52 protein-coding genes, 8 tRNA genes, 3 rRNA genes and 2 pseudogenes (2 of these 65 running past the window's edge) are annotated in these 57,671 nt (G+C 29.0%); 52 read left to right on the top strand and 13 right to left on the bottom strand.

Going from position 1 to position 57,671, the window contains the following annotated elements; all coding sequences use genetic code 11:
• Together rsxC and J5A73_RS07905 are read left to right on the top strand one after the other, a co-directional pair.
• Nucleotides 1-240 carry the 3' portion of an electron transport complex subunit RsxC gene (gene rsxC / locus J5A73_RS07910; RefSeq protein ID WP_211614657.1) on the top strand. The gene continues 1,101 nt to the left of window position 1, outside the view, so the window shows 240 of its 1,341 coding nt (coding positions 1,102-1,341); the start codon falls outside the window, past its left edge; it ends in the stop codon at nucleotides 238-240.
• Between the two features lie 3 nt (nucleotides 241-243).
• Nucleotides 244-1,668, top strand: a complete 1,425-nt coding sequence (locus J5A73_RS07905) for an RnfABCDGE type electron transport complex subunit D (protein ID WP_211614655.1) — start codon at nucleotides 244-246, stop codon at nucleotides 1,666-1,668.
• Between the two features lie 147 nt (nucleotides 1,669-1,815).
• Here the strand turns inward: J5A73_RS07905 and J5A73_RS07900 are convergent, their stop codons facing one another.
• Entirely contained in the window at nucleotides 1,816-2,052 is a 237-nt protein-coding gene (locus tag J5A73_RS07900; RefSeq protein ID WP_211614653.1) for a hypothetical protein, read from the bottom strand.
• A gap of 159 nt (nucleotides 2,053-2,211) precedes the next feature.
• On the opposite strand from J5A73_RS07900, the gene J5A73_RS07895 reads away from it, so the two are divergent.
• The 10 genes from J5A73_RS07895 (at nucleotide 2,212) to J5A73_RS07850 (ending at nucleotide 11,063) form a co-directional block, all read left to right on the top strand.
• A complete protein-coding gene (locus J5A73_RS07895) occupies nucleotides 2,212-3,756 on the top strand; it encodes a flotillin family protein (protein WP_211614651.1) in 1,545 nt (514 codons plus the stop codon).
• Nucleotides 3,757-3,948: 192 nt separating this feature from the next.
• Nucleotides 3,949-4,854: a CorA family divalent cation transporter gene (locus tag J5A73_RS07890; RefSeq protein WP_211614649.1), complete on the top strand. Its 906-nt coding sequence runs from the start codon at nucleotides 3,949-3,951 to the stop codon at nucleotides 4,852-4,854.
• Nucleotides 4,855-4,922: 68 nt separating this feature from the next.
• Nucleotides 4,923-5,162, top strand: coding sequence for a type II toxin-antitoxin system Phd/YefM family antitoxin (locus J5A73_RS07885; RefSeq protein ID WP_211614647.1), 240 nt, complete (start codon nucleotides 4,923-4,925; stop codon nucleotides 5,160-5,162).
• Nucleotides 5,156-5,431 (top strand): Txe/YoeB family addiction module toxin, encoded by a 276-nt coding sequence (locus tag J5A73_RS07880; protein ID WP_211614645.1) that lies wholly within the window; start codon nucleotides 5,156-5,158, stop codon nucleotides 5,429-5,431. The genes J5A73_RS07885 and J5A73_RS07880 overlap by 7 nt, the downstream gene beginning before the upstream one ends.
• 177 nt (nucleotides 5,432-5,608) lie before the next feature.
• Nucleotides 5,609-6,817: an ATP-binding protein gene (locus tag J5A73_RS07875; RefSeq protein WP_211614643.1), complete on the top strand. Its 1,209-nt coding sequence runs from the start codon at nucleotides 5,609-5,611 to the stop codon at nucleotides 6,815-6,817.
• Between the two features lie 163 nt (nucleotides 6,818-6,980).
• The gene (gene deoC / locus J5A73_RS07870) at nucleotides 6,981-7,646 is read left to right on the top strand and encodes a deoxyribose-phosphate aldolase (RefSeq protein ID WP_211617399.1); all 666 of its coding nucleotides are present in this window, start codon (nucleotides 6,981-6,983) and stop codon (nucleotides 7,644-7,646) included.
• 118 nt (nucleotides 7,647-7,764) lie between these two features.
• The gene (locus J5A73_RS07865) at nucleotides 7,765-8,586 is read left to right on the top strand and encodes an SH3 domain-containing protein (RefSeq protein ID WP_211614642.1); all 822 of its coding nucleotides are present in this window, start codon (nucleotides 7,765-7,767) and stop codon (nucleotides 8,584-8,586) included.
• Between the two features lie 176 nt (nucleotides 8,587-8,762).
• Entirely contained in the window at nucleotides 8,763-9,476 is a 714-nt protein-coding gene (locus J5A73_RS07860; RefSeq protein WP_211614640.1) for a DNA-3-methyladenine glycosylase, read from the top strand.
• A 69-nt stretch (nucleotides 9,477-9,545) separates the two neighbouring features.
• Nucleotides 9,546-10,274 (top strand): DKNYY domain-containing protein, encoded by a 729-nt coding sequence (locus tag J5A73_RS07855; RefSeq protein ID WP_211614638.1) that lies wholly within the window; start codon nucleotides 9,546-9,548, stop codon nucleotides 10,272-10,274.
• A gap of 63 nt (nucleotides 10,275-10,337) precedes the next feature.
• On the top strand, nucleotides 10,338-11,063 hold the full coding sequence (locus J5A73_RS07850; RefSeq protein WP_211614636.1) for an endonuclease/exonuclease/phosphatase family protein: 726 nt from the start codon (nucleotides 10,338-10,340) through the stop codon (nucleotides 11,061-11,063).
• A 48-nt stretch (nucleotides 11,064-11,111) separates the two neighbouring features.
• Here the strand turns inward: J5A73_RS07850 and J5A73_RS10700 are convergent, their stop codons facing one another.
• Nucleotides 11,112-11,240, bottom strand: coding sequence for a hypothetical protein (locus J5A73_RS10700; protein WP_256438635.1), 129 nt, complete (start codon nucleotides 11,238-11,240; stop codon nucleotides 11,112-11,114).
• Between the two features lie 59 nt (nucleotides 11,241-11,299).
• On the opposite strand from J5A73_RS10700, the gene J5A73_RS07845 reads away from it, so the two are divergent.
• From J5A73_RS07845 to rho, 24 genes and pseudogenes are all read left to right on the top strand, one after another.
• The gene (locus J5A73_RS07845; RefSeq protein WP_211614634.1) at nucleotides 11,300-12,625 is read left to right on the top strand and encodes an ATP-binding protein; all 1,326 of its coding nucleotides are present in this window, start codon (nucleotides 11,300-11,302) and stop codon (nucleotides 12,623-12,625) included.
• A 16-nt stretch (nucleotides 12,626-12,641) separates the two neighbouring features.
• Nucleotides 12,642-12,863: a winged helix-turn-helix transcriptional regulator gene (locus J5A73_RS07840; protein ID WP_211614632.1), complete on the top strand. Its 222-nt coding sequence runs from the start codon at nucleotides 12,642-12,644 to the stop codon at nucleotides 12,861-12,863.
• A gap of 21 nt (nucleotides 12,864-12,884) precedes the next feature.
• A complete protein-coding gene (locus J5A73_RS07835) occupies nucleotides 12,885-13,763 on the top strand; it encodes a hypothetical protein (protein WP_211614630.1) in 879 nt (292 codons plus the stop codon).
• An 88-nt stretch (nucleotides 13,764-13,851) separates the two neighbouring features.
• Nucleotides 13,852-14,430, top strand: a complete 579-nt coding sequence (locus J5A73_RS07830) for a hypothetical protein (protein ID WP_211614628.1) — start codon at nucleotides 13,852-13,854, stop codon at nucleotides 14,428-14,430.
• Between the two features lie 73 nt (nucleotides 14,431-14,503).
• Nucleotides 14,504-15,679 carry a phosphopentomutase gene (locus tag J5A73_RS07825; protein WP_211614626.1) on the top strand — a complete coding sequence of 392 codons (1,176 nt, stop codon included), beginning with the start codon at nucleotides 14,504-14,506 and terminating at the stop codon, nucleotides 15,677-15,679.
• Nucleotides 15,680-16,334: 655 nt separating this feature from the next.
• A complete protein-coding gene (locus J5A73_RS07820; RefSeq protein ID WP_211614624.1) occupies nucleotides 16,335-16,757 on the top strand; it encodes a hypothetical protein in 423 nt (140 codons plus the stop codon).
• 120 nt (nucleotides 16,758-16,877) lie between these two features.
• Nucleotides 16,878-18,536, top strand: coding sequence for an AAA family ATPase (locus J5A73_RS07815; RefSeq protein ID WP_211614622.1), 1,659 nt, complete (start codon nucleotides 16,878-16,880; stop codon nucleotides 18,534-18,536).
• A gap of 145 nt (nucleotides 18,537-18,681) precedes the next feature.
• Nucleotides 18,682-19,779 carry an RNA-guided endonuclease TnpB family protein gene (locus J5A73_RS07810; RefSeq protein ID WP_211614620.1) on the top strand — a complete coding sequence of 366 codons (1,098 nt, stop codon included), beginning with the start codon at nucleotides 18,682-18,684 and terminating at the stop codon, nucleotides 19,777-19,779.
• A 230-nt stretch (nucleotides 19,780-20,009) separates the two neighbouring features.
• Nucleotides 20,010-20,645, top strand: coding sequence for an NUDIX hydrolase N-terminal domain-containing protein (locus J5A73_RS07805; protein ID WP_211614618.1), 636 nt, complete (start codon nucleotides 20,010-20,012; stop codon nucleotides 20,643-20,645).
• A gap of 281 nt (nucleotides 20,646-20,926) precedes the next feature.
• Entirely contained in the window at nucleotides 20,927-21,424 is a 498-nt protein-coding gene (locus J5A73_RS07800; RefSeq protein ID WP_211614616.1) for a GNAT family N-acetyltransferase, read from the top strand.
• Nucleotides 21,425-21,703: 279 nt separating this feature from the next.
• Nucleotides 21,704-22,471, top strand: a complete 768-nt coding sequence (locus J5A73_RS07795) for an NUDIX domain-containing protein (RefSeq protein ID WP_211614614.1) — start codon at nucleotides 21,704-21,706, stop codon at nucleotides 22,469-22,471.
• Between the two features lie 12 nt (nucleotides 22,472-22,483).
• On the top strand, nucleotides 22,484-23,851 hold the full coding sequence (locus J5A73_RS07790) for a hypothetical protein (RefSeq protein WP_211614612.1): 1,368 nt from the start codon (nucleotides 22,484-22,486) through the stop codon (nucleotides 23,849-23,851).
• Between the two features lie 31 nt (nucleotides 23,852-23,882).
• On the top strand, nucleotides 23,883-24,863 hold the full coding sequence (locus tag J5A73_RS07785; protein WP_211614610.1) for a M48 family metallopeptidase: 981 nt from the start codon (nucleotides 23,883-23,885) through the stop codon (nucleotides 24,861-24,863).
• A gap of 80 nt (nucleotides 24,864-24,943) precedes the next feature.
• Nucleotides 24,944-25,957: a cobalt-precorrin 5A hydrolase gene (cbiG, locus tag J5A73_RS07780; protein WP_211614608.1), complete on the top strand. Its 1,014-nt coding sequence runs from the start codon at nucleotides 24,944-24,946 to the stop codon at nucleotides 25,955-25,957.
• Nucleotides 25,958-26,061: 104 nt separating this feature from the next.
• A complete protein-coding gene (locus J5A73_RS07775; RefSeq protein ID WP_211614606.1) occupies nucleotides 26,062-27,498 on the top strand; it encodes a hypothetical protein in 1,437 nt (478 codons plus the stop codon).
• Nucleotides 27,499-27,547: 49 nt separating this feature from the next.
• Nucleotides 27,548-28,291 (top strand): precorrin-3B C(17)-methyltransferase, encoded by a 744-nt coding sequence (gene cobJ / locus J5A73_RS07770; RefSeq protein ID WP_211614604.1) that lies wholly within the window; start codon nucleotides 27,548-27,550, stop codon nucleotides 28,289-28,291.
• A 32-nt stretch (nucleotides 28,292-28,323) separates the two neighbouring features.
• Nucleotides 28,324-28,902 carry a bifunctional adenosylcobinamide kinase/adenosylcobinamide-phosphate guanylyltransferase gene (cobU, locus tag J5A73_RS07765; protein WP_211614602.1) on the top strand — a complete coding sequence of 193 codons (579 nt, stop codon included), beginning with the start codon at nucleotides 28,324-28,326 and terminating at the stop codon, nucleotides 28,900-28,902.
• Between the two features lie 908 nt (nucleotides 28,903-29,810).
• Nucleotides 29,811-30,374 carry a hypothetical protein gene (locus tag J5A73_RS07760; RefSeq protein WP_211614601.1) on the top strand — a complete coding sequence of 188 codons (564 nt, stop codon included), beginning with the start codon at nucleotides 29,811-29,813 and terminating at the stop codon, nucleotides 30,372-30,374.
• Between the two features lie 307 nt (nucleotides 30,375-30,681).
• Complete coding sequence (locus tag J5A73_RS07755) at nucleotides 30,682-32,349, top strand: AAA family ATPase (protein ID WP_211614599.1); 1,668 nt, start codon at nucleotides 30,682-30,684, stop codon at nucleotides 32,347-32,349.
• A gap of 14 nt (nucleotides 32,350-32,363) precedes the next feature.
• Nucleotides 32,364-32,567, top strand: coding sequence for a hypothetical protein (locus tag J5A73_RS07750; protein ID WP_211614597.1), 204 nt, complete (start codon nucleotides 32,364-32,366; stop codon nucleotides 32,565-32,567).
• A 50-nt stretch (nucleotides 32,568-32,617) separates the two neighbouring features.
• The gene (locus J5A73_RS07745) at nucleotides 32,618-32,860 is read left to right on the top strand and encodes a hypothetical protein (RefSeq protein ID WP_211617470.1); all 243 of its coding nucleotides are present in this window, start codon (nucleotides 32,618-32,620) and stop codon (nucleotides 32,858-32,860) included.
• A 193-nt stretch (nucleotides 32,861-33,053) separates the two neighbouring features.
• The gene (locus J5A73_RS07735; protein ID WP_211614593.1) at nucleotides 33,054-33,443 is read left to right on the top strand and encodes a hypothetical protein; all 390 of its coding nucleotides are present in this window, start codon (nucleotides 33,054-33,056) and stop codon (nucleotides 33,441-33,443) included.
• A 277-nt stretch (nucleotides 33,444-33,720) separates the two neighbouring features.
• The gene (miaB, locus tag J5A73_RS07730) at nucleotides 33,721-35,049 is read left to right on the top strand and encodes a tRNA (N6-isopentenyl adenosine(37)-C2)-methylthiotransferase MiaB (protein WP_211614591.1); all 1,329 of its coding nucleotides are present in this window, start codon (nucleotides 33,721-33,723) and stop codon (nucleotides 35,047-35,049) included.
• Between the two features lie 215 nt (nucleotides 35,050-35,264).
• Nucleotides 35,265-36,499 (top strand): annotated as a pseudogene (gene rho, locus J5A73_RS07725) (transcription termination factor Rho).
• A gap of 103 nt (nucleotides 36,500-36,602) precedes the next feature.
• Here the strand turns inward: rho and J5A73_RS07720 are convergent.
• The 8 genes and pseudogenes from J5A73_RS07720 to cobD all read right to left on the bottom strand — a co-directional run bounded on the left by J5A73_RS07720 (nucleotide 36,603) and on the right by cobD (nucleotide 43,650).
• Complete coding sequence (locus J5A73_RS07720; protein WP_211614589.1) at nucleotides 36,603-37,136, bottom strand: hypothetical protein; 534 nt, start codon at nucleotides 37,134-37,136, stop codon at nucleotides 36,603-36,605.
• 52 nt (nucleotides 37,137-37,188) lie between these two features.
• The gene (locus tag J5A73_RS07715; protein ID WP_211614582.1) at nucleotides 37,189-37,824 is read right to left on the bottom strand and encodes a ribonuclease H family protein; all 636 of its coding nucleotides are present in this window, start codon (nucleotides 37,822-37,824) and stop codon (nucleotides 37,189-37,191) included.
• Between the two features lie 26 nt (nucleotides 37,825-37,850).
• Nucleotides 37,851-38,561, bottom strand: a complete 711-nt coding sequence (gene fabG, locus J5A73_RS07710; protein ID WP_211614580.1) for a 3-oxoacyl-ACP reductase FabG — start codon at nucleotides 38,559-38,561, stop codon at nucleotides 37,851-37,853.
• Nucleotides 38,562-38,626: 65 nt separating this feature from the next.
• Nucleotides 38,627-39,133: a septal ring lytic transglycosylase RlpA family protein gene (locus J5A73_RS07705; protein WP_249069214.1), complete on the bottom strand. Its 507-nt coding sequence runs from the start codon at nucleotides 39,131-39,133 to the stop codon at nucleotides 38,627-38,629.
• Nucleotides 39,134-39,295: 162 nt separating this feature from the next.
• Nucleotides 39,296-40,156: a polysaccharide deacetylase family protein gene (locus J5A73_RS07700; RefSeq protein ID WP_211614578.1), complete on the bottom strand. Its 861-nt coding sequence runs from the start codon at nucleotides 40,154-40,156 to the stop codon at nucleotides 39,296-39,298.
• Nucleotides 40,157-40,197: 41 nt separating this feature from the next.
• The gene (locus J5A73_RS07695) at nucleotides 40,198-40,488 is read right to left on the bottom strand and encodes a serine/threonine protein phosphatase (RefSeq protein WP_211614576.1); all 291 of its coding nucleotides are present in this window, start codon (nucleotides 40,486-40,488) and stop codon (nucleotides 40,198-40,200) included.
• A 248-nt stretch (nucleotides 40,489-40,736) separates the two neighbouring features.
• Nucleotides 40,737-42,457 (bottom strand): annotated as a pseudogene (gene argS, locus J5A73_RS07690) (arginine--tRNA ligase).
• A gap of 80 nt (nucleotides 42,458-42,537) precedes the next feature.
• Nucleotides 42,538-43,650, bottom strand: a complete 1,113-nt coding sequence (gene cobD / locus J5A73_RS07685; protein WP_211614574.1) for a threonine-phosphate decarboxylase CobD — start codon at nucleotides 43,648-43,650, stop codon at nucleotides 42,538-42,540.
• A gap of 330 nt (nucleotides 43,651-43,980) precedes the next feature.
• On the opposite strand from cobD, the gene J5A73_RS07680 reads away from it, so the two are divergent.
• From J5A73_RS07680 to J5A73_RS07660, 5 genes are all read left to right on the top strand, one after another.
• Nucleotides 43,981-44,057: transfer RNA gene (locus J5A73_RS07680), tRNA-Pro, on the top strand.
• Between the two features lie 7 nt (nucleotides 44,058-44,064).
• Nucleotides 44,065-44,140: transfer RNA gene (locus J5A73_RS07675), tRNA-Gly, on the top strand.
• A gap of 38 nt (nucleotides 44,141-44,178) precedes the next feature.
• Nucleotides 44,179-44,254: transfer RNA gene (locus tag J5A73_RS07670), tRNA-His, on the top strand.
• Between the two features lie 6 nt (nucleotides 44,255-44,260).
• A tRNA-Lys gene (locus J5A73_RS07665) sits at nucleotides 44,261-44,336 on the top strand.
• A 17-nt stretch (nucleotides 44,337-44,353) separates the two neighbouring features.
• Nucleotides 44,354-44,437: transfer RNA gene (locus tag J5A73_RS07660), tRNA-Leu, on the top strand.
• A 98-nt stretch (nucleotides 44,438-44,535) separates the two neighbouring features.
• On the opposite strand, the gene J5A73_RS07655 is transcribed toward J5A73_RS07660, so the two are convergent.
• Nucleotides 44,536-45,006, bottom strand: coding sequence for an N-acetyltransferase (locus tag J5A73_RS07655; protein WP_211614572.1), 471 nt, complete (start codon nucleotides 45,004-45,006; stop codon nucleotides 44,536-44,538).
• Between the two features lie 123 nt (nucleotides 45,007-45,129).
• Nucleotides 45,130-45,867: a tRNA pseudouridine(38-40) synthase TruA gene (gene truA, locus J5A73_RS07650; protein ID WP_211614570.1), complete on the bottom strand. Its 738-nt coding sequence runs from the start codon at nucleotides 45,865-45,867 to the stop codon at nucleotides 45,130-45,132.
• Between the two features lie 751 nt (nucleotides 45,868-46,618).
• Here truA and J5A73_RS07640 point away from each other — a divergent pair.
• Both J5A73_RS07640 and J5A73_RS07635 read left to right on the top strand, forming a co-directional pair.
• Nucleotides 46,619-47,866, top strand: coding sequence for an RNA-guided endonuclease TnpB family protein (locus J5A73_RS07640; RefSeq protein WP_211614569.1), 1,248 nt, complete (start codon nucleotides 46,619-46,621; stop codon nucleotides 47,864-47,866).
• A 135-nt stretch (nucleotides 47,867-48,001) separates the two neighbouring features.
• Nucleotides 48,002-48,991 carry an LD-carboxypeptidase gene (locus J5A73_RS07635; protein ID WP_249069212.1) on the top strand — a complete coding sequence of 330 codons (990 nt, stop codon included), beginning with the start codon at nucleotides 48,002-48,004 and terminating at the stop codon, nucleotides 48,989-48,991.
• A gap of 61 nt (nucleotides 48,992-49,052) precedes the next feature.
• Here J5A73_RS07635 and J5A73_RS07630 read toward each other — a convergent pair whose 3' ends face one another.
• Nucleotides 49,053-49,718 (bottom strand): DUF3298 domain-containing protein, encoded by a 666-nt coding sequence (locus J5A73_RS07630; protein WP_211614567.1) that lies wholly within the window; start codon nucleotides 49,716-49,718, stop codon nucleotides 49,053-49,055.
• 212 nt (nucleotides 49,719-49,930) lie between these two features.
• Here J5A73_RS07630 and J5A73_RS07625 point away from each other — a divergent pair, with 212 nt between their 5' ends.
• From J5A73_RS07625 to prmC, 9 genes are all read left to right on the top strand, one after another.
• Entirely contained in the window at nucleotides 49,931-50,944 is a 1,014-nt protein-coding gene (locus J5A73_RS07625) for a YiiG family protein (RefSeq protein ID WP_211614565.1), read from the top strand.
• Between the two features lie 338 nt (nucleotides 50,945-51,282).
• Nucleotides 51,283-52,793, top strand: a 16S ribosomal RNA gene (locus tag J5A73_RS07620).
• Nucleotides 52,794-52,833: 40 nt separating this feature from the next.
• A tRNA-Ile gene (locus J5A73_RS07615) sits at nucleotides 52,834-52,910 on the top strand.
• Between the two features lie 9 nt (nucleotides 52,911-52,919).
• Nucleotides 52,920-52,995: transfer RNA gene (locus tag J5A73_RS07610), tRNA-Ala, on the top strand.
• A gap of 68 nt (nucleotides 52,996-53,063) precedes the next feature.
• Nucleotides 53,064-55,967, top strand: a 23S ribosomal RNA gene (locus J5A73_RS07605).
• Nucleotides 55,968-56,021: 54 nt separating this feature from the next.
• A 5S ribosomal RNA gene (gene rrf, locus J5A73_RS07600) occupies nucleotides 56,022-56,134 on the top strand.
• Together the 16S, 23S and 5S rRNA genes with 3 tRNA genes alongside form the textbook arrangement of a ribosomal RNA operon.
• A 12-nt stretch (nucleotides 56,135-56,146) precedes the next feature.
• Nucleotides 56,147-56,223: transfer RNA gene (locus J5A73_RS07595), tRNA-Asn, on the top strand.
• A 102-nt stretch (nucleotides 56,224-56,325) separates the two neighbouring features.
• Entirely contained in the window at nucleotides 56,326-57,405 is a 1,080-nt protein-coding gene (prfA, locus tag J5A73_RS07590) for a peptide chain release factor 1 (protein WP_211614562.1), read from the top strand.
• Nucleotides 57,398-57,671: the 5' portion of a peptide chain release factor N(5)-glutamine methyltransferase gene (prmC, locus tag J5A73_RS07585; protein ID WP_211614560.1), read on the top strand. The gene runs 830 nt beyond the window's last position; only the first 274 of its 1,104 coding nucleotides appear in the window; it begins with the start codon at nucleotides 57,398-57,400; the stop codon falls past the right edge of the window. Before prfA ends, prmC begins: the two co-directional genes overlap by 8 nt.

Below are 57,671 nucleotides of genomic sequence, written 5' to 3'. Positions count from 1 at the left end.
AAAAATTGTATTTCATGTGGAAGATGTGTTGAAGTTTGTCCGATGAATTTAATTCCGTTTGAGTTTTCGGAATATTATGAAAAAGGAAGATATGTAAAGATGCTAAACGCAAATATTTTTAATTGTATTGAGTGTGGTGCTTGTGAATATGTCTGTCCAGCTAGAGTACCTTTGATTGAGAGCATTAAAAATGGGAAAGAAATTTTGATTGAACTTATTAATTTGGAGGTGGAAAGTTAATTTATGGATGAAAAATCGCTGATGGAAGAAATTTTAGGAATACGATCTAAAAAAAATAGGGGAGAGACATTTTTGTTTGAAGACGAAAGTGAAAAAAGATCCAAGTCTGATAAAAATATAGAAAATGAAGAAGAAGAAAAAGAAAAAGAAAAAGACAATTTAAAAAAAGAGAATAATAAAAAAGAAAAAACTAAAAAAAATAAAAAAAAATCACATAAATTTTTTAAATTAAATAAAAACAATGAAGAAAAAGAGATTTCAAAAAAAGAAAAACAAATAAAAAAAGAAAAAGAAGCGGAAGAATTATTGGAAAAAGCAAAAAAAATGCTAAAAATTGCTTCTGATATAAAATCTAAAAAAAGATTTTTTTCTCCATTTATTTACGCTAGTGATACTGTGGAAAAAATAATGACAGATGTTATTTTGGCATTACTTCCATCTATTTTAGTTTCAATTTTTTTATGCGGAATAAAATCGTTTTTATTAATCTTGATTTCAGTTATCTCAACAGTTTTGACAGAAAAAATTATCACAGCAGTTTTTTTTAAAAAAGAAAAAGATTCAATAAAAGATTTGTCGGCGGTGGTCACAGGAATAATATTTTCTTTGATGCTTCCAGCTTTTGTGCCATATTATTTTGCAATTTTTGGCGGAGCGTGTGCTGTTATTTTTGGAAAAATGTTATACGGCGGACTTGGAAAAAACTTGTATAACCCTGCAGTTGTTGGGAAATTTTTTGTATTAATATTTTTTGAAAAAGTATTTTTGAAATTTAAACTTTCGAATACAAATTTTCAAATTTTAAATTTAAAAATATTCAGAAATATTTTAGATTCGCCGTTTACAAAATTTTTAGATAGTTTAATTTTAAGTCAGTCAAACTCAATCGGAACTTTTTCAGGACTGGCATTAATTTTAGGTGGAATTTATTTGGCAATAAAAAAAAGAATATCGTTATTTACTCCTTTGAGCTTTTTTTTATTGATGTCAATTTTGTCATTTTTTGTCCCTGAAATTTCTAAAATTCCAATAGGAGAAATATTATTAGTTGGAATTTTTATGGCAACAGATATGCCAACAACTCCAGTTTTTTCAATTGGAAAGATTTATTTTGGAATAATGATGGCACTTGTGACTTCAATATTTTTGTCACAAAAAATTGAAAACGAAGTATTATTTTATGCAATAATAATTTTAAACAGTTTCACTCCACTTATAAATAGAGTTTTAAGACCTGTCGCTTTTGGAAGAAATGTGAAAATTGAAATTATAAAACAGTTTTTGCAATTAATTGTGTTGACATTTTTAATTATAGTTGCAACTATTATTTTGATAAATTTATGTAATTTTAGATTATTCAAATATTTAATTTATATTTACGGCATAATTATGGTTATCTTTGCATTTATTTTTTTGAAAAATGATTAATAAATATATTGATTTGAGAAAATTTATTAAATAACAGAAATAAATAAAAATATTTTTAGAAGTTGTAAATTAGTTTGACAAGATGTAAAATAAAAAAATAAAAAAGCTATTCAGAAATAGAAAATACATTCTGAATAACTTTTATTTTTAGTCGGCTAAATACACATCAGTTAATTCTAAGTTACGGTAACCTGATCCAGTAAATTCAACTGTCCAATATCCGTTATAAAATAATGTTCCAAAAGGGTCACCTTTAAAATGAAATGTTTTTCCAGTATCAGCACTTACACAAGTGTTTCTCGATGTAACAGAACATCTTTCAACATATCTAGAAAATCCTAAAACTCCAAATAAAAGAAATGCCGATAAGATAAATTTTTTCATAAAAATCAACTCCATTTATTAAGATATATTTTTCACATAGTTTACTATATTATATCCTAAAAAATAAAAAAAACAATAGGAAATTTATATTTAATCTTGCTTAAATAAAATTATGTGGTAAACTAATAGTGAAAAAAATTTTGAAAGGGAGTAAAAAAGATGAGAGTGATTATATTTTATGGACTTATTATTCTAATTGTTCTTGGACTTGTTTTATCATTGTTTGCTTATGTGAGAGTGCCGAATGATAAAATGGCGTTTATTTCAGGATTTAGAAAAAGAATGGTTAGCGGAAGACTTGCATTTTATGTGAGAGCTTTTGAGAGAGTCGATTATCTTGATTTGGCAGTATTTTCTGTCGATGTGGATACAAAGCAGTTTGTGCCTACCAATGATTTTATTAATATAAAAGCTGATGCAATTGTAAAATTGCAGGTGGGAACGGCACAGGAGATAATGCTTATTGCAAGTAAAAATTTTTTGAATAAAAATCATGAGTATATGAGTAATGCGATAAAAGATGTTCTGGAAGGTAATTTAAGAGAAATTATCGGACAGATGAATTTAAAGGATATGGTTCAAAATCGAAAAGTTTTTAATCAGAAAGTTGAAGAAAATGTAATTGACGATTTGAGAAAGATGGGACTTGAGCTAAAATCGTTTAATGTACAGTCGTTTACTGATGAAAAGGGAGTTATTGATAACTTAGGAATTGAAAATACAACTAAAATTTCAAAAGATGCAAGTATTGCAAAAGCCAATTCAGAAAAGGAAGTTGCGATTGCGAAAGCACAGGCTTATAAAGAAGCACAGGATATTGAAATAAAAACTCAGGAAGAAATTGCGGAAAAGCAAAATGCACTGAAAATTAAACAAGCGGATTTGAAAATAGAAAGTGATACAAAACAAGCTCTTGCAGATATAACTTACGATATTCAAAAAGAAAAAAACCGTAAAGAGTATGAAGAAGTTATAGGAGATGCAAATTTCACTCAGCAAGATCAAGCAATTCGTGCAAATAAAGCAAAACTTGAAAGTGAAATTAAAATTGATCAGCAAATAAAAGCCGATGCAAAATTGTACAATATGACAAAAGACGCTGAAGCAAGATTAGTTGAAGAACAAAGACAAGCAGATGCTGAACTTTATAAACGGCAAAGACAAGCTGAAGGAATAAAATTACAGGCTTTGGCAGAGGCAGAGGCAAAGAAAATTCAGGCGGAAGCAGAAGCAAATGCAGTAAAAATTAAAATGTTAGCAGAGGCTGAAGGAATAGAAGCTAGAGGTAACGCTGAAGCTGGTGCAAAAGAAAAAATGTTGCTTGCAGAAGCTAGAGGTAAAAAAGAAGCATTATTAGCAGAAGCAGAAGGACTTGATAAAAAAGCGGAAGCAATGAAAAAATATGGAGAAGCAGCAGTTGCAGAAATGTACTTTAAAGCACTTCCTGAAGTTGCAAAAAATGTGGCAGCGCCATTAAACAATATTGATAAAATAACAATGTACGGAGACGGAAATACAAGCAAATTGATTTCTGACATCACTCAAAGTATCGGAAAAATCAATGATGGAATTTCTGATGGAGCAGGCATTGATATAAAATCGCTGCTTGCAGGATTTTTGGGCGGAAAAGTGCTGGATAGTATTAAAAAAGATGATGTCGTTAGAAAAGGAAAAGAAGGTGAAGAAGAGAACAATAAGGGATAATCTTTTTATTAAAAATATTTAAAGATAAAAAAATCACGATTATTGATTTGATTGTGATTTTTTTAGTATAATTTAAAATTTTGTATGAAATTTAGTTTAAAAAAATTTTTTGAAAATTGAAATAGCCGCTGTTTTTTGATATAATTTATTGATTAAAGTAAAAAATTTTAGGAATAATCAAGGAAGGTTGCTATGATAAAAAGAATAGATACAAAAAGTGGGAAAACAATTTCGTATGTATATAATTTGAAAGATGAAGATTATAGAATTGTGTCTGAAAGATTGGAGATGGATGAAGAAAAGATAAAAAATGTAATTGATGAAGAAACTTTTACTCCGAGAATTTCAAAATCAGACTGGGAAATTTATAAATTATATTATCCGACTGTGAAGAAACCTGTGATAGATAAAGAGGTTACATCTTATGAGATTAATCCAATTGTAATTTGTATGAGGGAGGATAGGGTTGTCATTTTAGATGATGACTATTTTGAAGATTTTTATGATTTTGTTGAAGAATATGCTGAATTGAGAGATGACATTCTTGAGGAAAATCGTTTTTTTCTAAATATGCTTCATAAAATTTCTCAAAGTTTGTATAAATATGTACGAATTTTAATTGGAGAACACGACAAGATTGAAACGGTTTTGAGGGAGCAGCAAAGTAATGAGAAACTGATTTCACTTTCGGAAGTGGAGCAGGGTTTTTATGTTTACAATATTGCAATGAGAAACTTGGATTATGTTGTTGAGAATTTGAAAGAAGATGAGCAATTTCAGCAATTTGAGGAATACATGACGAGAATTTTACAAGAAATAAATTTTACACTTGATTTGTCGTCTTCGTATTGTGAAATTTGTAAAACAACACGGGAAACATACTCTTCATATATTGGAAATAATATGAATATTACAATGAAAGTTTTGGCAGCGGCGACAATACTAATCACAGTTCCAAATATGATTTTTGGATTTTATGGAATGAATGTGAAGTTGCCGCTTCAAGACAAAGGATTTTTTGCACTTGGAATAATTTTTGTGATAATGGTGGCTTTGATGGTTGTATTGTGGAAGTATTTGAAAGATAAGGTTTTGTAATATGAAAAAAATCTTGACTTTTTTATTTATGTACTGTATTATGTACATAGGTGAAAGGAGTGATTTTTGTGACAAATACAAATGCAACTAATTTGAGAAAAAATTTATTTTCTTATTTAGAATTAGCGATTGACTATAATGATGTTATTAATGTGAATACAAAAAAAGGAAATGCAATTATTATTAGTGAAGCTGAATATAACGGTTTATTAGAAACTTTATACTTATTATCGGATCCAAATATGAAAGAAAAGATTGAAACTGCAAAGAATGCTACTGATGAAGATTATGAGGTTTTTGAATGGTAGAAGAATATAAGATTTATATTTTAAAGAAAGCTAATAAAGACAAGGAGAAAATAAAACAATTTCCAGCATTAAAAAATAATGTAGATAAATTGATAAATCTTATAAAGAAAAATCCTTTTCAAACGCCACCATCTTACGAGATTTTAACTAAAGATTTGAAGGGATATTATTCAAGGAGAATTAATAAACAGCATAGACTTGTTTATGAAGTTATTGAGAAAGAAAAAAGGATAAATATTATTAGTATGTGGACACATTATGAATTTTAATGAGTTAAATAAGGATTAGTTTTTGCATAAAGTGAAAGCTAATCTTTTTAAATTTTCGTATTTATTTACTAAGTTATAACTGATAAAATTATAAAAAAAGATATTTTTGTTAGATATAACTGATAAAAATATTGATTTTTATTTTTTTGTAAGTTATAATTGAAAAGAGGTGATAAGATGTTAAAAAGAGATGAGTATATAAAACAAATAGTACCTTTTATTGATAAAGATGTGATAAAGGTTTTGACAGGAATAAGAAGAAGCGGAAAATCGGTTATGTTGAAGCTTTTAATGGAGGAATTAAAGAATAGAGGAATAAATGAAAATCAGTTTATTTATATTAATTTTGAAAATTTGAAATATAGAAATCTAAAAAATTATGAGAGATTGTATGATTTTATTTTAAATAAGGTTGATGATAAATATAAGAGCTACTATATTTTTTTAGATGAGATTCAAGAAGTGGAAGAATGGGAAAGATGTGTGAACTCTTTGAGGGTGGATGAAGACTTTAATTTTGATATTTATATCACAGGTTCAAACGCCAAGCTGCTTTCAGGGGAACTTTCGACATATCTGGCTGGGAGATATATTGAATTTGTTGTGTATCCGTTTTCATTTAAAGAATTTTTTGAAATTATGAAAGAGAAAAATAAAGAAATAGATTTAAAAGAAGCATTTCAAGACTATATAAAATTTGGAGGAATGCCGTTTCTTCATAATTTGGATTATAATTTTGAAGCAAGTATGCAATATTTACAGGATTTGTATGCTTCCATTATATTAAAGGATATTACCCAGAGAAATAATATTAGAGATACAGATTTGCTTGAAAGAATAATAAATTATGTTGTTATGAATATTGGAAATACATTTTCAGCAACATCAATTTCTAAATTTTTTAAAAGCGAGAATAGAAAAGTTGCAACAGAGACAATACTAAACTATATAAAAGCATGTGAAGAGGCATTTTTAGTTTACCGAGTTGCTAGAAATGATTTATTAGGAAAGAAGATATTGAATGTGAATGAAAAATATTACATAGCTGATCATGGAATAAGGGAAGCAATAATGGAAAATAATCAAAAAGATATAAATCAAGTACTGGAAAATATTGTGTACTTTGAAATGTTAAGAAGAGGATATAATGTAAAAATTGGAAAGGTAGATAATCTTGAAGTAGATTTTGTCTGTAAAAAAAATGATGAAACAATATATATTCAGGTGAGTTATCTACTGGCATCAGAAGATACAAAAGAAAGAGAATTTTCAGTTTTAGAAAATATTAAAGACAATTATCCAAAATATGTGCTGTCGATGGATGAATTTGATATGTCAAGAAATGGGATAAAGCATGTAAATTTGATAGAATTTTTAGTAAAATAAGCTAACCGTAAAAATTGAATAATTGTAAAGAACAATATTGATTAAAAATAATATTTTTCAGTATTTTTTGTTATATAAAATAGTGTTGCTAAAAGAAAAAAAGTAGGTATACTTAAGTAGAATAAAAACAATAAATAAAAAATTAAAGAAGGGAATGGTAATGATGAAAATAAGCAAATTTATCGATCACACAATTTTGAAGGCGAGTGCTACAAGAGAAGATATAAAAAAATTGTGCGATGAAGCGAGGGAATATGGATTTTATTCAGTTTGTGTAAATGGGGCAAATGTTGAGTATGCTTTTAGTCAAGTTAAGGATAGTGATGTAAAGGTTGCAGCAGTAGTTGGGTTTCCTTTGGGGGCTATGGCGACTGATGTAAAGGTATTCGAGGCGAAAAAGGCGATTGAAGATGGTGCTTCAGAAATTGATATGGTTATTAATGTTGGAGCATTGAAAGATAAGGATTATGAATTGGTGGAAAACGAAATTAGAAGAATTAAGGAAGCGATTGGGAAAAATATCTTGAAAGTGATTATTGAAACTTGCTATTTGACTGATGAGGAAAAAGTGAAGGCGTGTGAATTGGCTGTTAATGCGAATGCTGATTTTGTGAAAACTTCGACAGGTTTTGGAACTGGAGGGGCTACATTTGAAGATGTGGAACTTATGAAAAAAACAGTTGGAGATAAGGCTAAAGTTAAGGCAAGTGGTGGAGTGAGAGACTTTGAGACTGCGAAAAAATATATTGAATTGGGTGCTGAAAGATTGGGAACAAGTTCTGGAATTGCGATTGTAACTGGGGCTGAAAACAAAAGTTCTGGATATTAAATTTTGAAAAAGTATTTTTTTCTTTGAATAAAAAAATTATGATATCAAGGGGTCAATACCCCTTGTCAAAAAATTATAATTTTTACAAATAATAAATTTTCTAAAAAAGGTGGGAAAGATGAAAATTAAAAATTATTTATTTTTTGTATTTTTGCTATTGATTTCTGTAATTAGTTTTGGAAAAAATACTAATGCTCAAGAAATTTTATTGACTGATAACGGTGTAATTTTGAATTTAAGAGGGATTTTTAAGATGGATTGGGATAAAAGTGATCCAGAGGTGCCTTGCTCGGGTACTGGATATGGCGAAATGCTGTTTTATCCTGAAAATAAGGATATTGTGAATGGGAAACCCTTAGTTTTGAGGCTTAGAGATTTTGACTATAATAATCCAGATGTGAATGTGGATTATGAAAAGGAAGCAGCTAAGGATGAGAAAATTATAACTGAAACATTGAAGAAAAGTTTTCCAGAAGAGTACAAAAAAATGCAAAAAATTAGTAAAGGGAAATTTGAAGTTCCAGCGACAGTTAAGATAAAAAAAGTTTTGCCGTATACAGAATGTGATTTTACGACTGTTTATGCTTATGCTACAGAATTAAAGAGAGTTGATGGTGCGAAATCGAAAATTACTGAAATAAAAACGAAAAAATCGAAGGATTCTGAAGAAGAATTTTCAGATCCTAATGAACCTTTTGATTTAAAAAAATATGAAGTGAGTTCAAAGGATGGATATGCGAATTTGCGTGAAAAACCGACAAAAGAATCAAAAATTGTTTCAAAAATGGATAATGGAACTGTTGTGAAATATATTACAAAATATGGAGACTGGTATTATGTTTTTGATGTTGAGTATCCTGATGAAAGTAATAAACTCTCAAAAGCAAAGGAATATCGAGGTTTTATCCATAAAAGCCAGTTGAAAAAATATATTGATTAAAAATTTGAAAATATTTGAAAATATAAGAATTTCATACAAAAATTTTATACTAAATATCATTTGAAAAATAGGAAAATATTTTATTTATTTTTTGCTAAGGAATTTTGATCTCTCATTAAATAGAATTCCTATCTAATGGGAAATAGTATGGAAATATAGAAAAAGGAAGAGAAAAAATGATTTTTGAAGAAATAGAGAAATTTTACAAGAAAGACACGATTACGGTAGCAAAGGAGTTACTTGGGAAAATTTTGATTTCAAAAAGTGAAAATGAGATATTTGCTGGATACATTGTTGAAACAGAGGCGTATTTGGGTGAATTTGACAGAGCGGCTCACGGTTATGGGAAAAAACGGACTCCAAAAGTAGAAGCATTGTTTGAAAAAGCTGGAACTGTTTATATTCACTCGATACACTCTCATAAAATGTTAAATATTGTGACTTGTGAGAAAGGAAATCCGCAAAGTGTGTTAATTAGAGCTATAGAGCCAATTTTGAATGTTGAAAGAATGGAAGAAAATCGTGGAAAATGTGGAATTTTAGTGAGTAATGGTCCAGGAAAATTTACAAAGGCGTTTGGAATTGACGACAGATTTTATAAGACGGAAATTCAGATTGTTGAGGAAAATATGTTTGAAATTGAAAAATTTTCTGAAAAATTAGAGAATAAAAATTTTAAAATTAAATATGATATTTCTAAAATAGATGAGAAATATTTGTATCTTGATTTTGAAAATGCTAAAATTCCTAAGAAAATAGGTGTTTCTGCGAGAATTGGAGTTCCGAATAAAGGTGTTTGGACTGAGAAAAAGTTGAGATTTTTTGTGAAAGGAAATAGGTTTGTTTCGGGGATGAGGAAAGCGGATATGAAAGATGATGTTTGGGAGTGAGATATTTTTATTGTAATTTTTGTTTGAAAAGAAATTTATAAAATTGAATTTGAATCGAAAGGAGAATATGTGAAGAAAAATATCTTAAAAGTATTGTTATTTCTAGTTTTGGCAAATGTGGGATTTGGAGATGTTGCACAAATTATAGGAGAATATTATTCGATAGATAAAGATAAGGTTTATTATGAAAGTAAAATTTTAAAAGGAGCAAATCCGAAAACTGCTGAGTTGATAGGAGATAATCTTTTGAAAGATGATAAGAATGTTTATTATAGGGGTAAAAAAATAAAAAAATTAAAAATTAAAAATTTTGAGAAATTGGGATGGAATTATTGGAGAAATGATAACGAAATTTATTATAAAAATAGAAAAATAATTCTTGCTGATATTGTAAGTTTTAAAGTTTTAAATAAAGAATATGCAAAAGATAAAAATAGTGTTTATAGTGGGAGTCGTAGTTTAGGATTTTGGAAGGATGGAAAAATTAAAGATCCTGAAACATTTGAATTTTTATCAGAAAAAATAGAATACAGTTCGTTTTATGGGAAAGATAAATATAATGTGTATTATATAGAAATAATACAATCAGACTGTCTTGGTACAGATGCAAGTATAAGTTACGAAATTCATAAAATAGAAGGAATTAATAAGGATAAAGTCAAATTCTTGAATAAAAAATTTATAAAAGACGATAAAAACATTTATTTTAAGGGAAAAATTTTAGAAGGTGCGGATTATAATACATTTGAAGTGCTTCCTAATGGAGATGGAAAAGATAAAAATCAAAGTTATGAATAAATGATTTTAATCAAAGAAAAATTAATTTTTTTACAGATAAAATAAAAAAGATAGGAAACAAAAATGGAATTTAGAATTATAACATACAATATTTTTGGGGCAAGACTTACCAATGGAAGGGAACTTGCTCGGAGCTTAAAAAAGTATAATCCAGATTTTATCGGACTTCAGGAAGTTGATAGAAATACAAAAAGAAGCAAATTTCGGGATATTGTACAGGAAATGGCACAGGAATTGGGTTATCATTATCATTATTTTCAGAAAACAATGGATTTTGATAAAGGTGAGTTTGGAATTGCGTTTATTTCAAAGTATGATGTGAAAAATATTTACATTCATCAGTTACCTGGAAAAAGCAAGGAAAAAAGGCAAGTTTTGGCGGCTAGATTGAATACTTCAAAATTTAAAAAGAAAATTTTAGTTGTGAATACACATCTTGATAACAGTTTGGACAATAAAAATGAGGAATTGGATGATTTGTTTACTGCAATTGAGGGATTTAAGGGCGATGTGAAGTTTTTGTGTGGAGATTTTAATCTTTTACCAACGACAGAATATTATGCGAAAATTAGGAAAGATTGGAATGACAGCTATTTTGAGGGTAAAGATTTGGAAAATAATAATAACTCAGAAAATAGGGAACTTGAAACGGCTAGAATTGATTATGTGATGGTGAAAAAGGGTGCAGATTACAAAGTGAAAAAGAGTTTTTATATTAATGATGATTCAAGGGATTGGACTAAGTTGTCGGATCATTTGCCGTATATGGCGGTTTTTGAGGTGGAGTAAGTTTGTTGGGAATGATTTTGAGATTTTTCTTTTATTAAAATAATGGGTTTATCGTAAACTTGATTTGATAAGATTTTTTGAAATAATTTTTACAAGTTTTTGAGAATGCTGTTGTAATTTTTGTTGTATATTTACATTTTTCGTTGTAAAAAGTGTATAATATCTACATTTTTTCATTGTAATTTTTGTTGAAATATGCTATATTTCATACATAAAGTTATAAAAAGAGGTGTTTTATGTATAGAATTGCTATTGAAAATCTTTATGAATGGAAAAATAAGAAAAATAGGAAACCTTTGATTATACAAGGGGCAAGACAAGTGGGGAAAACTTGGCTTATGAAGGAATTTGGAAAGAAGGCTTATAAAAATACAGTTTATATAAATTTTGATTCTAATTCTAATATGAAAGAATTGTTTGAAACAGATTTAGATGTAGAGCGACTGATTATGGGGATTGAGCTTTATAGTGGAATAAAAATAGTACCTGAAGAAACTTTGATTATTTTTGATGAAGTTCAGGAAGTTCCAAGAGCAATTTCCAGCCTTAAATATTTTTACGAAAATGCACAGCAGTATCATATTGTTTGTGCAGGTTCGTTGCTAGGAGTTGCACTGCATGAGGGAACATCATTTCCAGTTGGGAAAATTGACTTTTTAAAGTTGTATCCTTTATCTTTTAAGGAATTTTTACTTGCCACAGGGAATGAAAAATTTTTAAAACTTGTTGAAAATAATGATTATCAGATGATAAAAGTGTTTAAGCAAAAATTTATAGATATGCTTAAATACTATTATTTTGTAGGTGGAATGCCTGAATGTGTACTTCATTTTTCGGAAAATAAGGATTTTAATGAAGTAAGGGAAATTCAAAAGCGTATACTTTTAGCTTATGAACAGGATTTTTCAAAACATGCTCCAAATGAAATTGTGCCTAGATTGAGAATGTTATGGAATAGTATTCCATCACAACTTGCAAAAGAAAATAAAAAGTTTATCTATGGTCTGGTTAGAGAAGGTGCGAGGGCAAAAGAATATGAAATGGCATTAATGTGGCTTATTGATTGTGGTCTTATTTATAAAGTGAACAGGGTTAATAATCCTAAACTTCCATTAAAAGTATACGAGGATTTAAAGGCTTTTAAATTATTTTTACTTGATACAGGACTTCTTACCTGCATGACAGGATTGAATCAGAGTACGCTTATTGAAGGAAATAAACTATTTGTTGAATTTAAAGGAGCATTAACAGAACAATATGTGCTGCAGCAACTTGTTACAATTGAAAATTTGAATACATATTATTACACAAATGACCGTGGTTCATGTGAAATTGATTTTTTATTAGATAATGGAGAAAGTGTAATCCCTGTCGAAGTAAAAGCTGAAGTAAATTTGAAAGCAAAAAGTTTGAAAATGTATAAAGAAAAATATAACCCCGAAATATCAGTAAGAATATCAATGAATGATTATAAAAAAGAAGAATGGTTGTTAAATTTACCGTTGTATATGGCAGAGGAAATTGGAAATATTGTGGAAAAAGAAAGAAATGATAAGGGATAGTTAGAAATGTTGGGAAATGACTGATATTTTGACTGATAAAATGACTGATAAAGAGTTTCAAAGGTTGAAAATACTAAAAGTATATTTTGAGAAAAATAATTATATTGATAATAGTGAGGCTCAAAAGATTTTGAATGTTTCGGATTCTACGGCGAGAAGATTTTTGAATAAACTTGTGAAAGGTGGGATTTTGGAAGCGATTGGAGAGAGAAAAGGGAGAAGATATAGGAAGAAATAATAAAATTTGGAGATAAATTATATGGAAATAAAATATTCAAAATTTGAAATTAATATGTGGGATATATTTTTTCTAGTAATATATTTAAGTCATTTATTAGGAGGAATTGATATTTTATTTAATAAAAAAGAAAAGGTTGGAATAATTTTTTTGGTTATTGGAATAAGTTATTTTGTTTATAGATTTCTTTTGGTAATGATTATTAAAAGTAAGATGAAATTTGATTTTTTTGATTATGAAGTGAAAATAAAAGGTATATTTTTTGAGAAAACTATTGAATATAGTGATATAAAAAAATTGATAGTGAGAAAAAATATACTAAGTTCTTATGATATTCTTTTGAATTTTGACAGTACAATAAGTGTTTATAAGTATTTATGCAATTTGATAACTGATGTTTCAATAGAAAATAATCATGAGAAAAGTTATGTTTTTTGTGATATAAAAAATAAAGATGAAATTTTGGAATATTTGTTGGAGAAAATAGGTTATCCAAAAAAAGAAATTCGTGAAAAAGTGAATGGAGAAAAATTATATGTGAAATATTCAATTTTTGAAAGATTTCATATGTTGTGCTGTTCAATATTTAGCATAGTATCAATTTTTTCGGTTGGAGTTGCTTGGGGGGATTTAGAATTAATGATTGAACTATTTGTAATAATAATATTATTACTAGTGATGATTATGATAAAATTTTTTAGAAAAGATTATATTATGAAAAGATATAGTAATTACAGTATATCAATATTTGAAAAGAAAAAAGGAATTTATATTGTAGACAGTTTTTTGGAAACAGATGAAAAAGTAGTGATTAATTATGAAAATTATTTTTATAAAAGGGATTATTATTATTTTCAGAATAATGTTATGCCTAAAAATTATAAAAAATATGATAATTGAAATTATAAAAATAGTATGTATTTATATGAATATTACACATGTTTATATTTTCTATTAAAAATAATGATTTTGAAAAGGAATTATTACAATGAAGAATAAGGATTACATTGAAGGATTTATTGAAGGTGTTTCAATGTGTTGGAATAATGGGATGAAGATTTGTCCTGAATATACGGCAATATATATTGATACATTTTTTATTGATAATGATAAAAATAATGATTTGAATGAAATAATAAAGAAAAAATTATTGCAATATTATGCAAATAGTTCATCTGAAAAAAAAGATGATAATATTAGAAAAAAATTGGAAAAATTGAACATTGTTTTCAAAAAAAATAGAAAATACGAAAAGCTGATAAAACAAAATGAAACAAAAACTGGTTACGATAGAATTTCTGAATTTATTAAATTGCAAACAGAATTTACTGTTGAGGAAATAATTGAAAATTTAGAAAATAAAGCAGATAAAAAGGAACAATACTGGAATGTAAGACATTTTTTTTATCAAATAACACATTGGTTTGGTGAGCCTGTAAATTTTTATTTAGCGATAAAGAAATATGAAGATATTTTAAGTGAATTTTATGCATATAATGTTTTTTCAGCTGGAATAATACGGTACAAAGAACATTTATTAATGATTGTTTATGGTTCTGATGAATAAAAAAATCTTAAAATCAATTGCTTTTAAAACAGATAAAAGATATAATTAAATAAAAAAGAAAGGAAGATAAAAAATGAAAAAAATAGAAAGAATAACAATAATAGTTTTAGACAGTGTTGGAGCAGGAGAATTGCCTGATGCGAATTTGTTTGATGATTGCGGATCAAATACTTTAGGGAATATGGCGAAAGCTCATGGTGGAATGAGTTTGCCTAATATGGGTAAATTAGGACTTGGAAATATTACTGAGATTGAAGGAACTCCAGCTGTGGAAAGTGCTGAAGGGGCCTATGGAAGAGCGATTGAGGTGTCGCATGGAAAAGATTCTACGACTGGACATTGGGAAATTGCTGGTGTGCCATTGGAAAGACCGTTTCCAAACTATCAAAATGGATTTTCAGATGAAGTTATAAAGGAATTTGAAGAAAAAACTGGAAGAAAAGCTATGTTGAATAAGCCAATTTCAGGGACTGTAGCGATTGATCAATATGGAGAAGAACAAATTAAAACTGGAAATTGGATAGTTTACGGTTCGGCAGATCCTGTGTTTCAGATTGCTGCGAATGAAGAAATTATACCACTTGAAGAACTTTACAAAGCATGTGAAATTGCACTTGAAATTTGTAATGAAAAATCGCCTGTAGCAAGGGTAATTGCAAGACCTTATGTTGGTAAAAAAGTTGGAGAATTTAAAAGAACTGCAAACAGACACGATTTTTCGATTGATCCGCCAAAAGAAACAATGCTTGAAAGATTGGAAAAAGCTGGACTTGATGTAGTTGGAATTGGAAAAACGAGCGACCTGTTCAATGGAAAAGGAATTACAGACAATAGAAAAGCTAATCAGGATAATTTGGATGGAATTAAAAAAACAATTGTGGCATTGAAAGAAGATACAAAAGGATTGATTTTTACTAATTTGGTTGACTTTGATGCAGTTTATGGGCATAGAAGAAATGTGGAAGGTTATGTAAATGCTTTGATTGAATTTGACAATTGGTTGCCTGAAATTGAAAAAAACTTGAAAGATGATGAAATCTTGATTATCACTGCCGATCACGGAAATGATCCTACTTATAAAGGGACTGACCACACAAGAGAGTACATTCCAATATTGATTTACGGAAAAAATGTTAAAAAGAATGTAAATATTGGAACTAGAAAAACTTTTGCTGATATTGCGGCAACTGTTGAAGAACTTCTATTGGGAACTGAAAATGAGGGGAGTTTTGCGAAAGAGATTTTATAAATAAAAAATGTTATATAATGAAAGGAAGAATATGAGTTTAGAAAAAGAAGAAAAATGGAGCTGGCAATTTAAATGTCTTTTTGTAATTATTATTGTATGGGGAGTATGCTCTTCTGTATTTTTTGATAATAAATGCTATATATACAAAAAAAAAATTTTTAATTTAGTCAATTGTCTTTTTAATTTAGTCAATTGTCTTAGATGCAAGTTATTAATAATTCCTATAAAAGAGTTTCCACTACCTATTGTAGATCTTATAATAATAATATTACCAATATTATTATTACTATTCTCGTTGTGGTTTCATTTGTTAAAAAAAATTGAAAATAAAAAGTTTATGTGGATAAGCCTGATGCGACACATCAAACGGTTTCATTTGTTAAAAAAAATTGAAAATAAAAAGGGCAAAAATATTAAAAATCAAATTGAAAAAAATATAAATTCGAAAAATAGGAAAAAAAATTATTGTTTAAAAATTGGAATTCCAGTTTTAATTTTAATTTTATTTATTTATTTTTGGTGCAACAAAAATTTAAATATAAGTTATATCATATTTTCTATCATGATTGTGTTGTTTATAGCATATATAATGATGATAATTTTAGGAATTAGAATATTTATAAAAAAATTTGGTATAGTAATGTTTCTAATGTTTATGGCATTAGTTATCTATATTCAACTTGATTCTTGGAATTTCTTAAATGTTAAAAATATGAAAATATCAGATTTAGGTAATGAGAATAGCTATAAGTGGTTTATTATTTTAAGACTCGTAATACTTTTACTGGAACAACTATATGTATTTGTTTTTTTAAAATTTTTTTCTGAAAAGAAAATAACACAAGTTATAAGAAAAAGGTTGTTAATCTCAATAACTGTAATAATATTATTATATGTACTATTTAATGGATTTATGTTTATGATAATAAGAAATTATACAGAATTATCTAATAATGTATTTAAAAAAAATAGTAGAGATGTCTTATCTTTTGGTATCACAATGAAATTATTAGTTTCAATGATATTTTATTATATAAAAGACGGTATGTGGGATAAAAAAAGCGAGTTAGCAGATTAAATATAATCCCATTCATAAAAAAAGATAATAACAAAAAATTTTTTGGTATCTTAAATAAAATATAAAAAAATGATTAGACAGATAGATATGAGAAATAAATAAAATTTTAAGGGGGATTTTATGGAGAAAAAAGCAATACCTATAGGAATTGAAAATTTTGAAGATATAATAAAAGATAATTATTATTATGTAGATAAGTCAATGTTAATAGAAGATATTCTTGTAAATAGAGCTGCTGTGACACTTTTTACAAGACCGAGAAGATTTGGAAAAACGCTTAATATGTCGATGATTAAGTATTTTTTTGATGTGAGAAATAAAGATGAGAATAGGACACTTTTTGAGGGATTGAAGATATTTGGTAGCGAATATATGAAAGAGCAAGGGAAATATCCTGTTATTTTTGTTTCGTTGAAGGATTTAAGGGCGGATACTTGGGAAGATACTTTTGAAAATTTAAAATCTTTTATTTCTGATTTGTATGCTGAATTTGAAGATATGAGAGAAATAATGAATAAGCGAGATAAAATAAAATTTGATAAAATATTTTATGAAGAGGAAAAAGGTGATTATGAAACTGCTTTAAAATTATTATCAAATTATATTTACAAATATTATGGGAAAAAAGTAATAATTTTAATAGACGAATATGATGCACCAATAATTAATGCTTTTGATAAAGGTTATTACAATGAAGCAATAAATTTTTTTCAAGTATTTTATAGTTCGGCATTAAAAACTAATGATTCTTTGAAATATGGGATTTTGACTGGGATAACTTGGATTATAAAGGAAGAGATTTTTTCTGGATTAAATAATTTGAAGGTAGATACTATTTTAAATAAAAAATTTTCAGAGTATTTTGGACTTCTTGAAAGTGAAGTAATTAAAATGCTTGATTATTTTGAAATGAAATATAAAATTGAAGAAGTTAAAGAATGGTATAATGGATATATTTTTGGAGATAAAAGAGTTTATAATCCTTGGTCAATCATAAATTATGTTGATAATGGAGAAATAAAAGCATATTGGGCAAATGTTTCTGGAAATACACTTTTAGAAAATATGTTAGATCAAGCGGGAGAAGATGTTTATACAGATTTAAAGCGATTTACTGATGGAGAAAGTATTGAAAAATATATTTCAGATGGGACAACGATAAAAAGTCTTTTGAGTAACGATGACGAAATATGGCAATTGTTTTTGTATAGCGGATATTTGACAAAGGCTAAAGAACAAATTGAAATTGATGAAACTTCAGAATATACAAATATTTATAATTTAAAAATTCCAAATAAGGAAATTAGAAAATATTTTGGGAATATGTTTTTAAATAGATTTTTTGGAACAGAATTGAAAACAAGTATTTTGATAAAAGCATTAGAAAGTGGAGATATTAAGAAATTTGAAAAGACATTAGGTGAAATAATGGTAAATATGCTTAGTCATTTTGATTTGGATAGTGAAATGGAGAAAATTTATCAAGTGTTTATGATAGGTCTTGTAGGATTTTTGATGGGAAAATATGAAATTATTTCAAATAATGAGAGCGGATATGGAAGATATGATCTTGCGATGATTCCAATAAAAAGCAATGAAAAAGCGTATTTAATGGAATTTAAAATTTCTAAAACGGAAAATAGGATGACTTTAAAGGCAGAAGAAGCTCTAAAACAGATTGATGAGAAAAAATATGACACGAGATTAAAGGCTAGAGGAATAAAAAAAATTTTAACAAAAGATAGCAAGAAGTCTCTGACTTCTATAAGTGGGAGATGAATTGCTTTTTTTGTAAAAAAAATTGAAAAAAGGATACTCTTATGATACAATTTTTGTATAAAATATCGAAGAGAAATCATTAATGATAAAATCTCTAAAGAAATAATTAAAAATAATATTCAAAATCAAAAGGAGGTGTAATTTTATGAAATATAATTTGGCATTCAAATACAGAATTTATCCAAATAAAGATCAGGAATTATTGATAAATAAGACTTTTGGATGTGTTCGTTTTGTTTACAACAAAATTTTGTATACTGCGAATAAATTTTATGAAGAAACTGGAAAAAATAAAATAATTACACCTGCCAGTTTGAAAAGTGAAAATCAATTTCTAAAAGAAGTAGACAGTTTGGCACTTTCGAATGCTCAATTGAATGTAAAACGATCGTTTACGAATTTCTTTCAGAAGAGGGCAAAATTTCCAAGGTTCAAATCTAAAAAGAATAATGTTAAAAGTTATACGACAAATTGTGTGAATAATTCAATACGAATTGAAGAAAATAAATATTTGGTTTTGCCAAAATTGAAAAAAGTTAAATTAAAATATCATAGAGAAATAACAAAAGATTACAAGATAAAGTCAGTAACATTGACAAATAGTAATGGAAATTACTATGTTTCTGTTTTGACGGAATTTGAAAAAGAAATTCAAAAAATACCAAGTAATGATAAAGTGATTGGACTTGATTTTTCAATGTCTGAATTATTTGTCAGCTCTGAAAACCAAAGGGCTGATTATCCAAGATATTTTAGGATGTTGGAGAAAAAATTGAAGAAATTACAAAAATCATTATCGAGAAAAGTAAAATTTTCTAAAAATTGGTATAAACAAAAAGCGAAAATATCAAAGTTGCATGAGTATATCAAAAATTGCCGAAGAGATTTTCTACATAAATTATCGAAAAAATTGTCTGAAGATTATAATGCTGTGGTTGTTGAGGATTTGAATATGAAAGGGATGAGCCAGGCATTAAATTTTGGGAAAAGTGTAGGAGATAATGGATGGGGAATGTTTTTGAGAATGCTTGAGTATAAACTGATATTTTTAGGGAAACAATTTTTGAAGATAGATAAGTGGTTTCCGTCATCGAAAACTTGTAGTAAATGTGGAAATGTTAAAGAGGAACTGAAATTATCAGAAAGAAGTTATAGATGTGAGTGCTGTGGGATTGAAATTGATAGAGATTACAATGCGGCATTGAATATAAAAAACATTGGAAAATTGATGTTGAAATATTAGGAAATAAAAAAACAGGGTAGGAACTACCCGAAGAGCTTGGTAAATATATTTGGCTAACAAAAGCAGATACTTCCCAAGAAGCTCCCGCTTCTAAAAGCGGGAGTAGTTCACAGATAGGGATAGCATTTTATGGGAAGAAAGTAAAAGTTTTTAGTAAATAAATTAGATATTTATAGAAAATTTGAAAAATAGCAGTTAAGTAATAACTTTAAAACAGTGGGTGATAATCAGTGAATAAAAATGAAGAAGAAGAACAAAAATGGTTAGACTGGGCAATTGAACTTCAAAGTCTAGCACAAGCAGGACTTGCTTATGGAAAAGATAAATTTGATATTGAGCGATTTGAGAGAATTAGGGAAATTTCAGCAGAAATGGTGGCACACAAAACTGAGATTTCGATAGAAAAGGTAAAGGATTTATTTTGTAATGAAGTTGGATATCAGACGCCTAAGATTGATGTGAGAGGCGTGATTTTTGAAGATGATAAGATTCTTTTGATTCAGGAAAGTAATGGGAAATGGGCATTGCCAGGTGGATGGGCAGATGTTTATCTTTCTGTGAAGGAAAATGTGTTGAAGGAAGTTAAGGAAGAAGCTGGGATTGAGGCTAGTGCTGAAATGATTATTGCTTTACTTGATGTGACGAAAGGTCTTGGAAGAAAGATTCCATATGGTATAACGAAAGTATTTGTTTTGTGTAAATATGTGAGTGGAAAATTTGAGAAAAATATTGAAACGGTTGGCAGTAGATATTTTGGGATTGATGAATTACCTGAACTGGAAACAAAAAAAATTACGGCTGAGCAAGTAAAAATGTGCTTTGAGGCGAATAGAAATAGGGATAAATGGAAGGTTGTTTTTGATTAAGAGAGTATCCATAATTTTGTGTAAACTTAAAATATAATACATGGTAAAGAATGTCAGGAATTAGTTGAAATTTCATAAGTTGAAATTTTTTAGAAACAGGAATATTGTTTATTCTAATTGTTCTAGAAAGTAAAAAAATAGATTATTATTATTAGTTTTGAGAGTATTTAATTTTTTTAAAACCTGTAAACTAAATAAATTAATTAATTATTTTATTATACGAAATTTGTACTCTCTTAATTTTGAAAGTTTATAAAAAATTAGAAAAGGAAAAATAAAAAATGGGAATTAGAAAAGCGACAATTAATGATTTAGAAGAATTGACAAAAATAGAAGCAGAGTGTTTTCCAGCTACAGAGGCGGCAACTGAAGAGAGTTTTCGTGGGAGATTGGAAGTTTATCCAGATTTTTTTTGGATTTTGGAAAATGAGGATGGTAAAATTGTTTCATTTGTAAATGGGATGGCTACGAATGATGAAATTTTGACAGATGAAATGTTTGAAAATCCTAAATTACATGATGAAAATGGTGATTGGCAGATGATTTTTGGAGTGAACACACTTCCAGAATTTAGACGGAGAGGTTATGCTGAGAAAGTTTTGAGAAAAGTTGTGGAAGATGTGAAAAGTGATGGAAGAAAGGGTGTTGTATTGACTTGTAAAGATAGGCTTGTTCCGTTTTATGAGAAGATTGGGTTTGTGAATGAAGGGTTATCAGAGTCGATTCATGGGGGTGCGGTTTGGTATAATATGAGGATTATTTTTTACGAAAATTTTTGATAGATGGTGATTTTTTATAATTAGAAAAAATTTATTTTGATAAAAAATTTGTTTAAAGATTGGAGTGAATTAAGAGAATTGACAGAAGTTTAAATTGCAATAAATGGAAAAAATGTAAAATATGAAAGAACTTAAATGTTCTTTTTTTATTTTAATAATAAAATTAGATTTATCGTATTTTGTTTGTTAGAAGATAAATGTAGTTTTTAAAATTCAGTTTTAAAGTAATATAACTATATGGTATAATATTTTATAAATAAAATAAAAAAGGAGATAAAAGTGATTACAACATTATGTTATTTAGAAAAAGATGAAAAATATCTAATGCTACATAGAACTAAAAAGAAAAATGATATAAATAAAGGAAAATGGCTAGGAATTGGCGGGAAATTGGAAGCTGGGGAAACACCTGAAGAGTGCTTAAAAAGAGAAGTTCAAGAGGAAACTGGCTACGAATTGAATAGTTATGAATTTCGTGGACTTGTGATTTTTAATTACAACGATGATGAGCCGCTATTTATGTATCTTTACACAAGTTCGGATTTTTCAGGAAATCAGCATGAATGTGATGAAGGCAACTTAAAATGGATTCCCAAAAAAGAAATTTTTGATTTAAAATTGTGGGAAGGCGACAAAATATTTTTAGAATTATTATTTAAAAATACACCATTTTTTTATTTAACTTTAAATTATGAAAACGATAATTTATTGAGCTCAAAATTAGAATTTAAAGAAAAATATAGTTGTTTTGAAGTTTTTGTTCCAGAAAATTATGTGGAAAAAATTGTGGAAAACTTACAAAAATACAATCTTTTGACAGAAGGCTTTTATGCAGATGTCTATTCTACAATTGATGGAATTGGACATTGGAAAACTTTGGAAGGAGGGAATCCTTTTGATGGAGAAGTTGGAAAATCAAGTGTTGCTAATGAGAAAATTATGAAATTTAGAGTGAAAAAAGAATTTTGTGAGTTAGCGTATTATTTGATTAAGGAGGTTCATCCTTATGAAACGCCTGTGATTAATGTGTTTGAGATGGAAGTTTAAAAAGAGGGATTTATGAAAATAAAATTATTTAAAATTTTTAAATATTTTAAAGATATAATTTTTTGGAATCGAGAAAAATATAATAAATATTACAAAGCGTTGAAAAAATTTTATCCTGAATATTATTTATCAATAAATGATTATGAAGAAGATGATGTTGATGAAGAGATTGAGGAAACAATCTTAGAAACAGAAAAATTTCAATATTTTAAAAATAGTGAGATAGAAAAATTATTAAAAGAATATTATGAATCATCAAATATTTCATTTTCCTTTATGGAAAGAAAAAATTTTTTTGATAAATTGAAAAAAGAATGTACGACACAAGATATAAATAAAATTTACAGTTTGATTTTTGAAGGTGATAAGTGTGTTGAAACTGATAATTTGAGATTTGCGAATAAAATAGATAAAATTTTAAATCAAAATAAATTTGAAAAAGATTTTTTTAAATATAACCTTATGAATAATGGTAAAAGTGAATCGAAGGAAATATTAAAAGAATACGAAGCCAATTCAGAAAAAGGGATAAAAAAATTTATTAAAAAATATTTTTTTCTAAAATATAACAAAATTTTGGGTTTATGTATAAATAGTAATGAAAATATTTTGAAAAATTGGATTTTTTCAAAACAATTTTTCTTAAATATAGAAAATATGATGTTTAAATATAAAATGAAAAAAATAAGTAATGAAGCAATTTCAGGCTATGTTTTTTATATAACTTTAATTCCTTTATGTCTACAATTTACAGGAATTATGCTTATGTTAATGGGAAGTTTACAAATTAATTATTGGATAATTTCATTAGTTATAGGAATAATCTTCCTTATTTTAGATTGGGATGCACTTATAAATTATAAAGAGATAGAAGGAGGTTTTTCATCAGGAATGACAAATTGTTATTTATTTTTTGAACCAATCATTTATTTAATTTATCATTTAAAATATCAGAATTTTAGTTATGAGAGTTTTTATCAACTTTTAGGATTAAATTTAATATTTATTATATATTTTATTATAAAGCAGAGAATAGTTTATCTTCGTGTAAAAAAAGTATCTAAATATTTTATAGATAGTATTTTGGGAAAAACTTATACGAACGAACTAATAGTTGAAAATGAAATACAAGAAATTAAAAAATCAGATTTGATAGAAAATTGGATAAAACTTTTAAAAAGTAAACTTTCTAAATTAGTATTAAAAAAATATGTATTTAGAAAAGTACCAGAATATGAAGGATTAATTGAAGATTTTATTCATTTTGAATCGGATGATAAAAAGAAAATTTTGGAAATTTTAAAATCTAAAGGAATTATAGAAAAAAGTAAAATACCAAAAAAAGAAAAGAAATTACTGTATAAAAGGTTAAAATTATAGATTTAAAAAATAGAAAAAAGGAGAAAATTTTATGAAAAAATTAATTTTTGCAATTACAATTTTTTTAGCAACAAGTTTAGGAGCAAATGCATACACGCTTAGGGAATCTGTTCAGGAAACGCTTTCAAAAAGGGGAATAAAACAAAGTATAATTGATGAAACATCAGACTTCTTGTTGTATTCAAAAGGTAGAATGTCGATTATTCCACAAAAAAATGAAATCAGTAGTTTGATTAATAAAGCAGAAAAGTTATTAAAAAAGGATAAAAATAATATTCAAATTAAACAATATTTGATTTCAATATATTCAATAAAAGGTGATACGCAAAGTATTTTAAAAGCTAAAAAGTTGCTTGAAGAAAATTTGAAAGAAAAAGATATTACCGATTTTGAATCTTGGAGCATGAGTGGATTTTATTATTATCAAATTGGGGAAAAGAAAAAAGCACAAGAATATTTTGATAAAATTAAGGAAAAATATAAGGACAGACCGGCTGTTTATAAATTGATAGAGATCGTTCTCACAGATATTGATTTATTGAGTAAAAGTAAAAAATTTAGTGATACTGTTGAGGATTTGGCAACAAATGAAAAGGATTTGGAAGAAATTGAAAAAAATTCTAAGAAGCAAGTTGAAAATCTTAAAATTGTAGAAGATTTTTTTCAATCTGAACAAAATAAAAGAGAATTTGGTGTTGTAGATGAACTTGTTTATAATTTTAATTTTTTGCTTCATGCTTCAAAAATTAATGAATTAATGGAAGAAAATTCAAAAGGATCAAAAGGACTTGATTTGAAAACTAGAGAAGAAATAAAAAATTATTATTTAAAAAATATTGCAAATAATGAAAAAATGACAGAAGATGCAATAAGATATAATATTGTACCAGAAAGGACATATTTGTTGATAATAACAATGGTAACTTCAATTGATGAAGAAGAAGGAAAACAATTTGTAAATGAACTAGAAAAAACTAAACTTTATAAAATAATAAAAGAACTAGAAAAATAATCTAATTATTAAAAATATAAGAGTTATTTTGAAATATTATTTTAAAATTTTCGAATAAATTTAACAAAAAAGGAGAAAAAATGAAAACAGCAGTATATTGCGTAAGCAAAAACGGATACGAAACATGTTTAAAAATAAGAAACAATGTTTATAAAAATTTGCATATTTATGTGTCACAAAGAGTGGCAAATATGCTCAATCTTGAAAGTGAAAATGTGGAAAATTTATTTGTGATAAATGAGCGAGTGCCAATTTTATTAGAAAAGACATTTGATAAATATGATTTGCATATTTTCGTTGCGGCGACTGGAGCAGTTGTGAGAATTATTGAAGGGAAATTTAAAAGCAAGGACACAGATCCAGCTGTTATTACAGTTGATGACCACGCTAATTTTGTGATTTCATTGCTTTCAGGACATCTTGGCGGTGCAAATGAAGAATGTAAAAAAATTGCAAATGGAATCGGAGCAATCCCAGTAATTACAACAGCTTCTGACGTCGGTGGGAAAATTGCGGTTGACACATTGTCACAAAAAATTAAAGCAAAATTGGAAAGTTTGGACGATGCCAAGAGAGTGACTTCGCTTATCGTAAATGGAGAAAATGTGAGCATTCATTTGCCAAAAAATATCGTAGAAAACGACAAAAATTGTGCTGGAGCAATAATTGTCTCAAACAGAAAAAATATCGAAATTTCTAAAATTATTCCTAAAAATATCATTCTCGGAATCGGCTGTAAAAGAAATACGCCAAAAGAAAAAATTATCGAAAAAATAAATTATGTAATGGAAACTCAAAATTTAGAAATGGATTCGATAAAAAAAGCCGCATCCGCTTGGGTAAAATCTGATGAAATTGGACTTTTAGAAGCAATGACCGAATTAAATATTCCAATAGAATTTTTTGAAAAAGAAAAAATTTTGGAAGTAGAAGATTTAGTCGAAGAGCGTTCAGAATTTGTAAAAAATCAAATTGGAGTGTACGGCGTTTCCGAGCCTTGTGCATATTTAGCTTCGAGCAGAAAAGGTAGTTTTTTAGTAAAGAAAGTTAAGTTAGAAGGAATTACAATTTCAATTTTTGAAGAAGAAATGTAGGATCAAAGAATTGAAATTGATTTTGAGAAAAAATAAATTTCATAAGACTTTCCAATTTAATTTAAATATTTAATATCTAAAAACAAGAAAATCAAGGAGAAAATATGAAAAAAATACTTTTTACATTAGCACTATTTTTTATAATAAACTTAAATTTAGCCGCCTTAACAATGAAGGAAAAAATCCAGCAAGATTTATCAAAAACAGGTGTAAAACAAGAAATAATTGATGAAACTGTAAAATTGGATAAGAAATTTGGAGAAGGATTTGTAGAAGAAGATGGAGATGGGAAAAAGGCAACTGAAAGCAAGGATGAATGGGAAAAACTTTATCTGAAAGATAAAAGAAATTATGTTGCCTTGGAAAGATTGATAGAATCATATTTTGTGACTGGGATACCAAATGATCCTCAGAAGAAAAAATATATTTCAGAATATTTGAAAATGGATATTCCTGAAGATAGAAAAAATTTCGTTTTGGGAAGGGACTTCTGGAATTGTTCTGAAAACAAAAATATAAAAAATGAGTATTTTGAAAAAGTTAAAAAGATTAGCGATAATCAGTATTATTTGAAGGGAATAGATTTTTTTGAATATATATCAAAAGAAACGGAAAATATAAAAGAAGATGGAAATTCTAAGTTAATGAAACAGAAAATAGATGAAATAACGCAAAAAATGGATGAAATTGATAAAATACTTGATAATAAAAATTTGCTAGAAAAATACAGAATTTCTGATGAAGAAGCCTATTCTGATCAATTAACTTTTTTTATGGTTGGTGGTATCCTAAAAGCGTTTACAAGTGATACTGAAGGAATGGTCAATGATTTTATAAATAAAATTGCGAATAAACAGATTTCTAAGGAAGTGGCTGAGTATAATCAAAATAAAGAAATAATTACTGCTTTGTTAATCAAAGTGACACTGGCTTTGAAAGAATTTTCTGGAGAGGCAGCAAAAGAAGGAAAAAACTTTGAAAAATTGATAAAAAGACTGGACGAAACTGAAATGTTTAAAAGAATTATGGAAAATACGAAAAACGGTGAAACTATTGAAAACGATAGTTATTTAGAAGAAAAGAGAAAAAATTTTGAATCACTCTCAGATGATGAACAAATAAAGCAAATTGTTAATCAAAAAAAATTTGACTATATCGAAACGAGAATAGACAAGGAGAAAAAGATTTTCGATTGGACATTTGGATGTGATGGATTAAATTGTAAACTTGTTTTTTTAGGAAAAAATAAAGATTTTGAGAAAAAAATAAAATTAAAAGATTTGAAAGAAAAAGAAAAAATTGTTAGAATTCTTATTTTTGGAAAAAGAGAAGAAGATGAAGAAATTTCAGAAGGAGTATTTTTAAGAAAAGGAACTGACAGTAAAGACAATAAATTTTATGTGTATGATGATGAAAATGAAGATAAAATATTAACAGTTTTTGTAGGTCAAAATGAAAATTTAGATTTTTTTAAATTTGTAAATAAAATATTGGGAGAAGATTATAAAAATGTTGAAGCAAAATATGGTGGAAGAGATTAAAAATAATAAAATAAAAATTTATTAAAATATAGTAATTTAGGAGGAAAAAATGAATAAAAATGGAAAAATTTATGTAGTAGGAATTGGACCTGGGAAAAAAGGAGATATGACATTTAGAGCATATGAAGCGATGGAAAAAAGTGATGTTATTGTTGGGTATAAAACTTATACAGATTTGGTAAAAGAGTATTATCCCAATAAAGAAATTGTAAGTTCTTCGATGATGAAAGAAGTTGATAGATGTACTGATGTTTTGAAGATGGCAAAAGATGGGAAAAATGTGGCTCTTATCAGTAGTGGAGATGCTGGAGTTTATGGAATGGCTGGGATTATGTTAGAAATTGCGGATGACAAAATAGAAGTCGAAGTAATACCAGGAGTTACAGCTACAAATGCAGCTGCTGCAATAACGGGAGCTCCTGTTATGCACGATTATGTGACAATTAGCCTAAGTAATTTACTGACCGACTGGGAACTTATAAAAAAAAGATTGGAACTTGCAGCACAAGGGGATTTTGTTGTAAGTATCTACAATCCGAAAAGTCGAGGGAGAGTTACGCAAATTGAAGAAGCACAAAAGATTATGCTAAAGTATAAGCCAAAAATGACTCCAGTTGCGATAGTTAGAAATGCAGGAAGAGAAAATGAAAAATATGTTGTGACGACTTTAGAAGAGATGACAAAACATGAAATAGACATGCTCACAATTATGATAATTGGAAATTCAAATACTTATGTGAAAAATGGGAAGATTATAACTCCAAGAGGATATAGCAAAAAGTATGAATATTAAATAAAAATTTTAAGAAATTAGAAAGAGGAAAGATGGCAATAATTTATGTGACAGGTGGAGCAAAAAGTGGGAAAAGTAAATTTGCGGAAGATTTACTTTTATCTTTGAATGATGGAAAGCAAAAAAATGTGTATCTTGCAACTTCGGTTGTCTTTGATGAAGAAATGCAAAAAAAAGTTGAATTGCATAAAACGAGAAGAAAAAATAATTGGATTACGGTTGAAAGTTATAAAAATTTTTCACAAAGTTTGGAAGAAGTAATGAATGAAAATAAAAAAAATAAAAAAAATAATATGCTTGTAGATTGTTTGACGAATATGATAAGCAATATTATTTTTGAAAATGAAGAAATAGATTGGGAAAAACCTGAAAAAAATCAATTGGAAAAATGTGATAAAAATGTGGAAAAGGAAGTTCAAAATTTGTTTGAAATTTTTAAAAATTTTGAAAATGTTGTAATTGTGTCAAATGAAGTGGGAATGGGCCTTGTTCCCGCTTATCCGCTTGGCAGATATTTTCGCGAAATTGCTGGAAAAATGAATCAGTTTGTTGCAGAAAAAGCTGATGAAGCGTATTTTGTAGTTTCAGGAATTCCGATGAAAATAAAGTAAAAGTTATTTTTAAATAGAGATTTAAAGTAAGATGTGAAAACAAATGAATTTAATGGGGAGGTCAAATGTGGAATTTGAGATCAAAAGTAAAAAAATAGACTATCATTATAGTGAATTTAGAATGCTGCTAATTGCATATATTTGTGTATACTTTATGAGTCCTATATTTATTTTTTTTATAAAAAGTGATATAAAACATTATTATATTTTATTAATTAATGCTGTTTTTGTTATGATATTTTATATATTTATAGTTATATTACAAATTTTTCTTAACTTATTAATAGGATTAAAAGAAAAGAAAATAATATTTTCAGAAAATTATTTAGAAATTTTTTTTGGAACAGAAAGTAAAAAAATAAGATATAATAAAATAGAAATGATTTTTCTGAGAAAAAACTTATTGAATTCAGCAGATATAATAATAAATTTTCCAACCAATAATACAAGTTTATTTAATAGACAAGAAGAGTTATTTAAAAGCGATAAAAATAGTATAATAATAAGTAATGTTATTAATTATGAAGAAATATTTAAAGAATTAAAACAAAGATTATTTTTCTTTGAAAGTAAAAATGAAAAAATTTTAGAATATAAAAGTTTTATCGAAAATAAAATAGTAATAATATTTTTAATATTATTATTTTATTTTTTCTATAAAATAAAAATATCAATATGTTTAATTATTATGTTATTCGTTAAAATAAAAAGGTATAATTATAAAATCAATTATTTAAATAATGACCAAATAAAAATTTTTAATGCGAATAAAGAAATTTATATAAAAAAAAATAACTATTTTTTTGACAAAGATGACTTAAAATTAAAAATTAAAAATGTTGATAGAATTTTATTGTCGAGTAATTCAGTGTTTTTACCTATGCATTATAAAATAAAAGGATAAAAAAATGAAAAATATAAAAGAAACTTATAACAAAAAAATGAGAAAAATGTTTACAGAAAATATGAAAAGTATATTTACTAAAGATATGTTGAAAAAATATGATGAAAATATGTTAAATGTATTGAAAGAAGTTGGAGTGGATATATTAAATGCAAATTATGAAGAAGCAAATAAAAAAATAGTGAATATTAATAAACAAGAAATATATGAAATAATATGGAATATGGCTGATGTTACAGAAAGTTTCACTTTTTATGGATTTTCACAATATATGTATAAAAAAACAGAAAATGTAATTTGGTTAAATTTGTCAGCAAGTTTGCTATCATTTACATTTTGCTGTGTTGAAGGAGCTTATGCTGTTGGCATTTTTCATGCTAGAGAAGCAGTAAAAATTGAAAAAGATCTTGAAAATTTAGTAACTTTACTAAGTTTTTATGGACTTCCAGAACATTTAATGGATGATGAAGAGGCAGAGAAAGTAGCAAAAGAAATTTTAGAGTTAGATAAGAATAACGAAAGTGCGATTTGTGTATTGAATGAAATTTTAAATTCTAAAAAAGAGTAAATGCTATGAAAAATTTTATAGAGAAAAAGACAATTAAATTTATTAAAGATATAAAGTACAAAAATAAGTAAAAAGAACCATAAATAAAAATACAGATAAAGAAAATTTAAATTATATTTGAGCAATGGAGTGTGTAAAATTTTTATATAAATTTAAGAATTCAAAACTAGTTCTTAAAATGTTTCAAATATTAAAATTCAGAAATAAAGTGCCACAGAGTATCTAAATGACTTTATTTTAAATATCAAGTTGTGGTATAATTAACATATATTAAAATTTATAAGAAAATAAAAGAGGGAGTGATTTTATGAGAAAAAAAGCTGTTCCTGTGGGAATTGAAGACTTTGAAAGAATAGTAAGGGAAGATTATTATTATGTAGATAAAACATTGCTAATAGAGAAATTATTAATAAACAGAGCTCCTGTAACCCTTTTTACAAGACCACGAAGATTTGGAAAAACATTGAATATGTCGATGTTGAAATGCTTTTTTGATGTAAAAAATAAAGAGGAAAATAAAAAACTTTTTGAAAATTTGAAAATATATAATAGTGAATATATGAGCGAACAGGGGAAATATCCTGTAATTTTCATTTCACTGAAGGATTTAAAGGGAGATACTTGGGAGAAATGTTTTGAAAATCTAAAAAAAACAATGTATAAAATTTTTAATAAATATGAGTTTGTGAGAGAGAAATTAAATATTGTCGAAAAAAGAGAATTTGATAAAATTTGGGAAATGAGAGATAGTGAAGAAAGTTTTAAAACTTCACTTTTAGATTTGTCAAATTATTTAAATAAATATTATGGAGAAAAAGTCATAATTTTAATAGATGAATACGACGCTCCAATAATAAATGCCTTTGATAAAGGATACTACAATGAGGCAATCAATTTTTTTCAAACATTTTACAGTTCAGCACTAAAGACAAACAATTCCTTGAAATATGGTATTTTGACAGGAATAACAAGGATTATAAAGGAAGGGATATTCTCTGGTTTAAATAATTTAAAAGTAGATACAATATTAAATAAAAAATATTCAGAATATTTTGGACTTCTTGAAAGTGAAGTGATTGAAATGCTAGATTACTTTGGTATGAAATACAAAATTGAAGAGGTTAAAGAATGGTATGATGGATATATTTTTGGAGAAAGTGAAGTGTATAATCCATGGTCTATTGTGAATTATATTGATAATGGAGAAATCAAGGCATATTGGGCAAATGTTTCAGGAAATACACTTCTAGAAAATATGCTTGATCATGCTGGAGAAAGTGTTTATGATGATTTGAAACGATTTACCGATGGGGAAAGCATTGAAAAATATATTTCGGATGGAACGACAATAAAAAGTCTTTTAAATAATGATGATGAAATATGGCAATTACTCTTATACAGTGGGTATTTAACAAAAGATGAAAAACAAAAAGAAATAGATGTAACTTCAGAATATACAGATGTTTATAACTTGAGAATTCCAAATAAGGAAATACGAAAATATTTTGGGAATATGTTTTTAAATAGATTTTTTGGAACAGAAGTAAAAACAAATATTTTGATAAAAGCACTTGAAAATGGAGATATTAAGAAATTTGAAAAGACATTGGGAGAAATAATGATAAATATGCTGAGTCATTTTGACTTGGATAAGGAAATGGAGAAGATTTATCAGGTGTTTATGATAGGGCTTGTAGGATTTTTGATGGGGAAGTATGAGATTATTTCAAATGATGAGAGTGGATATGGAAGATACGATCTTGCGATGATTCCAATAAAAAGCAATGAGAAGGCGTATCTTATGGAATTTAAAATATCGAAGACGAAAAAGGGGATGGAAGAGAGAGCACAGAAGGCGTTGAAACAGATTGATGAGAAGAAATATGATACGAAACTGAAGGCAAGAGGGATAAAGAATATTTTGAAGATTGGGGTTGCGTTTTATGGGAAAGAAGTGAAGGTTGTTTTTAAATAGAGGTTTAAGTAAAGGTGTTAAAATGGAGTGTAAATAATACCGTAACTTCTGTAAAACGAATATTTGAAAATCAAAATAATATTTATAATGTTGAATTGAATAATGGTGTTATGGAATATAGAGAATTTGTAAGAAATCCTAAAACAGTATACGATACTAGGATATACAAAATGGAAGATTTAATTAAACAAGTTATCAATGAGGAAATCCAAAAGTAAGAATTCCCTATACTAAGGGAGATACTGGAAAAGAGTCGAAACCGTTTGCTATGTCGTATCCCGAATATGGTCAAGGTGGTGCTTTTCAATTGCTTCCTGTTGATAAAATGGATATAAAATACGATAAATTGGATATTTTACCAAATCCAAGAATAGATTTAATATTAAGAGAAAAGAGGGAACATCATGAAAGGTTGGATAGAAGAATATGCAATATTAAGAAAATTTATAGAAAAATATTGCGAAGAACAAGACAAAAATTGTTTGATAGAAATATTAAATATGAAAGATAGATTTTTATTTAAATATTTTGTTAATGAATTTTCTAAGTTAAAAATGCTAAATAAAATGACAGAAGAAGATTTAAAGGAATATAAAGAAAAAATTATGATGTATATTTAAAAAATTAGAATTAAGAATACAAATACAAGGATGTATTAATTATAATCATACATTAGGATAGCCTATTTATGAAGGAGGTATAAAATGAAAATGAAATTCTATTATTATATAAGTAAAAATGGAGAATTATGGGGAGAATTCTGTAGTATTATTAACGGAGAAAAATATAATATAGGTTATTCTGTATTTCTTAGTAGGAAATTAACTGAAATAAAATCTGAGGGAATAGACTATTTTCTAAAAGAAATAGAAAAAATAAAGAATGGTGAAAAAGAATGTGTTGAGGGCTATGGAGAAACATTAGATTTTTTTATATTCAAAGACAGAGTAGATTTTATAGATTGGTTTGGAGACTATGATAATTGGAGTTGTACAATAGAAGAATTCAAAAGAGCTCTATTAGGAAAAAAGGAGTTTTTAGAAATGCCACGAGATATAAATAGTTATCTTGAAATTGAAATAAATGGTTTATAGAATACACTAGAATATAAAAATAGTATAATTCAAGTTTAGATAAGAAAAGGATTAATAACTCTTGAAGAGAAAGATGGATATTTTATTTCATCTGAAATTAATTACTAACTTGAAAAAATTAATTAATTATGTTATAACTATTTAGATTATTTTAAAAACAATTTTCAAATTGAAGAGCATATCAAAATATGTAAATCAGAAAAAAATAAATAAAAAAATTAATAAAATATTTGGCATTTATTTTTTAGTGCTAAAAGGAATTTTGAAGGAGGAAAAAGTGGAAAAAAGAGCAACTGTAATAACATACGGATGTCAAATGAATGTAAATGAAAGTGCAAAAATGACTCAGATGTTAAAAAAAATGGGTTATGAAATGACTGAGGATATTGAACATTCAGATTTGGTATTTCTTAATACTTGTACAGTAAGAGAAGGTGCTGCAACAAAAGTTTATGGGAAATTAGGGGATTTGAAAAGAATTAAAGAAGAAAAAGATGGACATATGATAATAGGTGTAACTGGATGTCTTGCACAAGAAGTGAGAGATGAATTTATAAAAAGAACACCTTATGTCGATTTGGTTTTGGGAAATCAGAATATTGGAAGAATTCCTGATATTATTGAAAGAATTGAAAAAGGTGAAGAAACTCATATAGTTATGGTTGACGATGAAGACGAACTTCCTACCAGAGTTGACGCTGATTTTGGAGATGACATAGTTGCATCAATTTCAATAACCTATGGATGTAATAATTACTGTACTTTTTGTATAGTTCCATATGTGCGTGGAATGGAGCGTTCTGTACCAATTAATGAAGTTGTAAGAGATGTTGAGCAATATACAAAAAAAGGTTATAAAGAAATATTGTTTTTGGGACAAAATGTAAATTCTTATGGAAGTGATTTGGCTGATAAAAGTGATAATTTTGCTGAGTTGCTAAAAAGAAGTGCCGCAGTTGAAGGAGATTTCTGGATAAAATATGTATCGCCGCATCCAAAAGACTTTAGTGATGATGTGATTGACGCAATAGCAAAAAATTCTAAAATAGCTAGAATGTTACACCTGCCGCTGCAATCTGGTTCAACAAAGATTTTAGATGCGATGAATCGTGGTTACACAAAAGAAGAATATATAAAACTTGCAAAAAAAATTAAAGAAAAAATACCTGATATTGGTTTGACAACAGATATTATCGTTGGATTTCCCGGAGAAACTGATGAAGATTTTCAAGATACAATGGATGTTGTAAATGAAGTTGGATTTGAAAATGCATATATGTTTATGTATTCTAAAAGAACTGGAACTCCGGCGGCTACAATGGAAAATCAAGTCGATGAAAAAGTTAAAAATGAAAGATTGCAAAAACTTATTAGACTTCAAAATATGAAAGCTAGAGAAGAAAGTCAAAAATACTTGGGACAAACGATAAAAGTTTTGGTTGAAGGACCTAGTCGAAAAAATCCTAAAATGCTAACTGGAAGAACTTCAACTCATAAAGTTGTTTTATTTAAAAATAATGGGAAAAATTTAAAAGGTAAATTTGTAAATATTAAAATTAATGACGCAAAAACTTGGACATTATATGGAGAGTTGGTGGGAGAATAATGGAAGAAAAAAAGAAAAGAGGAAGACCGAAAAAAATAGTTGAACAGAAACTTGGTGAAACAGAAATGGCTTTAAAAGAAGAAAATTTAATTAAAAAAAATGAAGCTGAAAAAATAGAGAAAATTGACGAAACAGAAAAAAATCAACAAGAATTTAAAAATTCGGAAAAATTTTTACAAGATAAGAATTTTCAAGAAAAACATCAGGAAGAAGAGATGATAAAAGATATTCTTTCTAAAAATGTTACAACTTTGAAAAAAATGGCAAAAGAATATAAAATTGAAGGATTTTCTGGGATGGCAAAATCTGACTTGATAAATGCTATTCTTATAAAAAAAGGCGAAGAAGAAGGAAAAACTTACGGTTTTGGAAAACTTGATATTATGAATGGTTCAACTTACGGATTTTTACGAAATACTTCTGTTGGACCAGATGTCTATGTTTCAATTTCCCAAATTAAAAGATTTTATTTGAGAAATGAAGATATTGTGTTTGGAGAGCTTAGAATACCGATTGGAACAGAAAAAAATTACGGGATTTTAAAAGTGCTTCTGGTAAACGGAGATTTGCCTGAAAAATCACTAGAAAGACCATTTTTTGACGATTTGATTCCATCTTATCCTGATGAAAAATTAAATCTTGGCTCAGGTGAAGTTTCTTCAAGAATAATCGATTTAATTTCTCCGATTGGAAAAGGACAGAGAGGACTTATCGTAGCTCCCCCAAAAGCTGGGAAAACTGTACTTTTATCGACACTTGCGAATGATATCATAAAATATAATCCTGAAATTGATGTTTGGATTTTGTTAATTGACGAACGACCTGAAGAAGTTACGGATATAAAAGAAAATGTGAAAGAAGCCGAAGTTTATTCAGCGACATTTGACGAAGATCCTAGAATTCACACGCAAGTTACTGAAAATGTGCTAGAAATGGCAAAAAGAGAAGTTGAGCGTGGAAAAGACATCTTAATTTTAATGGATAGCTTGACACGACTTGCAAGATCTTACAACATCACAATTCCATCAAGTGGAAAATTAATTTCAGGTGGAATTGACCCCAATGCACTTTATTATCCAAAAAGATTTTAGGAGCTGCAAGAAATATTAAAAATGGTGGAAGTCTTACAATTATCGCAACTGCGCTTATTGAAACTGGAAGCAGAATGGACGAAGTTATTTTTGAAGAATTTAAAGGTACTGGAAATATGGAAATTATTTTGAGTCGAACTCTTGAGCAACTTAGAATTTTTCCAGCTATAGATGTGCTAAAAAGTGGAACAAGAAGAGAAGAACTATTAATCCCTAAAAAAAATTTGGAAAAAATTTGGACTCTTAGAAGAGAACTTAGTGGAATGTCAGAAGTTGAAGGGATGAAAAAATTAATTGAACTTACAAAACTATATAAAAATAACGATGAATTACTTGAAAATTTAATATTAAAAAAATAAATTTTTATGCTGCGCTAAAGATTTTTAGTGCAGTTTTTTTATAAAAAAAATTAATCCTTGAATTACAAGAATTAATTTTTAACAAATATTTTTTCTAATTTCCTTAGTTTTGTAACAGACCATCATTACTAGGGTTTGCTTGAAATATGTTACTGTCAGTTCCTTCTGTTTCATCAGTAGCATTATCATTTGTTGTTGATTCATAATCATCAGTTCCAAATGCTTCTTCTTCACCTAATATTTTATCTTTAGGAATTTGATAATTTGTGATTTTTTTAATTGTTATAACTTTATCTTTTTTAGATATTGTTCCAGAAACATTTAATCCAATTAAATCAGCTTCAGTTACTCCATATTTTTCTGCTGCAAAATTGTAGATCCCATCAAGTAAGCCACTTTCATCTTTTACAGTGTAAGAAATAATTTTATTTGGAAAAACCAAATTATCTTTTGTATAAACAAATGTGTTTGTAGCTCTCAAATATTCGCCTTCATAATTTTTGTCAGTTGTTTTCAATTTTTTTGTTTTTGTTTTCGCTGTTTTAGCTTTAGGAATTTTAAATTGTTGATCTTTTGTTGCAGAAATTCCAATAACGCAAATAGCGAATAACATAATTATAACAAATATTTTTTTCATAAAAAATACTCTCCCTTTTTTATCTTATTCTAATATTTCTAATATAATATTCTTATTTATGAAATCCCAAATCAGCAGGGTTTATGTCCCCTGAAATTTTTTTAATGATTCCATTTTGATTTTCAAATTTTTTTCTCATCAGAGTAACTTTTTTTATAAGCTCTATTGTGTCAGATTCAAGATTACCTGCGTTATAGCGTCCCATAGACCAGTAATCAAGCACAAGCGAACTATCTCCCATAATTTTTTTTATGTCATATTTTTTAGCAAAAACTAATGCTGCATAAAGTCCAACTAATTCTCCAAAATTATTTGTCCTATGTTTTGCAACATAGTAATTTCCAAATTCATTAATCTTTTCTTTGGGTAAAATTTTGTATAAAAGTGGGTTTCCCTTATAATCTGATAGTCTTACTTCGACTCCATTACCTCTTCCAGTTCCTGCATCAAAATAAATTGCCAAGCAATCTATGTCGCTTTGAAAAATTTTACTTATAATTTCGATGTCGTTCTTTTCTTTTTTTTCATATTTTGCTCCAGAGTCAAGCCATTCCTGTGCTTCTTTTATATTTTCAAAAGATTTATATCTAGCCTTTTTCTTTAAAACAACTTTTTTGCATTCTTCCCAGCTTTCTAAAATTCCGCTTGTGCCGCTATTCACCAAATAATAAGCATATACTTTTGCCATAATTTAAAATTTATAAATTTATAATTTTATAAATTTAAACCTCCGTCAATTCTTAAAACTTGTCCAGTTATAAATTTAGAAGCGTCACTTGCTAAGAATAACGCTGCTTCTGCTACATCTTGTGCATCTCCCATTCTTCTCAATGGAGTGTTAGCTAAAACAGTTTCAACGATTTTTTCAGGTAAAACATGAGTCATATCAGTTTTAATAAATCCAGGTGCTATTGCATTTGCTCTCAAATTTTTTCTTCCAAATTCTTTAGCCCAAGTTTTAGCCATTGCTATAACTCCGCCTTTTGTTGCCGCATAGTTAGTTTGTCCTGTATTTCCGTCAACTCCAACTACTGAAGCCATATTTATAACACTTGAAGCTTTACTTTTTAAAAGTAGCGAAACAAATCCTTGCATTACATTGTAAACACCTTTTAAGTTAATGTCAACAACTAAATCCCAATCTGATTCTTTCATTCTTTGAAGTAATGAATCTCTTGTAATTCCAGCATTATTCACTAAAATATCTAATCTTCCATATTTTTCTTTTAATTCTTTTGCAACTTCTTTAATATTTTCTCTGTCAGTTACATTTAATTTGATGTGAGTTATATTTTCGTGGCTGTAATCTGGATCAATTAAATCTCCAGAAATAACAGTTGCTCCATTTTCAGCATATTTTAATGCAATTTCTTTTCCAATTCCTCTTGAGCCACCTGTAATTAAAGCTATTTTTCCATTTAACACTATTTTTCCACCTTTCTAATTTTCAAGTTTTTTTATATTTTTATATGTTTTAATTTAGTTATTTTTTATTTTAATACTTGTAATTCCACTTTTGTTACACCTTTTCCAGGACTTTCAATTTGTGAAAATGCCGCATAACTTAGATCAATAACTCTTCCTTTGACAAAAGGTCCTCTGTCATTAATTCTCACAATAACGGATTTTCCATTATTTAAATTTGTAACTTTTACTTTTGTTCCAAATGGTAAACTTTTGTGAGCTGCTACCATTGCAGTTGATACATGTCTTTCTCCATTTGAAGTTTTACTTCCGTTCAAGCTTTTGCTATAAAAAGAAGCCACACCACTTTGATAGTGAGTAAAATTATCCAAATCTTCTTTTCTTATTGTCATAACCGACTTATTGTCACTTTTTGAAACATTAAAATCTAAACTATCGGCTTTTTTCATCATTTCTTTTCTTATAAAAATTATATTTTGACTATTATTTTCCTGATTTTGTGTTGTATTCTCTTTTGCTGTTAATGATAGTGATAATGACAAAACTGATAGCATTGTAATTATTTTTTTCATTAAAAACTCTCCTTCTATAATTATAAATATTTTTTATTATTTTAATATTATACCATATGCTATCAGTTTTACAACTTAGTTTTTTCTTAATTAAATCATAAAAACTTTTTATTTAAATAAAATTATTTATTAAAATATAATTTTTATTCAAAATTTTAATTACTATTTTTTCAAATCTTTTAATTCAGGTTGTTTTACATGCTGAATTTTCATGCTGCTAGGTGTAATTACTTCAAAACTGTATCCTGCTTTTCTATATCCATCAATAATAGTTTGCAATGCTTGAACAGTTGTTCCTTTAACATTTGTGTCGTGCATCAAAACATCAATTTCTGGGTGATTAGTACAAATTCCATATTTAATTAATTTTTGTACAGGTACTCCATTTCCACTAGCATCTGTTGAATCACAGTTCCAATCGTGATAAATATACCCTTCTCTTGCCATTCTAGTAATAATTTGTTGTTTCAAGGCTTTTGATGCAATTGCATTGCTAGAACCTCCAGGGAATCTTGTAATTCTAACATCTTTTCCAGTTTTAGCTTTTACAGCATCCCGTAATCTATACAAATCTTCAAAGAAATTGTGTTCATTTGCATAAATATATTTGTAATCATGTGTATAACTGTGAAGCCCTATTGCATGTCCTGCGTCTATTATTTCCTTATATTTATTTTGGTTACGTCCTATCACAAAAAAAGTTGCTTTTATGTTATTTCTTTTTAATATTTCCAAAATTTTCTCAGTATTATTTGAAGGACCGTCGTCAAATGTCAAATGAACTATTTTTATTTTTCCATCTTTTTTCATTTGTTCGTATTTTGCTGTAAGTTCTTCATTCTTTTTAGTCAATTCATCCAAAACTTTTTCTTTTTTACTTTTTTCTTTTTCCAATTTTTTAATGTTGCTGTTTAAACTATGATTTTTTACTAATTTAGATGTTGTTCCTAAAATATGCCAACCTGAGTATGCAAATCCTGCACAGGCAGCAATTATTCCAATTATTGCTATTCCTTTTTTCATTTTTTTACCTCTCAATTTAATTTAATTTATTTTATTTTATTTTATTTGTCATATTTTTTTATAATTTCTTGTGTTCTTTTATTTCCATCTTCAGTATACTTAATTTGATCATTAATTTCACCAAGCTCTTTTGTCAATTTTTCCTTATTTTCTTTTAAAATAGGAGCTTTTGACACCAAAGATTCTTTTTCCTTAATTAAGAAAAAATGTGATATTGCAACCAAAATTGCAGAAATTATAAACAATAATACCGCTTTTTTTAACAGTTTGTTTGCTCCTGTCGAATCATTGTCATCTCTGTAACTGTAAGAAAATTCATTTTTTTTAGCCATTTTTTTCCTCTTTTCTTTTTTTATTTAAAAAATTTTTTTAGTTAATAAATTTAATCCCCTTAATTAAAGTAAAAGACCTCTTTCGAAAAAGAGGTCTCATAAAAGGGGGGGTTAATTGAGGTTTTAGATCTTTTTATCGATCTGAGTATAGTATACACTATAATCATTAATTCTCAATTAATATTAATACAATTTTAAATTAATTTTTTTCCCCTGATGTTATAATTACTCTTTTACTTTATTTTATTTTACATTCTATTTACAGTATTAATTCCTAATAAATCCAATCCTTGCTTTAAAATAAATGCAGTTTTTTGCGCTAGTAAAATTCTAGCATCTCGAACTTTTGGATTTTCTTCTTTCAATATCTGTTTTGAATTATAAAAGTTATTAAATAATTTTGCTGTGTCAAACAGATATTCAGCAATAATATTAGGTTTTAGTGTTTCATACGCTTTCACAACAAATTGTGGAAATCTCAAAAGCGAAACTGCAAGTTCTCTTTCAATTCCGTCCATATTTTCTAAAACAATTTCTTTATTTTCTAAAGTGATGTTTTCTTCTTTTAATTTTCTAAAGATAGACATAATTCTAACATATGTATATTGTAAATATGGTCCAGTATTTCCTTCAAAATTTAAAACTTTGTCCCAAGTAAATGTTACATCACTAGTTCTATTTTGACTTAAATCAAAATATTTTATCGCTCCGCTTCCAATAGTTTCAGCAATTTCATCTTTCTCATCTTCTGGAATATCAGGATTTTTTTCGTTAATAACTTGTTTAACTTGCTTTTTAGCTTCATCAAGCAAATCGACAAGTCTTATAATATTTCCACTTCTTGAAGAAAAAATTACATCTCCAAATCTCATAATTCCAAAAATCACATGTAATTTTTTGTAATCGTAAGGTTCACCTAACATTTTTCCAATTTCAAACACCTGTTTAAAGTGATTCTGCTGTCTGTCATCCGTCACATAAATAGCTTCGTCTACTTTTAGTTTTTCTTTTCTAAATTTCACAGTCGCAAGATCTGATGTCGCATACAAAAAACTTCCGTCTTTTTTTTGAACAATTGCTGGCGGCAATTTATCCTCGTCAAAAAATACAACTAGTGCTCCTTGATCTTCCTTTGCAATATTTCTTTCTTTTAGTTCTTTTAAAATTTCTGGCATCATATCGTTGTAAAAAGATTCGCCGTAATAATAATCAAATTTTATTCCAAGCCTGTCGTATACCTTGTTATATTCTTTTAAGGAAATTTCAATAAACTCTTTCCAAAGTTTAATATTTTCACTATCACCTTGCTGCAATTTTTTTAATTCTGATCTTGCGCTCTCTTCAAGAGTCGGGTCTTCTTTTACTTTGTCTGAAAATAAAACATAAATTCGTTCAAGTTCTCCAATTGGATCTTTTTCATAGGAATCTTTATCCAGCCAATTTTTGTATCCAACAATAAGTTTTCCAAACTGGGTTCCCCAATCTCCGATGTGATTGTCAGAAATAACTTTTATTCCCAAAAATTCCAGTATTTTTTTTATTGAATGTCCAATTATTGTACTTCTCAAATGTCCAATATGCATTCTTTTTGCAATGTTTGGAGAAGAATAGTCAATAATCACTGTTTTGTCAGTATCTAAAAAAGAAAAGTCATATTTTTCATTTTCTAATTTTTTAATTTCTTCGTTTAAAAATTCATTTTTCAAAAAAATATTGATAAATCCAGGTCCAGCGATTTCAAGTTTTTCAATAATTTCGTTTTTCTCGAATTCTGTAACAACTTTTGTCGCTATTTCTCTAGGATTTTTTCCAATTAATTTAGAACTGACCAAAGCAAAATTCGTTTGAAAATCTCCAAATTCTTTTTTCGTAGAATTTTGTATATCGATTTTATCCGAAAAATTATTTTCAAAATTTTATTTATATTTTCAGAAAACAATTTTTTTATTTTATTCGTCAACAATTCCATCCGTAATTTTTTAATTCTCCTTTCAAAAATATCTATTCATTCTTTATGTATTTTACCACAATTTTTAAAGAACTACAAGATTATAAATTTTTGTATTTTTTTGAAAAAATTGACGCTAACTTCTTTAAAACAATATCATTATTTTCTCTATCTTTAATTGCAAGTCTAAAAAATCTTTTATTTAAAAATATAAAATTTTCGGCATTTCTAATTAAAATTCCATTTTTTAACATTTTTTCCTGCAATTTTTCAGAATCCATTCCTTTTTCAAAATAGCTATCTTTTATTTTTCCCAAGATAAAATTCACTTCTGTTTCAAAAACTTCAATTTCTTTAATTTTTGACAATTTTTCAAACATATATTTTTTTTCTTTTTTTATCCAATTTTCTGTCTTTTTTATATATTCTAAGTCATCAAGCACACAAATTCCAGCAATTTCAGCCAAATTATTGACGCTCCACGGTTCTTTTTTCTCATTCATTTTACAAATAATCTCTTTATCAAAACAAATCCCGTAACCAAGTCTAAGTCCTGGTATTGCAAAAAATTTTGTAAATGCTCGAATTACAAATAAATTTTTTTTATCAACTTTTGTATGAGCAATCGTTTCTTCTCTCCAATTTTCAACAAATTCAATAAATGCTTCATCTACGAGAAGTTTTGTGCTTTTTTCGTTACATTTTCTTAAAATTTTTTCCATTTCTTCCTTTTTCAAAAATTTCCCAGTTGGATTATTAGGATTGCAAATTACAACTAAATCAAAATTTTTTTCAATTATATTATCAAATTTTTTTTGATTAAATATGAAATTTTCTTTTTCTTCAAGTTCAAAATATTGAATTTCAACTTTATCTTGTAAATTTTTTACCGCTCTTTCGTATTCCCCAAAAGTTGGTGCCACAATCAAAACTTTTTTTGGATCTAAAACTTTTGCAATTAAAAATATAATTTCTGTCGCTCCATTTCCCAAAATTATATTTTCCAAATTAAATCCATTTTTTTTTGCAATTTTTTCCCGCAACTCAAAATAATCTGGATCGGGGTATTTTTCCAAAATCTCCAGATTTTCAAAAATAACTTTTTTTAACTTTTTTGAAATCCCGAATGGATTAATATTTGAGCTATAATCCAATATATTTTTAATTTTTTTTTCTCTAAAAACCTTATAAATATTTCCGCCATGAAAATCCATATTTTTTCCTTTCTTTCCATTTATTTTCGTTTCTTTCTCTTCCTCTTCCTATTCCTTCTCCTTTCTTTTCTTTTTTTTCGTACTATTCTTTATTTTATTTTATTTTTCTTTATTTTCAAAAAAAGTATATCAAAATTTATATTTTTTATCTATATGAAGCTAAAATAAAATTTTTTTATATTCTTAAAAATGGTTTATTTTCCTGACTTTTTAAACAATTTGAGAAAAATATCAAAAAAATTTTAAAAAAAGTGTTGACAAAAAAATTTTTTTATGATATTATATATCTCGTCCAATGGATATTAAGAAAGAAACTTAATAACTTGGGAACGGTGTATAGCGCAGTTCGGTAGCGCACCTGCCTTGGGAGCAGGGGGTCGTAGGTTCAAATCCTACTACACCGACCACTAATTTGCGGGAGTAGCTCAGTTGGTAGAGCGTCAGCCTTCCAAGCTGAATGTCGCGAGTTCGACCCTCGTCTCCCGCTCCATTTTATTTAAAAATTAAAATAAAACTTTCATATATATGGTGATCGTAGTTCAGTTGGTAGAGCGCCAGTTTGTGGCACTGGTTGTCGCGGGTTCAAGTCCCGTCGATCACCCCATAATATGAGCCATTAGCTCAGTCGGTAGAGCACTTGACTTTTAATCAAGGTGTCACTGGTTCGATCCCAGTATGGCTCACCATTTTAAAAATAGTTTTTGCGAGAGTGGCGAAATTGGCATACGCACTAGACTTAGGATCTAGCGTCTTTGACATGTGGGTTCGAGTCCCACCTTTCGCACCATAAAATAGTTTTGTTTATATCAATCCTTCTGGTATTGGTATTTTTTTTTATATAAAAAAATGTTTATAACACCCTTTTTTATTTATTTTTATTTTTTTTTACTTTTTTTGAACATATCTCATCAAATATCTTTTAACATTATCGCCATATTCATTTTCTAAATCTTCTACAATTTTAAAATTTAATTTTTTGTAGATTTTTTGTGCGGCAAAATTGTCAATATCGACGGTTAGTTCAAATTTTTTGATTCCTATTTTTTTTAAATATTGAATTGTATACTCCAAAAGTTTTGTTGCATAACCTTTTTTCTCAAATTTTGGAACTGTAGAAACTCCGTAGATGTAAGCTAAATCTTCGTCAAAACTGCTAAGAACTTCAATTACTGAAATCAGTTCTTCTTTTTCATCGTCAGTTATCGCAGCAAAAACTTTTCCATATTTTGCAAATGGCTTTATATTCCAATTTCCAACCGTCGCTTCTCCAAATACTTCGTTTTCATGCTCCACTATTTTAAACAGCAAATCTGAATCTTTTTTTGCGTCTAAAACTTTTATTTTATAGTTTTCCATAAATCTTCTTTCTTTCCTTTCCTTTCTTTCTTTTTTACTTTAATTTTCTTTTCTATCTTATCTTTTTTTACTTTACTTTAATTTATTAATTTATTCTATTGAATTAATTTGTAATTTAAAATTTTAATAATTAACTTTATATAAATATAGTCCTTCAGAACGAGCTAATATTTTTTTACAGTTTTCATCTGGATTTTCAAGTCTTTTTTTTATATAATCGCTATTTTCTTTTTCAAAATAAACAGAAAGTGCAGAACCAATCATTATTCTAACCATTGTTTTCAAAAATCCATTTCCACAAATTTCAATTTTTATTGTATTATTTTCAGAGTAACATTTTATGTAAAAAATTTCTCTCACAGGATTTCTATACGCTTTATCTTTTTTCATAAAACTGCTGAAATTATGAATTCCAATAAATTCATCCATAATTTTTTGAAACTTTTTTACTTCAATTGATTTTGTAATCGGCGTGACATAAGAACTCTCAAACGGTGTAATTTTATCTTCTAGCTTCATAATGTAGAGATAAGTACGACTTTTTGCATCAAATCGAGCATTAAATGTATCAGAAACCTCGTTTATTGCTAAAATTTTTATCTCGCCTTTTAAACTTTTATTAAGCTGTCTTTTTATCGGCTCAATCGGTATATTTTTGTCAATAAAAAAATTTGATACTTGCTCATAAGCGTGAACGCCTTTATCTGTTCGACCTGATGAAATCATATTTATTTCTTGAGAAAAAGAATTTTTTATAATTTTTTCAATTTCTCCTTGCACAGTTTTTTGTGACTTTTGTCTTTGAAAACCAGAAAATTTACTTCCATCGTATTGGTAAATTATTTTTATGTTTTTTTTCATATTTTTTTCTTTTCTTTCTTTCTTTTTTTCTTTTTTTCTTTAAAAAATTATTGTTTTAATTATTATTTTATTTTTTTAAAATGGTATAACATATTTTAAAATAAGTCAAGAAAAAATAATTTTAGTATTTTTAATTTTTATTTTATTGTGATAATTTATTTTTTATGTTATACTTTTTTATTAAATAGTACAAGAACACTCGCGACTTTAGTCGTGAGATGAATTGTACGAAAATTTTAGTAAGCATATAGGGAAACTTGTATGTAGACACGGAGCAAAACCGTGCAAGAAACTGAACTGCTGGGAACTCTTAAAGCTAGTATGACCACAACATAATACCTAGGTAATAATATATGGTATAAGTGTGATGGTGGCGAAAGCAGAAAAAATATACTAGATGATGCAAGGTTAAATTCTAAACATTATGATAATAGACAATCAGCAGCTAATCCTGAAAAGGAAAGTTCAACGACTATCCCTCGTGAGGGGAGTACAATACAAGCGATTGGTATTGGAAGTGGTTTCGCCTAAGGTGCCAAAATACACTATGGATAAGATATAGTCTGTGCTTGTTAGAGATAACAAGAAGTTCATGAGAGAACTGCATAAGTAGTAGCGTACTTATGTGAACGACGCTTCCCGCTGCTGCGGGGTTTTAAAAACTTTAAAAATATTTAAAAAATATTACTTTTTAATAGATAAAATGTAGGATATATAGTATAATATCTCTGATGAAAAGGAGGTGATATCTATGTATTTAACTTTAAAACAACAGGTAAAACATCTTAGTAAAAAGGAGTTTAGAAATTTAAAATATTTGTGCCATATAGCTAAGAATTTAAAGAATCAGGCTATATACAATGTTAGACAATACTATTTTAAAAATAAAAAGTATTTAAGTTATAATGAAAACTATAAGATGCTTAAAAATAGTGAGAACTATAAAAAATTAAATTCTAATATGGCACAACAAATTCTAAAAGAAGTAGACGGAAGTTTTAAATCATTTTTTGGACTTTTAAAACTTGCTAAAAATGGTCAATATGATAATAAAAAAATAAAATTACCTAAATATCTTGATAAAGATGGTTTTACAACTCTTGTTATAGGTTTTGTTAGATTAAAAGATGATATGCTGATAGTTCCTTATTCAAATTCGTTTAAGAAAACTCATCAGGAAGTTAAAATTAAGCTACCACCAGTATTAAAAGGCAAGAAGATAAAAGAGATTAGAATAATACCAAAACAACATTCTAGGTACTTTGAAATTCAATATACTTATGAGGTAGAAGAAGTTCAAAGGGAATTAAATAAAGAAAATGTACTAGGAATTGATTTAGGTATAAACAATCTTTGTACTTGTGTTACAAATACTGGAACTTCATTCATAATAGATGGTAGAAAATTAAAGTCAATTAATCAATACTATAACAAGACAAATGCAAAATTGCAAAGCATTAAAGATAAGCAAAAGATTAAGCACACAACATTAAGACAAAAGAGAATAACTAGAAAGAGAAATAATCGTATAGAAGATTATCTTTCAAAAGCAGCAAGAATAATTGTAAATTATTGTCTTAATAATGATATAGGAAAACTAGTTCTAGGATGTAACGAAGATTTTCAAAGAAATTCAAATATAGGAAGTATAAATAATCAGAACTTTGTAAACATACCATATGGAAAATTAAGAGATAAATTAATATATCTATGTAAACTATATGGAATAGAATTCAAACTACAAGAAGAAAGTTATACATCAAAAGCAAGTTTCTTTGATGGAGATGAAATTCCAATATATGATAAAGAAAATCTGCAAGAATATATATTCAGTGGAAAAAGGATAAAAAGAGGACTATATCAAACAAGCATAGGTAAACTCATAAATGCAGATTGTAATGGAGCATTAAACATATTAAGGAAAAGTAAAGTTGTGGATTTAAGTATCCTATACAATAGAGGTGAGCTGAACACACCTAAAAGAATAAGGGTAGTGTAAAGCTATCAAACTTCTTAGAAAATTTTTGAATATTTTTAAAGATTTTAGAACCCTGCGACTTTAGTCGTGGGAGGTTCAGGATTTGTAGAGAGTTTTACAAATATTATAAAAAATTTAATAAGCGGAGGGAAAATTTTGAAAGTAAAAAATAAACTGTTATTTTTTTTAATAAATTTATTATTTAGTTTGTGTGCATTTGCTGTTGGAAATAATGAAATTATTATTCCGAAAGGATTAAAACCAGGTGATACAATTGGTTTAGTGGCACCGGCAAATTATAAGGGAGATAATGCGATGTATGAAGTTGAATATTTGCGAAACAGAGGGTTTAATGTTGTTTTCGGAAAATCATTTGATTCAAAATGGTATGGATTTGGAGGAAGTGACGAATTAAGAGCAAAAGATATAAACGATATGTTTGCAAATCCTAGAATAAATGCAATTTTTGCAATTAGAGGAGGTTACGGTTCAATTAGATTTATTGATAAGTTAAATTATGATGTAATTAGAAAAAATCCTAAAATCATTTCAGGATTTAGTGACATCACAACTTTATTACTTGCAATCAACGAAAAAACAGGACTTGTTACTTTTCACGGACCAATGGCGGATAATTTAAAAGAGATTCCAGTGACGACAGAAAATTCATTTGATAAAGCATTTATGAGTAATTCTTCATATAATTTATTGGATTTTGATAATAGTTACACAATTATGAAGAATGGACGAGGAAGTGGAAGAATTACTGGTGGAAATTTATCGCTGGTTGTCGCAACTTTAGGAACTGACCATGAAATAAATACAGATGGAAAAATTTTATTTTTGGAAGAAGTAAATGAAGATAGCTATCGTGTGGATAGAATGTTACAACAGCTTAGATTAGCTGGAAAATTTAAAAATTTGAAAGGTATAATAATAGGAGATTTTAGAAATCCTAAGAAGGCTGATCCAACAGATATGAGTATAGACGAAGTTTTTTATGACAATTTTGGAAAACTTAATGTTCCAATAATAAAAGGGTTAAAATCAGGACATGTAAGACCATTTATTACAATTCCTATTGGAGCAAATGTAAAAATTGATACTTATAGAAGAGAAGCAATTATTGAAAAATCAACTAAATAAAAAAATAGAACTGTCATTTGAAATTTTTAGACAGTTCTTTTTGTTTTAATTTTTTTTAATATTATTGTTGAATAATACCTTCCAAATCTTTTAATAAAAAAGGAATAAATGCTTGTCCATCAGCAAAACTAGTTCCTAAATTATTGTTATAAACTAAAATTAGAGCATCATTTTCTAAATAAAAATTTGTTTTTTTAGAAACTCCTTTAAATCTTTCTTCATCTGATTTTGGTAACCCTAATTCTGTAAATTTAACACTGATTAAATTTTCTAATTCTTTTTCATAATTAGGTACGAATAAATCTTTTAATAATAATGATTTACCACTTTTAGTATTAAATGTAATACCATCAGTTTCTTTAGATAATATTCCAGCTTTTGAATCTTTTTCAACTATGTTAAAAGCGACACTTACAAAAGAACCATTATTTGCAGTTACTTTTGAAGTAACAGTGTAAGTTTTGTTTTTAGTCGATTTAAATTGTTGGATAAATTTTTCCATTGATTTATTCATTTCTTTTGCAATATCTGGTTTTTTCCCTGAAAATGCAAAATATTCAACTCTCGATTTTCCTAAAATTTTGGTTCTTTTTAACGGAGTTAAACCACTTTCAGATTGGGTATTAAGATTTGCAAATGTAAAAGTTGTATCAACTTTTTCTTTTTGTTTCGCAAATGACAAATTAAACATAAGCAGTGCCATAAACAACAGTGTAAGTTTTTTCATTTTATAATCACCTCAAAAAAATTTTTTATTTGCTATATTATATACTAAAATTTGCAAATAATCAAATATATTATTTTTTCAATTGCTTGACATTGTCTTTAAAAATTATTATAATTTAAAAAGAAAAAAATTTTGAAAAAAAGAATACAAAAAATAAATAAAATAAAAAAATAAAAAAATAAATTAATTTAAGAAAGAAGGTATAAAAATTAATGAAAAAAATAGGCTTACTTATATTTATTATGCTTGGTCTAGTAATAATGACAAAATTTGTAAAAGTTGATAAAGTCCCTAAAAATTTCAAAACAAAAGAGCAAATAATACTTGAAGCTAATAAAGTGAAATACAATAAACATATAAGATTTTATAACAGAATTTTAAGCATAGATAAAGGGCTATTATATTATTTTGAAGATGCTGGAATGGAAAAAACAATTGATAGATCACAATCAGAAGATATAGACTTAAATATTCCGATAGATAAAGAATTTATAGATAAATTAAAAGAATTAAAAGAGAGTAATGAAAAAAAAGATGATTTAGATAAAAAAGCAATAGCCATGTTGCCAGTTTTAGAAAAAATGTTACCTATAAGTGAAAGTATGAAAAATTATTACAAAAATAAACAATATTTAAAAGATAACTTTTCGTTGGGTGAAAATCTACATAAACAATTATTAGATAATCTCGAAAAATACAACAGTGTCGCAAGAGCTTATAAAGAAGCGTTTGAGAAAAAATCAAAAGAAGTAAAAAATTTAATGGAAAAAGATTATGACAAGAGAAAATTTTTTATTACATATAGACAGTTAGTTTACATAGATAGTGGAGAAGATTTTATAAATGAAATTCGTAAGCAAAAATTAGATGCAAGTAATTTTACAATAAAAGGAAATGACAAAGATTTCAAAAAAATATTTGATAAAATTAATAAATCATTATTAAAACTTGAAAAAAGTGTAAAAAACGAAAAACAAATGAAAAAAGAAGGTTTTGATTTAAATGATCATGATACATTTATAGCAAAAGCAAAAATTTTCAAAAATTCAGCAAATAAATTTATGACAAGAATTAAGAAAAAAGAAAAAGCAACTTATTCATCTATAAGCGATGGATTTTATGCGCAAACAGAAGAAGGAACTCCAGAAAATGTAGTGGCAACTTTCAATGAAGTCGTAAAAGAGCACAATAAACTTTTAGCAAAACAAGCAAAAAATAAAAAGTAAAAAATAAAAAGCAAAAAAGCTTGTAAAGTCAATTATCGATTTTACAAGTTTTTTTAGTATAAAAACATATAAGTTTCAGGTATTTTATGTTATAATTTTAGTTAGATAGAAATTGAAAAAAATAAAAAATCAAAAAAAAGCAAAAAATTTTCAAAAAAAGTGTTGACAACAAAATTTTTTTTGATATAATATATTTCGTCGATAAGAAAAGAGTCGACATCAAGGACAATGAAAAAAGAAGAAGAAAAAGTAGTGTGATAGATAAAAAGCAAGTCAAGATTTAGCAATAAATCTCGTCAATGAATAAAAGGTGAAAAAAAGATATAGAAATATATTATTGAATGAAGAGTTTGATCCTGGCTCAGGATGAACGCTGACAGAATGCTTAACACATGCAAGTCGATGGGGAAGCGGTGCTTGCACCGTGAAACCATGGCGGACGGGTGAGTAACGCGTAAAGAACTTACCGAATGGACTGGGATAACAGCTGGAAACGGCTGATAAGACCGGATATTATGAACTTGTTGCATAGTGAGTTTATGAAAAGAGATGCCATTTGAGAGCTTTGCGTCCTATTAGCTAGTTGGTAAGGTAACGGCTTACCAAGGCGATGATAGGTAGCCGGCCTGAGAGGGTGGACGGCCACAAGGGGACTGAGATACGGCCCTTACTCCTACGGGAGGCAGCAGTGGGGAATATTGGACAATGGGGGCAACCCTGATCCAGCAATTCTGTGTGCACGAAGAAGGTTTTCGGATCGTAAAGTGCTTTCAGCAGGGAGGAAGAAAGTGACTGTACCTGCAGAAGAAGCGACGGCTAAATACGTGCCAGCAGCCGCGGTAATACGTATGTCGCAAGCGTTATCCGGAATTATTGGGCATAAAGGGCATCTAGGCGGCCAGATAAGTCCGAGGTGAAAACTGCCGGCTCAACCAGCAGCTTGCCTTGGAAACTACCTGGCTAGAGTATTGGAGAGGTGGACGGAACTACACGAGTAGAGGTGAAATTCGTAGATATGTGTAGGAATGCCGATGATGAAGATAGTTCACTGGACGATAACTGACGCTGAAGTGCGAAAGCTAGGGGAGCGAACAGGATTAGATACCCTGGTAGTCCTAGCTGTAAACGATGATTACTGGGTGTGGGCATGAAGAGTGTCCGTGCCGAAGTTAATGCGATAAGTAATCCGCCTGGGGAGTACGGCCGCAAGGCTGAAACTCAAAGGAATTGACGGGGACCCGCACAAGCGGTGGAGCATGTGGTTTAATTCGACGCAACGCGAGGAACCTTACCAGATCTTGACATCCTCGGAAGGTGATGGAAACATCACCGTGCCCTCGGGAACCGAGTGACAGGTGGTGCATGGCTGTCGACAGCTCGTGTCGTGAGATGTTGGGTTAAGTCCCGCAACGAGCGCAACCCCTATCGCTAGTTGCCATCATTAAGTTGGGGACTCTAGCGAGACTGCCTGCGAAGAGCAGGAGGAAGGTGGGGATGACGTCAAGTCATCATGCCCCTTATGATCTGGGCTACACACGTGCTACAATGGCTGGTACAGAGAGCCGCAATGCAGCAATGCTTAGCTAACCTCTAAAGCCAGTCCAAGTTCGGATTGAAGTCTGCAACTCGACTTCATGAAGTTGGAATCGCTAGTAATCGCGGATCAGCAATGCCGCGGTGAATACGTTCTCGGGTCTTGTACACACCGCCCGTCACACCACGAGAGTTGTTTGCACCTGAAGCTGCCGGTCTAACCTTTCGGAAGAAGGTATCTAAGGTGTGAATAGTGATTGGGGTGAAGTCGTAACAAGGTATCCGTACCGGAAGGTGCGGATGGATCACCTCCTTTCTAAGGAGAGTTTTTCTTACACTTCTTCTTCTTTAGTTTTGGGCGTGTAGCTCAGGTGGTTAGAGCACTGTGCTGATAACGCAGGGGTCGCTGGTTCGAGTCCAGCCATGCCCACCATTCTTGTTTGGGGATATAGCTCAGTTGGGAGAGCGCTGCCCTTGCAAGGCAGAGGTCAGCGGTTCGAACCCGCTTATCTCCACCAATTTTAAGGACAATGGGAAATGAATAGTAGGTAAAAGATTACAACAAAATAGATTATTCTGTTAATAAAAAAAAGCTAATTAAGGGCACACGGAGGATGCCTAGGTAATAATAGCCGATGAAGGACGTGATAAGCTGCGATAAGTCAGGTCGAGATGCACATAATCAATGACACCTGAATCTCCGAATGGGGCAACCCGCATACTTGAAGAGTATGCACGAAAGTGGTAAGCCTGCGAACTGAAACATCTAAGTAGCAGGAGGAAAAGAAAGTAAAAACGATTCCCTAAGTAGCGGCGAGCGAACTGGGATAAGCCTAAACCGTACCGGTGCCAAGCTGGCAGCGTTGCCGGTACGGGGTTGTGGGATTTCATACGACTGATGCCATAATGTCTAAGTAGTCTAGCAGTAAGTAGAATCAGATGGAAAGCTGAACCATAGAAGGTGATAGTCCTGTATCATGTATATGCTATGCTATGACTTGAAACTCCCGAGTAGCGTCAAGCACGAGGAATTTGGCGTGAATCCGCGTGGACCATATCACGCAAGGCTAAATACTGTTATTGACCGATAGTGAAGAGTACCGTGAGGGAAAGGTGAAAAGAACCCTGTGCAAGGGAGTGAAATAGAATTTGAAACCGTGTGCTTACAAACGGTAGGAGCCCTTCGGGGTGACTGCGTGGATTTTGGTTAATCATCCTGCGAGTTATGATTAGTGGCAAGGTTAATTAATGAAGCCGAAGGGAAACCAAGTCTTAATAGGGCGTCTCAGTCGCTAGTCATAGACGCGAAACCTAGTGATCTAGGCCTGTCCAGGCTGAAGCTGAGGTAAGACTCAGTGGAGGGCCGAACTCACCGCCGTTGAAAAGTTGGGAGATGAGATAGGTCTAGGGGTGAAAAGCCAATCGAACTAGGAAATAGCCCGTTCTCTCCGAAATGCATTTAGGTGCAGCCTGAATTTTAGATATCTGGGGGTAGAGCACTGTATGATCTAGGGGGCATATTGCTTACCGAAATCAAGCAAACTACGAATACCATTTATTACTGATTCGGAGTGAGTCCGTGGATGATAAGGTCCGCGGACAAAAGGGAAACAGCCCAGACCACCAGCTAAGGTCCCTAATTATGTCTAAGTGGGAAAGGAGGTGGATATTCACAGACAACCAGGAGGTTGGCTTAGAAGCAGCCATTCCTTAAAAGAGTGCGTAATAGCTCACTGGTCGAGAGTATCTGCGCCGAAGATGTAACGGGGCTAAAGACATAAACCGAAGCTGTGGAAGCGGTTTTGCCGCTTGGTAGGAGAGCGTTCTGTAGGTCTATGAAGGCCGGCTGTAAGGCCGGCTGGAGACATCAGAAGCGAGAATGCAGGAATGAGTAGCGAGAAGGAGGGTGAGAATCCCTCCGGCCGGAAGTCCAAGGTTTCCGGGGGAAGGTTCGTCCGCCCCGGGGAAGTCGGGACCTAAGCGTAAGCAGAGATGTGATTGCGAATGGTAAATAGGTTAATATTCCTATACCACTATCAGTCGTTTGAGTGATGGAGTGACGCAGTAAGGTATGTGAGAAGGCTGTCGGATTAGCCTTTCTAAGGGCGTAGCTTGGACACGCAGGTAAATCCGCGTGTCTATAGGTGAGACCTGATGGGTAAGTGCTTTTGCATAAGTCACAGATCCTACACTGCCAAGAAAAACTTCTAACAAGACTCGTTAGTGCCCGTACCCTAAACCGACACAGGTGGACAGAGTGAGAAACTTAAGGCCGACAGGATAACTTTAGCTAAGGAACTCTGCAAAATAGCCCCGTAACTTCGGGAGAAGGGGTGCCTGATATACCTAAAGAGAGAAACACTCCCAGGGGAAACAGGCCGCAGTGAAGAGTCTCAAGCAACTGTTTACCAAAAACACAGGTCTATGCTAAGCTGAAAGGCGACGTATATGGGCTGACACCTGCCCAGTGCCGGAAGGTTAAGAGGAGGAGTGAGAGCTCCAATTTGAAGCCCCGGTGAACGGCGGCCGTAACTATAACGGTCCTAAGGTAGCGAAATTCCTTGTCGGGTAAGTTCCGACCTGCACGAATGGTGAAATGATTTGAGAGCTGTCTTGGCTGGAGACCTGGTGAAGTTGTAATGCCGGTGAAGATACCGGCTACCTGCAGTAGGACGGAAAGACCCCGTGGAGCTTTACTGTAGCTTGGCATTGGGTTTTGGCAATGTGTGTATAGGATAGTTGGGAGACTTCGAAGTTAAGACGTCAGTCTTTTCTGAGTCGCTGTTGGAATACCAACCATATGTTGTCGAAATTCTAATCCGCTTGCGGAGACAGTGCTAGGTGGGCAGTTTGACTGGGGCGGTCGCCTCCAAAAGAGTAACGGAGGCGTTCAAAGGTTCCCTCAGGTTGGATGGAAATCAACCTTCGAGTGCAAACGCATAAGGGAGCTTGACTGCAAGACCGACGGGTCGAGCAGGTACGAAAGTAGGAGTTAGTGATCCGGCGGTCCCTCATGGAAGGGCCGTCGCTCAACGGATAAAAGCTACCCCGGGGATAACAGGCTGATACTTCCCAAGAGTCCATATCGACGGAAGTGTTTGGCACCTCGATGTCGGCTCGTCTCATCCTGGGGCTGGAGAAGGTCCCAAGGGTTGGGCTGTTCGCCCATTAAAGAGGCACGCGAGCTGGGTTCAGAACGTCGTGAGACAGTTCGGTCCCTATCCACTGCAGGCGCTTGAATACTGAAAAGTTCTGTCCTTAGTACGAGAGGACCGGGATGGACAAACCTCTGATGTATCAGTTGTCACGCCAGTGGCACGGCTGAGTAGTCACGTTTGGTCAGGATAATCGCTGAAAGCATCTAAGCGAGAAACCCCCTTTAAGATGAGTATTCACAGTATCCACAGAGACTATGTGGTCGATAGGCTGGAGATGTAAGTGCAGCAATGCATTCAGTTGACCAGTACTAATATTACTTAAGCTTTTTTAATCTTTTACTTGCCTACTATTTATTTCTCATTGTCTTTTGACATTTAATTACTTGTTTGGTGACCATTGCAGCAGGGATACATCCGGTTACATCTCGAACCCGGAAGTTAAGTCTGCTTACGCCTACGATACTTAGTCCATACTAGGGAAAATAGGTAGTCGCCAAACTTTTTCTTTTGCGTCTCCGTAGCTCAGCTGGTTAGAGCATCTGACTGTTAATCAGAGGGTCGTTGGTTCGAGTCCAACCGGGGACGCCATTTTTTTTTTGAAAAAATTAGGAAAATATGTTATAATAAAAGTTGTTATAGAAGAAGAAATTGAGCAAAGAAAAGTGAAAAAAATAGGAGTGAAAAATAAATATGTTTCAAAAATTAGATGATGTTGTTTTAAAGCATAAGGAACTTACAGAATTGCTTATGAGTCCTGAAGTTGCTAGTGATCCTAAAAAAATTATGGAATATAATAAAGCTTTGAACAGTATTGATGAAGTAGTTCAAAAATATACTTATTATAAAGAGCAAAAAGAAGAAATGGAAAATCTTAAAGAAGATTTGAAGATAGAAAAAGATCATGAAATGAAAGAAATGATGTTAGAAGAAATTCATTTGATAGAAGAAAAAATTCCTGTATTAGAAGAGGAATTAAAAGTGCTTTTATTACCTAAAGATCCTAATGATGATAAAAATGTCATTATGGAAATTAGAGCAGGTGCAGGTGGAGATGAAGCAGCACTTTTTGCTTATGACATATTTAGAATGTTTACTAGATATGCTGAAAGAAATCGTTGGAAAACAGAAATTATTGATAAAAGTGAAATTGGAGTTGGTGGATTAAAAGAAGTGACTTTTCTTATTAAAGGGCATGGGGCTTATTCAAGATTAAAATTTGAAAGTGGAGTTCACAGAGTTCAAAGAGTTCCTGCAACTGAATCTTCTGGAAGAGTTCATACTTCAACAATTACAGTTGCAGTGCTTCCTGAAATTGAAGATGTAAGTGAAGTTGAAATTAATCCGAGTGATTTGAAAATTGATACTTATAGATCAAGTGGAGCAGGTGGACAACATGTAAATACTACAGATTCGGCGGTTAGAATTACACATTTACCAACAGGATTAGTAGTTACTTCCCAAGATGGGCGTTCACAAATTAAAAATAAAGAAGCTGCGATGAAAGTGTTAGCTTCAAAACTTTATGAAATGGAATATGAAAAACAGAGAAAAGAAGTAGAAAATGAAAGAAGATCTCAAGTGGGAAGTGGAGATAGATCTGAAAAAATTAGAACTTATAACTTTCCACAAGGAAGAGTTACAGATCATAGAATTAAATTGACTTTGCATAGACTTGAAGCAGTTTTGGACGGAGATTTGGATGAAATGATTGATGCACTGATTGCTTATGACCAGGCTGAAATGCTTAAAGCTGTTGGTGATAATGAATAAATTACTTGATATATTAAATAAATCTGTTGAGTATTTGGAAAAAAAACATGTAAAAGATGCTAGATTAAAAATTGAAAGTATTTTTTCAGAAATATTAAAAATGCCAAGAATAATGCTTTATGCAAATTTTGAAAAGAAACTTTCACAAAATGAAATTAATGAAATAAAAGAAAAATTAACGGATTTATTGAAAAAAAATAAAGATGTTTCAAGTTCGATTGAAGTTAAAGATGATGACAGTTTAAAAAGTTTACTTGTTAAAAGTA

Source organism: Leptotrichia sp. oral taxon 218 (assembly GCF_018128225.1).
Taxonomy (GTDB): Bacteria; Fusobacteriota; Fusobacteriia; order Fusobacteriales; family Leptotrichiaceae; genus Leptotrichia.
Note: the sequence above shows the minus strand (reverse complement) of the source record. Positions and strands in the feature narration are given on the sequence as shown.

Coding starts and splice junctions, on each gene's coding strand:
- J5A73_RS07905 (WP_211614655.1), top strand. CDS start 244: ATGGATGAAAAATCGCTGATGGAAGAAATTTTAGGAATACGATCTAAA.
- J5A73_RS07900 (WP_211614653.1), bottom strand. CDS start 2,052: ATGAAAAAATTTATCTTATCGGCATTTCTTTTATTTGGAGTTTTAGGA.
- J5A73_RS07895 (WP_211614651.1), top strand. CDS start 2,212: ATGAGAGTGATTATATTTTATGGACTTATTATTCTAATTGTTCTTGGA.
- J5A73_RS07890 (WP_211614649.1), top strand. CDS start 3,949: ATGATAAAAAGAATAGATACAAAAAGTGGGAAAACAATTTCGTATGTA.
- J5A73_RS07880 (WP_211614645.1), top strand. CDS start 5,156: ATGGTAGAAGAATATAAGATTTATATTTTAAAGAAAGCTAATAAAGAC.
- J5A73_RS07875 (WP_211614643.1), top strand. CDS start 5,609: ATGTTAAAAAGAGATGAGTATATAAAACAAATAGTACCTTTTATTGAT.
- deoC (WP_211617399.1), top strand. CDS start 6,981: ATGAAAATAAGCAAATTTATCGATCACACAATTTTGAAGGCGAGTGCT.
- J5A73_RS07865 (WP_211614642.1), top strand. CDS start 7,765: ATGAAAATTAAAAATTATTTATTTTTTGTATTTTTGCTATTGATTTCT.
- J5A73_RS07860 (WP_211614640.1), top strand. CDS start 8,763: ATGATTTTTGAAGAAATAGAGAAATTTTACAAGAAAGACACGATTACG.
- J5A73_RS07850 (WP_211614636.1), top strand. CDS start 10,338: ATGGAATTTAGAATTATAACATACAATATTTTTGGGGCAAGACTTACC.
- J5A73_RS10700 (WP_256438635.1), bottom strand. CDS start 11,240: ATGAAAAAATGTAGATATTATACACTTTTTACAACGAAAAATGTAAAT.
- J5A73_RS07845 (WP_211614634.1), top strand. CDS start 11,300: ATGTATAGAATTGCTATTGAAAATCTTTATGAATGGAAAAATAAGAAA.
- J5A73_RS07840 (WP_211614632.1), top strand. CDS start 12,642: ATGACTGATATTTTGACTGATAAAATGACTGATAAAGAGTTTCAAAGG.
- J5A73_RS07835 (WP_211614630.1), top strand. CDS start 12,885: ATGGAAATAAAATATTCAAAATTTGAAATTAATATGTGGGATATATTT.
- J5A73_RS07830 (WP_211614628.1), top strand. CDS start 13,852: ATGAAGAATAAGGATTACATTGAAGGATTTATTGAAGGTGTTTCAATG.
- J5A73_RS07825 (WP_211614626.1), top strand. CDS start 14,504: ATGAAAAAAATAGAAAGAATAACAATAATAGTTTTAGACAGTGTTGGA.
- J5A73_RS07820 (WP_211614624.1), top strand. CDS start 16,335: ATGGCATTAGTTATCTATATTCAACTTGATTCTTGGAATTTCTTAAAT.
- J5A73_RS07815 (WP_211614622.1), top strand. CDS start 16,878: ATGGAGAAAAAAGCAATACCTATAGGAATTGAAAATTTTGAAGATATA.
- J5A73_RS07810 (WP_211614620.1), top strand. CDS start 18,682: ATGAAATATAATTTGGCATTCAAATACAGAATTTATCCAAATAAAGAT.
- J5A73_RS07800 (WP_211614616.1), top strand. CDS start 20,927: ATGGGAATTAGAAAAGCGACAATTAATGATTTAGAAGAATTGACAAAA.
- J5A73_RS07790 (WP_211614612.1), top strand. CDS start 22,484: ATGAAAATAAAATTATTTAAAATTTTTAAATATTTTAAAGATATAATT.
- J5A73_RS07785 (WP_211614610.1), top strand. CDS start 23,883: ATGAAAAAATTAATTTTTGCAATTACAATTTTTTTAGCAACAAGTTTA.
- cbiG (WP_211614608.1), top strand. CDS start 24,944: ATGAAAACAGCAGTATATTGCGTAAGCAAAAACGGATACGAAACATGT.
- J5A73_RS07775 (WP_211614606.1), top strand. CDS start 26,062: ATGAAAAAAATACTTTTTACATTAGCACTATTTTTTATAATAAACTTA.
- cobJ (WP_211614604.1), top strand. CDS start 27,548: ATGAATAAAAATGGAAAAATTTATGTAGTAGGAATTGGACCTGGGAAA.
- cobU (WP_211614602.1), top strand. CDS start 28,324: ATGGCAATAATTTATGTGACAGGTGGAGCAAAAAGTGGGAAAAGTAAA.
- J5A73_RS07760 (WP_211614601.1), top strand. CDS start 29,811: ATGAAAAATATAAAAGAAACTTATAACAAAAAAATGAGAAAAATGTTT.
- J5A73_RS07755 (WP_211614599.1), top strand. CDS start 30,682: ATGAGAAAAAAAGCTGTTCCTGTGGGAATTGAAGACTTTGAAAGAATA.
- J5A73_RS07745 (WP_211617470.1), top strand. CDS start 32,618: ATGTCGTATCCCGAATATGGTCAAGGTGGTGCTTTTCAATTGCTTCCT.
- J5A73_RS07735 (WP_211614593.1), top strand. CDS start 33,054: ATGAAAATGAAATTCTATTATTATATAAGTAAAAATGGAGAATTATGG.
- J5A73_RS07720 (WP_211614589.1), bottom strand. CDS start 37,136: ATGAAAAAAATATTTGTTATAATTATGTTATTCGCTATTTGCGTTATT.
- J5A73_RS07715 (WP_211614582.1), bottom strand. CDS start 37,824: ATGGCAAAAGTATATGCTTATTATTTGGTGAATAGCGGCACAAGCGGA.
- J5A73_RS07705 (WP_249069214.1), bottom strand. CDS start 39,133: ATGAAAAAAATAATTACAATGCTATCAGTTTTGTCATTATCACTATCA.
- J5A73_RS07700 (WP_211614578.1), bottom strand. CDS start 40,156: ATGAAAAAAGGAATAGCAATAATTGGAATAATTGCTGCCTGTGCAGGA.
- J5A73_RS07695 (WP_211614576.1), bottom strand. CDS start 40,488: ATGGCTAAAAAAAATGAATTTTCTTACAGTTACAGAGATGACAATGAT.
- cobD (WP_211614574.1), bottom strand. CDS start 43,650: ATGGATTTTCATGGCGGAAATATTTATAAGGTTTTTAGAGAAAAAAAA.
- J5A73_RS07655 (WP_211614572.1), bottom strand. CDS start 45,006: ATGGAAAACTATAAAATAAAAGTTTTAGACGCAAAAAAAGATTCAGAT.
- truA (WP_211614570.1), bottom strand. CDS start 45,867: ATGAAAAAAAACATAAAAATAATTTACCAATACGATGGAAGTAAATTT.
- J5A73_RS07640 (WP_211614569.1), top strand. CDS start 46,619: ATGTATTTAACTTTAAAACAACAGGTAAAACATCTTAGTAAAAAGGAG.
- J5A73_RS07630 (WP_211614567.1), bottom strand. CDS start 49,718: ATGAAAAAACTTACACTGTTGTTTATGGCACTGCTTATGTTTAATTTG.
- J5A73_RS07625 (WP_211614565.1), top strand. CDS start 49,931: ATGAAAAAAATAGGCTTACTTATATTTATTATGCTTGGTCTAGTAATA.
- prfA (WP_211614562.1), top strand. CDS start 56,326: ATGTTTCAAAAATTAGATGATGTTGTTTTAAAGCATAAGGAACTTACA.